At 68.7% G+C, this 56,491-nt stretch carries 51 protein-coding genes and 1 pseudogene (1 of these 52 cut by a window edge); 39 read left to right on the top strand and 13 right to left on the bottom strand.

Features of this window, described 5'->3' with window-relative positions:
* Positions 1–114 carry the start of a c-type cytochrome biogenesis protein CcmI gene (ccmI, locus tag ACLJK8_RS10120; protein ID WP_413150100.1) on the bottom strand. It extends 1,251 nt beyond the left edge of the window, so only the first 114 of its 1,365 coding nucleotides appear in the window; its start codon is at positions 112–114; the stop codon falls past the left edge of the window.
* A 260-nt stretch (positions 115–374) separates the two neighbouring features.
* On the opposite strand from ccmI, the gene ACLJK8_RS10115 reads away from it, so the two are divergent.
* On the top strand, positions 375–1,622 hold the full coding sequence (locus tag ACLJK8_RS10115; protein WP_413150099.1) for a sarcosine oxidase subunit beta family protein: 1,248 nt from the start codon (positions 375–377) through the stop codon (positions 1,620–1,622).
* Between the two features lie 223 nt (positions 1,623–1,845).
* Here ACLJK8_RS10115 and ACLJK8_RS10110 read toward each other — a convergent pair whose 3' ends face one another.
* Complete coding sequence (locus tag ACLJK8_RS10110) at positions 1,846–2,073, bottom strand: hypothetical protein (protein WP_413150097.1); 228 nt, start codon at positions 2,071–2,073, stop codon at positions 1,846–1,848.
* Between the two features lie 134 nt (positions 2,074–2,207).
* On the opposite strand from ACLJK8_RS10110, the gene ACLJK8_RS10105 reads away from it, so the two are divergent.
* From ACLJK8_RS10105 to ACLJK8_RS10070, 8 genes are all read left to right on the top strand, one after another.
* Positions 2,208–2,531 (top strand): sarcosine oxidase subunit delta, encoded by a 324-nt coding sequence (locus ACLJK8_RS10105; RefSeq protein ID WP_413150096.1) that lies wholly within the window; start codon positions 2,208–2,210, stop codon positions 2,529–2,531.
* The gene (locus ACLJK8_RS10100; protein WP_413150095.1) at positions 2,528–5,536 is read left to right on the top strand and encodes a sarcosine oxidase subunit alpha family protein; all 3,009 of its coding nucleotides are present in this window, start codon (positions 2,528–2,530) and stop codon (positions 5,534–5,536) included. Before ACLJK8_RS10105 ends, ACLJK8_RS10100 begins: the two co-directional genes overlap by 4 nt.
* Positions 5,529–6,095 (top strand): sarcosine oxidase subunit gamma, encoded by a 567-nt coding sequence (locus tag ACLJK8_RS10095; protein ID WP_413150094.1) that lies wholly within the window; start codon positions 5,529–5,531, stop codon positions 6,093–6,095. The genes ACLJK8_RS10100 and ACLJK8_RS10095 overlap by 8 nt, the downstream gene beginning before the upstream one ends.
* 136 nt (positions 6,096–6,231) lie before the next feature.
* A complete protein-coding gene (locus tag ACLJK8_RS10090; protein WP_413150093.1) occupies positions 6,232–6,993 on the top strand; it encodes a transporter substrate-binding domain-containing protein in 762 nt (253 codons plus the stop codon).
* A 52-nt stretch (positions 6,994–7,045) separates the two neighbouring features.
* Entirely contained in the window at positions 7,046–7,735 is a 690-nt protein-coding gene (locus ACLJK8_RS10085) for an ABC transporter permease (RefSeq protein WP_413150092.1), read from the top strand.
* Positions 7,725–8,414, top strand: coding sequence for an ABC transporter permease (locus ACLJK8_RS10080; protein ID WP_413150091.1), 690 nt, complete (start codon positions 7,725–7,727; stop codon positions 8,412–8,414). Before ACLJK8_RS10085 ends, ACLJK8_RS10080 begins: the two co-directional genes overlap by 11 nt.
* 58 nt (positions 8,415–8,472) lie before the next feature.
* Positions 8,473–9,681: an RSP_2647 family RNA methyltransferase gene (locus tag ACLJK8_RS10075; protein WP_413150089.1), complete on the top strand. Its 1,209-nt coding sequence runs from the start codon at positions 8,473–8,475 to the stop codon at positions 9,679–9,681.
* On the top strand, positions 9,678–10,226 hold the full coding sequence (locus ACLJK8_RS10070; protein ID WP_413150088.1) for an RSP_2648 family PIN domain-containing protein: 549 nt from the start codon (positions 9,678–9,680) through the stop codon (positions 10,224–10,226). Before ACLJK8_RS10075 ends, ACLJK8_RS10070 begins: the two co-directional genes overlap by 4 nt.
* A gap of 33 nt (positions 10,227–10,259) precedes the next feature.
* On the opposite strand, the gene ACLJK8_RS10065 is transcribed toward ACLJK8_RS10070, so the two are convergent.
* Positions 10,260–11,315: a patatin-like phospholipase family protein gene (locus ACLJK8_RS10065; RefSeq protein ID WP_413150087.1), complete on the bottom strand. Its 1,056-nt coding sequence runs from the start codon at positions 11,313–11,315 to the stop codon at positions 10,260–10,262.
* Positions 11,316–11,800: 485 nt separating this feature from the next.
* Here ACLJK8_RS10065 and ACLJK8_RS10060 point away from each other — a divergent pair, with 485 nt between their 5' ends.
* The 10 genes and pseudogenes from ACLJK8_RS10060 (at position 11,801) to ACLJK8_RS10015 (ending at position 22,816) form a co-directional block, all read left to right on the top strand.
* Positions 11,801–13,594, top strand: a complete 1,794-nt coding sequence (locus tag ACLJK8_RS10060) for an extracellular solute-binding protein (RefSeq protein WP_413150086.1) — start codon at positions 11,801–11,803, stop codon at positions 13,592–13,594.
* Between the two features lie 141 nt (positions 13,595–13,735).
* Positions 13,736–14,485 (top strand): class I SAM-dependent methyltransferase, encoded by a 750-nt coding sequence (locus ACLJK8_RS10055; protein ID WP_413150085.1) that lies wholly within the window; start codon positions 13,736–13,738, stop codon positions 14,483–14,485.
* Positions 14,486–14,654: 169 nt separating this feature from the next.
* Complete coding sequence (locus ACLJK8_RS10050; protein WP_413150084.1) at positions 14,655–15,845, top strand: phosphoserine transaminase; 1,191 nt, start codon at positions 14,655–14,657, stop codon at positions 15,843–15,845.
* 86 nt (positions 15,846–15,931) lie between these two features.
* On the top strand, positions 15,932–17,524 hold the full coding sequence (gene serA / locus ACLJK8_RS10045) for a phosphoglycerate dehydrogenase (protein ID WP_413150083.1): 1,593 nt from the start codon (positions 15,932–15,934) through the stop codon (positions 17,522–17,524).
* 370 nt (positions 17,525–17,894) lie between these two features.
* Positions 17,895–19,187, top strand: a complete 1,293-nt coding sequence (locus ACLJK8_RS10040) for an adenylosuccinate synthase (protein ID WP_413150082.1) — start codon at positions 17,895–17,897, stop codon at positions 19,185–19,187.
* Positions 19,184–19,405, top strand: a pseudogene (locus tag ACLJK8_RS10035) (DUF2842 domain-containing protein); the annotation flags it as partial. The gene ACLJK8_RS10040 and the pseudogene ACLJK8_RS10035, both read left to right, overlap by 4 nt.
* Positions 19,406–19,562: 157 nt before the next feature.
* Positions 19,563–20,741: a polysaccharide pyruvyl transferase family protein gene (locus ACLJK8_RS10030; RefSeq protein WP_413150081.1), complete on the top strand. Its 1,179-nt coding sequence runs from the start codon at positions 19,563–19,565 to the stop codon at positions 20,739–20,741.
* Positions 20,742–20,815: 74 nt separating this feature from the next.
* The gene (locus ACLJK8_RS10025; RefSeq protein WP_413150080.1) at positions 20,816–21,553 is read left to right on the top strand and encodes a sulfotransferase family 2 domain-containing protein; all 738 of its coding nucleotides are present in this window, start codon (positions 20,816–20,818) and stop codon (positions 21,551–21,553) included.
* Between the two features lie 139 nt (positions 21,554–21,692).
* On the top strand, positions 21,693–22,154 hold the full coding sequence (locus ACLJK8_RS10020) for a CreA family protein (RefSeq protein ID WP_413150079.1): 462 nt from the start codon (positions 21,693–21,695) through the stop codon (positions 22,152–22,154).
* Positions 22,145–22,816, top strand: coding sequence for a thiamine pyrophosphokinase (locus ACLJK8_RS10015; protein ID WP_413150140.1), 672 nt, complete (start codon positions 22,145–22,147; stop codon positions 22,814–22,816). Before ACLJK8_RS10020 ends, ACLJK8_RS10015 begins: the two co-directional genes overlap by 10 nt.
* Positions 22,817–22,833: 17 nt before the next feature.
* Here ACLJK8_RS10015 and ACLJK8_RS10010 read toward each other — a convergent pair whose 3' ends face one another.
* A complete protein-coding gene (locus tag ACLJK8_RS10010) occupies positions 22,834–23,472 on the bottom strand; it encodes a TetR/AcrR family transcriptional regulator (protein WP_413150078.1) in 639 nt (212 codons plus the stop codon).
* A gap of 320 nt (positions 23,473–23,792) precedes the next feature.
* Here ACLJK8_RS10010 and rpiA point away from each other — a divergent pair, with 320 nt between their 5' ends.
* From rpiA to ACLJK8_RS09980, 6 genes are all read left to right on the top strand, one after another.
* Complete coding sequence (gene rpiA, locus ACLJK8_RS10005; protein ID WP_413150077.1) at positions 23,793–24,557, top strand: ribose-5-phosphate isomerase RpiA; 765 nt, start codon at positions 23,793–23,795, stop codon at positions 24,555–24,557.
* Complete coding sequence (gene gor, locus ACLJK8_RS10000) at positions 24,554–25,954, top strand: glutathione-disulfide reductase (RefSeq protein ID WP_413150076.1); 1,401 nt, start codon at positions 24,554–24,556, stop codon at positions 25,952–25,954. The genes rpiA and gor overlap by 4 nt, the downstream gene beginning before the upstream one ends.
* An 87-nt stretch (positions 25,955–26,041) precedes the next feature.
* Positions 26,042–27,223 carry an FtsH protease activity modulator HflK gene (hflK, locus tag ACLJK8_RS09995; protein WP_413150075.1) on the top strand — a complete coding sequence of 394 codons (1,182 nt, stop codon included), beginning with the start codon at positions 26,042–26,044 and terminating at the stop codon, positions 27,221–27,223.
* Positions 27,220–28,206, top strand: coding sequence for a protease modulator HflC (hflC, locus tag ACLJK8_RS09990; protein WP_413150073.1), 987 nt, complete (start codon positions 27,220–27,222; stop codon positions 28,204–28,206). The genes hflK and hflC overlap by 4 nt, the downstream gene beginning before the upstream one ends.
* Positions 28,207–28,211: 5 nt before the next feature.
* Complete coding sequence (locus ACLJK8_RS09985) at positions 28,212–28,412, top strand: DUF2065 family protein (RefSeq protein WP_413150072.1); 201 nt, start codon at positions 28,212–28,214, stop codon at positions 28,410–28,412.
* 299 nt (positions 28,413–28,711) lie between these two features.
* A complete protein-coding gene (locus ACLJK8_RS09980; protein ID WP_413150139.1) occupies positions 28,712–30,217 on the top strand; it encodes a Do family serine endopeptidase in 1,506 nt (501 codons plus the stop codon).
* Between the two features lie 147 nt (positions 30,218–30,364).
* Here ACLJK8_RS09980 and ACLJK8_RS09975 read toward each other — a convergent pair whose 3' ends face one another.
* Both ACLJK8_RS09975 and ACLJK8_RS09970 read right to left on the bottom strand, forming a co-directional pair.
* Positions 30,365–31,915 carry a DHA2 family efflux MFS transporter permease subunit gene (locus ACLJK8_RS09975; RefSeq protein WP_413150070.1) on the bottom strand — a complete coding sequence of 517 codons (1,551 nt, stop codon included), beginning with the start codon at positions 31,913–31,915 and terminating at the stop codon, positions 30,365–30,367.
* Between the two features lie 102 nt (positions 31,916–32,017).
* A complete protein-coding gene (locus ACLJK8_RS09970; protein ID WP_413150069.1) occupies positions 32,018–33,286 on the bottom strand; it encodes an HlyD family secretion protein in 1,269 nt (422 codons plus the stop codon).
* Between the two features lie 248 nt (positions 33,287–33,534).
* Between ACLJK8_RS09970 and ACLJK8_RS09965 the strand changes: the two genes are divergently transcribed.
* The gene (locus tag ACLJK8_RS09965) at positions 33,535–34,218 is read left to right on the top strand and encodes a TetR/AcrR family transcriptional regulator (protein WP_413150067.1); all 684 of its coding nucleotides are present in this window, start codon (positions 33,535–33,537) and stop codon (positions 34,216–34,218) included.
* Between the two features lie 51 nt (positions 34,219–34,269).
* Here ACLJK8_RS09965 and pstB read toward each other — a convergent pair whose 3' ends face one another.
* Genes pstB through ACLJK8_RS09945 form a run of 4 tightly spaced genes read right to left on the bottom strand, consistent with a single transcriptional unit; the run spans position 34,270 to position 38,848 of the window.
* Complete coding sequence (pstB, locus tag ACLJK8_RS09960; RefSeq protein WP_413150066.1) at positions 34,270–35,070, bottom strand: phosphate ABC transporter ATP-binding protein PstB; 801 nt, start codon at positions 35,068–35,070, stop codon at positions 34,270–34,272.
* A gap of 13 nt (positions 35,071–35,083) precedes the next feature.
* On the bottom strand, positions 35,084–36,385 hold the full coding sequence (gene pstA / locus ACLJK8_RS09955; RefSeq protein ID WP_413150065.1) for a phosphate ABC transporter permease PstA: 1,302 nt from the start codon (positions 36,383–36,385) through the stop codon (positions 35,084–35,086).
* Positions 36,382–37,782: a phosphate ABC transporter permease subunit PstC gene (pstC, locus tag ACLJK8_RS09950; protein WP_413150064.1), complete on the bottom strand. Its 1,401-nt coding sequence runs from the start codon at positions 37,780–37,782 to the stop codon at positions 36,382–36,384. Before pstC ends, pstA begins: the two co-directional genes overlap by 4 nt.
* A 7-nt stretch (positions 37,783–37,789) precedes the next feature.
* Positions 37,790–38,848, bottom strand: a complete 1,059-nt coding sequence (locus ACLJK8_RS09945) for a substrate-binding domain-containing protein (RefSeq protein WP_413150062.1) — start codon at positions 38,846–38,848, stop codon at positions 37,790–37,792.
* A gap of 266 nt (positions 38,849–39,114) precedes the next feature.
* Between ACLJK8_RS09945 and pyrH the strand changes: the two genes are divergently transcribed.
* The 12 genes from pyrH (at position 39,115) to lpxB (ending at position 51,206) form a co-directional block, all read left to right on the top strand.
* Positions 39,115–39,894 carry a UMP kinase gene (gene pyrH / locus ACLJK8_RS09940; RefSeq protein WP_413150061.1) on the top strand — a complete coding sequence of 260 codons (780 nt, stop codon included), beginning with the start codon at positions 39,115–39,117 and terminating at the stop codon, positions 39,892–39,894.
* 18 nt (positions 39,895–39,912) lie between these two features.
* Positions 39,913–40,476 carry a ribosome recycling factor gene (gene frr / locus ACLJK8_RS09935; RefSeq protein ID WP_413150060.1) on the top strand — a complete coding sequence of 188 codons (564 nt, stop codon included), beginning with the start codon at positions 39,913–39,915 and terminating at the stop codon, positions 40,474–40,476.
* Between the two features lie 104 nt (positions 40,477–40,580).
* On the top strand, positions 40,581–41,309 hold the full coding sequence (gene uppS, locus ACLJK8_RS09930) for a polyprenyl diphosphate synthase (protein WP_413150137.1): 729 nt from the start codon (positions 40,581–40,583) through the stop codon (positions 41,307–41,309).
* Positions 41,306–42,181: a phosphatidate cytidylyltransferase gene (locus ACLJK8_RS09925; protein ID WP_413150059.1), complete on the top strand. Its 876-nt coding sequence runs from the start codon at positions 41,306–41,308 to the stop codon at positions 42,179–42,181. The genes uppS and ACLJK8_RS09925 overlap by 4 nt, the downstream gene beginning before the upstream one ends.
* Before the next feature lie 20 nt (positions 42,182–42,201).
* On the top strand, positions 42,202–43,389 hold the full coding sequence (gene dxr / locus ACLJK8_RS09920) for a 1-deoxy-D-xylulose-5-phosphate reductoisomerase (protein ID WP_413150058.1): 1,188 nt from the start codon (positions 42,202–42,204) through the stop codon (positions 43,387–43,389).
* A 67-nt stretch (positions 43,390–43,456) separates the two neighbouring features.
* Complete coding sequence (gene rseP / locus ACLJK8_RS09915) at positions 43,457–44,800, top strand: RIP metalloprotease RseP (protein ID WP_413150057.1); 1,344 nt, start codon at positions 43,457–43,459, stop codon at positions 44,798–44,800.
* Positions 44,801–44,866: 66 nt separating this feature from the next.
* Positions 44,867–47,191: an outer membrane protein assembly factor BamA gene (gene bamA / locus ACLJK8_RS09910; protein WP_413150056.1), complete on the top strand. Its 2,325-nt coding sequence runs from the start codon at positions 44,867–44,869 to the stop codon at positions 47,189–47,191.
* 4 nt (positions 47,192–47,195) lie between these two features.
* The gene (locus ACLJK8_RS09905) at positions 47,196–47,837 is read left to right on the top strand and encodes an OmpH family outer membrane protein (protein WP_413150054.1); all 642 of its coding nucleotides are present in this window, start codon (positions 47,196–47,198) and stop codon (positions 47,835–47,837) included.
* 13 nt (positions 47,838–47,850) lie between these two features.
* Positions 47,851–48,339, top strand: coding sequence for a 3-hydroxyacyl-ACP dehydratase FabZ (gene fabZ / locus ACLJK8_RS09900; RefSeq protein ID WP_413150052.1), 489 nt, complete (start codon positions 47,851–47,853; stop codon positions 48,337–48,339).
* 1 nt (position 48,340) lies between these two features.
* Positions 48,341–49,141: an acyl-ACP--UDP-N-acetylglucosamine O-acyltransferase gene (lpxA, locus tag ACLJK8_RS09895; RefSeq protein WP_413150050.1), complete on the top strand. Its 801-nt coding sequence runs from the start codon at positions 48,341–48,343 to the stop codon at positions 49,139–49,141.
* Positions 49,141–50,001, top strand: coding sequence for an LpxI family protein (locus ACLJK8_RS09890; RefSeq protein WP_413150049.1), 861 nt, complete (start codon positions 49,141–49,143; stop codon positions 49,999–50,001). Before lpxA ends, ACLJK8_RS09890 begins: the two co-directional genes overlap by 1 nt.
* A 38-nt stretch (positions 50,002–50,039) precedes the next feature.
* Complete coding sequence (gene lpxB, locus ACLJK8_RS09885) at positions 50,040–51,206, top strand: lipid-A-disaccharide synthase (protein ID WP_413150136.1); 1,167 nt, start codon at positions 50,040–50,042, stop codon at positions 51,204–51,206.
* Here lpxB and ACLJK8_RS09880 read toward each other — a convergent pair.
* The 3 genes from ACLJK8_RS09880 to gltX form a co-directional block, all read right to left on the bottom strand.
* Complete coding sequence (locus ACLJK8_RS09880) at positions 51,193–51,711, bottom strand: YbaK/EbsC family protein (RefSeq protein ID WP_413150048.1); 519 nt, start codon at positions 51,709–51,711, stop codon at positions 51,193–51,195. The genes lpxB and ACLJK8_RS09880 overlap by 14 nt on opposite strands.
* Complete coding sequence (gene gltA / locus ACLJK8_RS09875; RefSeq protein ID WP_413150047.1) at positions 51,692–52,993, bottom strand: citrate synthase; 1,302 nt, start codon at positions 52,991–52,993, stop codon at positions 51,692–51,694. Before gltA ends, ACLJK8_RS09880 begins: the two co-directional genes overlap by 20 nt.
* Before the next feature lie 110 nt (positions 52,994–53,103).
* The gene (gene gltX, locus ACLJK8_RS09870; RefSeq protein ID WP_413150046.1) at positions 53,104–54,573 is read right to left on the bottom strand and encodes a glutamate--tRNA ligase; all 1,470 of its coding nucleotides are present in this window, start codon (positions 54,571–54,573) and stop codon (positions 53,104–53,106) included.
* Positions 54,574–54,644: 71 nt separating this feature from the next.
* Here gltX and ACLJK8_RS09865 point away from each other — a divergent pair.
* Positions 54,645–56,491 (top strand): ComEC/Rec2 family competence protein (locus ACLJK8_RS09865; RefSeq protein ID WP_413150045.1); only part of this gene is annotated, 1,847 nt, incomplete at its 3' end.

Here is a 56,491-nt window from a genome sequence, read left to right as displayed (position 1 = left end):
GCGGGCACGCGACTCGGCGGGGGCGGCGCCGCGCAGCATGGGTGCGAAGAGCGCCCCGAAGCTCACGAGCGCCCCGGCCGCCGCGATCACCCAGAAGAGAAAACTCGCCGTCATTCTAGACCGTCATTCCGCCCCGTGCCCCTTCGCGCGCGGACCCTAGGAGCTTGGCGGGGCGCGCGCAATCGGCGAAGGGCCCCGGCCGGCGGGTCGGCCGGGCCGATGGCGAGCATGTGATCGGCGAACCCGTGCCTTCGATGCCGCCTCAGGCTCACAGGATGTCGGTATCGGTACCGGAGGGGATGAAGCGGCATTGGCGCCGCCGTCCGATTGGGGCAAGACTGACGCGCCGTCAGCATCGGGAGTGCTCGTCGTCCATGCGCCGCTATTCCGTCTTTTCGCTCGCCCGCGAGGCGCTCCGCCATCACACCGGCTGGGAGCGCGCCTGGCGCTCGCCGGACCCGAAGCCCGGTTACGAGGTGGTGATCGTCGGCGCGGGCGGGCATGGTCTCGCGACAGCGTATTATCTCGCGAAGAACCACGGGGTCCGGAACGTGGCGGTCCTGGAGAAGGGCTGGCTCGGCGGCGGGAACACCGGGCGGAACACGACGATCATCCGCTCGAACTATCTGCAGCCGCCCTCCGCGGCGATCTTCGAGAAGGCGCGCGCGCTTTACGAGACGCTGAGCCAGGATCTGAACTTCAACGTGATGTTCTCCCCGCGAGGCGTGCTCATGCTGGCGCAGACCGAGCATGAGCTCAGGGCCTGGAAACGAACCTGGTACGCGAATCGCCTCGCAGGGATCGAGACCGAGATGGTGACGCCCGCGCGGATCAGGGAGATCGTGCCGGCGATCAATCTCGCGGGCCCGCGGTATCCCGTGCTGGGCGGGCTCTGGCAGGCGCCGGGCGGCACCGCGCGGCATGACGCCGTGGCCTGGGGCTATGCCCGCGCGGCCTCCGACATGGGCGTCGACATCATCCAGAACTGCGAGGTGACAGGGATCGACCGCGACCCCGAGGGTGTGACCGGCGTGCGTACCACCAAGGGCGAGATCGCCTGCCGCAAGCTCTGCATCGTCGTCGCGGGCTCGTCCGGTGTGCTCGCCGAGATGGCGGGGTTCCGGCTGCCGATCGAGAGTCTCGCGCTGCAGGCGCTGGTCTCGGAGCCGGTGAAGCCCGCGATCGATTGCGTGATCATGGCCAACACGGTTCACGGCTATCTCAGCCAGTCCGACAAGGGCGAGATGGTCATCGGCGGCGGGACCGACGGGTTCAACAACTACACCCAGCGCGGCAGCTTCCATCATGTCGAGGAGACCCTGCGCGCGCTGATCGAGACCTTCCCGATGCTGAGCCGCCTGAAGATGCTGCGCCAGTGGGGCGGCATCGTCGACATGACGGGGGACCGGTCGCCGATCATCGGCACCACCCCGGTACCGGGGATCTTCGTCAATTGCGGCTGGGGCACCGGCGGGTTCAAGGCGATCCCGGGCTCGGGCTGGGCCTGCGCCGAGATGGTGGCGAAGGGCACGCCGGGCGATCTCGCGGGCCCCTTCGGACTCGACCGGTTCACCGAGGGGCGGATGATCGACGAAAGCGTCGCCGCCGCCGTCGCGCACTGAGCCGGCCATGTTCGCCCGGTCGCCTCACCCGTTTCTCCCGCCCACCGCCCGCCGCGATCCTCCCTGGCGCGATCCTCCCTGGCGCGATCCTTCCCGGCGCGATCCTGCTCGCCGTGAGCCTTCCCCGAGTGATCCCTCCCCGATCGATCCCTGCCCGATCGATCCCACGAGGGATCGTCGCCGGCCCGGCGCCCGGCGGAGTTCCTCGTGGAGAAGTCCGCGTTCAGGCTCCCGACTCCGCCACCGCGTCGCGCGCGTCGACATAGGCGCTCCATGCGGCGCGGAAGTCTTCGCGCGCCCGGCGCAGCCGGTCGCGGGAGCCCATGCGACGCGGACAACCGCTCCCCGATCCGGCGCGCGCGGGGTCCCACTGGTCGCGCGCGGTGAGCCTTACAAGCCGTGCCTCCGCCCGTTCCGCCGCCCGGCGGGCCGTCTCCACCTCTCCGATCATCGCGGGTTCCTCCCTCGCCACGAGTCCCTTGCGATGAGAATAAAACGAGAACAAACCTTCGCGCAACCGTCCTGCGCGGTCTGGTTAACGCCCTCGCTCTCCAGCGTCCGTGATCCATATTCTCGAGGTTTTCCATGCTCTTGCTGACCTGTCCTTACTGCGGAGTAGAAGCCGAGGAGACCGAGTTCGCGCCGGGCGGGCAGGCGCATCTGAGGCGCGTGGCCGCCGGGTCGGAGGACGACGCCTTCGCCGGCTATCTCTTCACACGGAAGAACCCACGCGGCGTCCATTTCGAGCGCTGGCGCCACGCCTATGGCTGCGGCAAGTGGTTCCATGTCGCCCGCGACACCGCGACCCTGGAGATCTTCGGCAGCTATTCCGCGCAGACTTCCGCGCCGACCGAGGCGATCCTTGCGAAGATCCGCGACCGCCGACCGGGCTGGGAGGGCTGGTCATGAGCACGCGTCTCGCCACCGGCGGCCTGCTGATCGATCGCGCGGCGCCCGTGTCCTTCACCTTCAACGGACGCCGGCTGAGCGGCTACGCGGGCGACACGCTCGCCTCCGCGCTGCTCGCCAACGGGCAGCTGCTGCAGGGGCGGAGCTTCAAGTATCACCGGCCGCGCGGTCCGGTCGCCTCCGGGGTCGAGGAGCCGAACGCGCTCGTCAACCTCGGCGCCGGGCCGCGGTCCGAGCCGAATGCGCGCACGACCACGACCGAGTTGCGCGAGGGGCTGGAGGCGCGGAGCCAGAACCATTGGCCGAGCCTCGATTTCGACCTCGGCGGGATCAATGCGCGGATCGCGCCGATGCTGCCGGCGGGGTTCTACTACAAGACCTTCATCCATCCGCGCGCCGCCTGGAAGGCGCTGTTCGAGCCGGCGATCCGCCGCTCCGCCGGGCTCGGGGTCGCGCCGGAAACCGGCGACGCGGATCGCTACGAGTATCTCTACGCCCATGTCGATGTGCTGGTCGCGGGCGGTGGCGTGTCGGGGCTCGCCGCGGCGCTGGCCACCGGCCGGGCCGGGGCGCGGGTCCTGCTGATGGAGCAGGCGCCGTTCTGGGGCGGGCGGGCGCTCACCGATGCTCCCGAGATCGACGGGCGCCCCGCGGCGGACTGGATCGCGGCGACGCTCGACGCGCTCGACGCGCTGCCCAACGTGACGCGGCGGGCGCGGGCGATGGTCTCGGGCGCCTATGACCATGGGTACGTGCTGGCCGAGGAGCGGCTGGACGAGGCCGCGCGCACAGGCCCGAGGGCGCGGCTCTGGCGCGTCCGGGCGCGGCGGGTGATCACCGCGACCGGCGCGCTGGAGCGACCGCTCGCCTTCGCGGGCAATGATGTTCCCGGCGTGATGCTCGCCTCCGCGGTTCGGGACTACGTTGAGCTCTACGGCGTAAGCATTGGGGATCGAACGGTTGTCGTCACCAGTAACGATGACGGCTATCGCACGGCGATCACGCTGGCCCGCGCAGGGCTGAGCGTTCCCGCGGTGCTCGATGCGCGACCGGCGGCCGCCGGGCCGCTGCCCGAGGAGGCACGCGCGCTCGGCATCAGGGTCGAGACCGGCCGCGGTGTGGCGCGCGTCAAGGGCGGGAAGTCGGTGACCGGGGTCGTGGTCTGCGCCCAGGCGGGCGAGGGGGCGAGGCTCGAAGACATCGCCTGCGACGCGGTGGCGATGTCGGGCGGCTGGTCCCCGGTCGTGCATCTCTGGTCGCATTCGGGCGGCAAGCTCGCCTGGAACGAGACCCTGGCGCATTTCGCGCCCGACACCGGCCGGCCGCCGCTCGGGCCCGATGGCGAGGGCTTCGCGATCCCCGCGGGCTCGGCCTCCGGCGCGCTCGTCGCCGAACAGGCGATGACCGACGCCCACGCGGCCGGGCTCCGCGCCGCGCAGGAGCTTGGGTTCGCGGTCGAGGACTCCGCTCCCCCGGTGGCGCGCACGCCCCGGGAAGATCCGCTGCTCGCGGTCTGGATGATGCCTGAGGGCGCCGCGCCGAAGCTGCGCGCCAAGGCGTTCCTCGATTTCCAGAACGACGTGAAGGTCTCGGACGTGCGGCTCGCGGCGCAGGAGGGCTATGTCTCGGTCGAGCACACGAAGCGCTACACGACGCTCGGGATGGCGACGGATCAGGGGAAGCTCAGCAACATCAACGGACTCGCGACGCTTGCTCAGGCGCTGTCGATGCCGATCCCCGCGGTCGGCACCACGACCTTCCGCCCGCCCTACACGCCCGTCACCTTCGGCTCGCTCGCGGGCGAGGCGCGCGGCGCGCTCTTCAAGCCGGTGCGCGGGACGCCGATCGACGCCTGGGCGGAGGCGAACGGCGCGGATTGGGAGCCTGTCGCGGACTGGCGGCGCGCCTATTGCTACCGGCGGGGCGGAGAGTCGCGGGAGGAGGCGGTTCGGCGCGAAGTCCTCAACACACGCGAACGGGTCGGCGCCCTCGACGCCTCGACGCTCGGCAAGATCCTCGTGAAAGGACCGGACGCGGGGAAGTTTCTCGATCTTCTCTATACCAATGTCATGTCCTCACTCGGGATCGGCAAATGCCGCTACGGGCTCATGTGCAACGAGAACGGCTTTCTCTTCGACGATGGCGTGGTGATCCGTCTCGCCGATGACACCTTCCTCTGCCACACCACGACCGGAGGCTCCGACCGGGTCTTCGCCTGGATGGAGGAATGGCTGCAGACCGAGTGGTGGGACCTGAAGGTCTACGTGGCCAACCTCACCGAGCAATACGCGCAGGTCGCGGTCGTCGGGCCGAAGTCGCGCGAGGTTCTGGCCGCGCTCGGCGGCATGGATCTCTCGAAGGAGGCGATGCCCTTCATGACATTCGCCGAGGGTGCGCTGGGCGGCATCCCTGCGCGGGCGCACCGGATCTCCTTCTCGGGCGAGTTGTCCTTCGAGATCGCGGTGCCGGCGAACCGGGGGCAGGAGTTCTGGGACGCGGTGATGGCCGCGGGCGAGCCGCTCGGCATCCAGCCCTACGGCACCGAGGCGCTCCACGTCATGCGCGCCGAGAAGGGCTTCATCATGATCGGCGACGAGACCGACGGCACGGTGATCCCCCAGGACCTCGGCCTCGGCTGGGCGGTCTCGAAGAAGAAGGCGGATTTCATCGGCAAGCGGGCGCAGGCCCGTCCCGAGATGATCCGGCCGGATCGCAAGACCCTCGTCGGCCTCAGGACGCAGGAGCCGGCCCGGGTGTTGCCGGACGGGGCACATGCCGTCGAAGGCCCGGTGGCGGAGACGGGGCCGACCAGGACGATCGGTCACGTGACCTCGACCTATTTCTCGCCGACGCTCGGCCATTCGATCGCCATGGCGCTGATCGAGGGCGGCGCCGGACGCATGGGGCAGGTGCTCGACTTTCCGCTCCATGGCGGCGAGGTGATGCGTGCAACCGTCTGCGATCCGGTGTTCCTCGACAAGGAAGGGAGCCGCCAGAATGTCTGATCTCGCCGTCACCCGCGCCGCGCCGCGCGGCATGGTCACGATCCGGGCCGATTTCGCGGCGCCGGGCGCGCAGTCGGCGCTGCTCGCGGCGACCGGCTGCGTCATGCCGGGACAGCGGCGGATCGCCTTCGAGGGCCGCCGCGCGGTCGCCTGGATGTCGCCCGACGAGGCGCTGCTCTTCCTGCCGCCCGAGGAGGTCGCAGGCGTTCCCGCGGCGGTCGCCGAGGCGCTGGGCGGCGCGCCGCATCTCGCGGTCGATGTCTCCGACGCCCGGGTGATCTTCCGGATCGCAGGGGCGGGCGCGCGGATGGTGCTCGCCAAGGGCGCTCCGATCGATCTCTCGCCGCTTGCCTTCCGGCCCGGCGACTTCCGCCGCACACGGCTCGGACAGGTCGCCACCGCGATCTGGATGACCGAGGACGGCGCGTTCGAACTCATGTGCTTCCGTTCGGTGGCGGATTTCGTCGAGGGCTGGCTCCTCAACGCGGCGGGCAGCGTGGATGCGAGCCTGCTGGGGTCCGGGCTCTTCGCCGAGACGGGAGCCGTGCCGGCGTCCTGACCGGTCGGGGCGGGCGGGGCCACGGCATGCCCGCCTCCGTCCGGGTCCCGCGACGATCCCTGAACCGCGTCCCTTGACGTGCCCTGAGGGTTCCTTACGGTGTTACGATGCACCCAAGGCAAGGGAGAGCCAGAGCATGAATCGCATCGTCCGTTTCGCCGCGGCCAGTCTTCTGATCGGCGCGGCCTCGCCCGCGATGGCCCTGAACGTCTGTGTCGAAGGTGCCTATCCGCCGTTTTCCGAGACCGCCGCCGATGGCTCGATCGTCGGCTTCGACATCGACATCGCCAACGCGCTCTGCGCCGAGATGGGCGAGAGCTGCGAGATGGTTAAAGTCGACTGGGACGGCATCATCCCCGCGCTGCTGGAAAAGAAATGCGATGCGATCGTCGCCTCGATGTCGATCACCGAGGAGCGCAAGCAGGTGATCGATTTCAGCGAGAAATACTACAACACGCCGGCGCGTTTCGTCGCGGCCAAGGAAAACGACCTCACCTTCACCCCCGCAGGCCTCTCGGGCAAGATCGTCGGCGTTCAGCGCGGCACGATCCATCAGGCCTTCATGGAGGGGGAGTTTCCCGACACCGACCTCCAGCTCTACGGCACGCAGGACGAACTGACGCTCGATCTCACGGCGGGCCGCGTCGACGCGGCGATGGCCGACACCGTTCCGCTCGATCTCGGCTTCCTGAAGCGTCCCGAAGGCGCGGATTACGCCTTCTTCGGCGAGGCCTATTCGATGCCGCAATATCACGGCGAGGGCATGGGCATCGGTGTGCGCAAGGAGGATACCGAGCTTCGCGACAAGCTCTCCGCGACGATCGAGGCGATCCGCGCGAACGGTACCTATGACGAGCTCGTCGGGAAGTATTTCGACTTCGACATCTATGGCAGCTGATCCGATGGCGGTTGATCCGGGCCGGGCCTGAGGCGACCGGGGCGCGCGCCGGATGGAGCATCTCGTCACCTACCTGCCTCTCCTCGCGCGCGGCTGGCTCGTCACGATCTCGCTGGCGGTCCTGGCACTCGTGCTCGCGACGGTGCTGGGGGCGCTCGGAGCGGCGGGACGGCTCAGCGCGTCGCCGATCGCCCGCGGGGCGGTGTTTCTCTATTCGACGATCATCCGCGGCGTGCCGGATCTCGTCCTGCTGCTCCTCGTCTATTTCGGGGGGCAGCGGCTGATCAACACCATCCTCGGCGCGATCGGTGTCGAGCCGGTCGATCTCTCGCCCTTCCTCGCCGGCGTGCTCGCGATCGGGTTCATCTACGGCGCCTATCTCACGGAGACCTTCCGCGGCGCCTTTCTCGCGGTGCCCCGCGGGCAGATCGAAGCCGCCTCGGCGCTCGGCCTGCACCGTTGGCGGCTGCTGAGGCACGTATTGATGCCGCAGATCATCCGCGCCGCGCTGCCGGGCTATGGCAATACCTGGCAGGTGCTGGTGAAATCGACGGCGGTGGTCTCGGTCATCGGCCTGCAGGATCTCGTCGGCTACGCCAACGACGCGGGCAAGACGACGCGGGAGCCCTTCGTCTTCTTCGTCGCCGTGCTCGCGGGCTATCTCTTCATCACCTGGGCCTCGACCCGGATTCTCGCCATGCTGGAGCGGCGGGCGGAGCGGGGCTACGCCGATGCGCGTTGACCTCATCCTCGAGAACTGGACGCTCTTCGCCGAGGGCGTCTGGGTCACGACGCAGTTGACCGTGCTCGCGCTTCTCATCGGTTTCGCGATCGCCTTGCCCGCCGGCCTCGCCCGGGCGCGGCGCGCGCCGTTCTGGGACCCGCTGATCGGCGGCTATGTCTATCTCTTCCGGGGCACGCCGCTTCTCGTGCAGACCTTCCTGATCTACTACGGTCTCGCGCAGTTCGGCTGGGTCCGGTCGAGCTGGGCCTGGACCTTCCTGCGCGATCCGTGGTGGTGCGCGATCATCGCCTTTTCCCTGAACTCCGGCGCCTATGCCACGGAGATCATTCGCGGCGCGGTGATGACGACGCCGAAGGGCGAGCTGGAGGCGGCGGCGGCGCTCGGGCTCTCGCCCCGGCAATCGACCTGGCTGGTGCTGATCCCCTCGGCGCTCCGCCGCGCCCTGCCGCAATATGGCAACGAGGTCGTCTTCATGCTCCATGGCTCCGCGGTCGCGAGCATCATTACGCTGAAGGACATCCTCGGCGCCGGGCGCACGCTCAATGCGCGGTTCTACCTCGCCTACGAGGGGATCCTGACCGCGGCGCTGCTCTACATGGCGATCACCTTCCTGCTGGTCTGGCTGTTTCGCCGGCTCGAAAACCGGTACCTGCGGCATCTCACGGTCTCGCGCTGACGCTGCGATCCCGCCCGCGGGGCTTTTCCGCCGGCGCGCGAGACGCTAGGAGGGCGCCATGACAGAGACCGAGTCCGAAACCCGGCCCGCCGTCCGGCTGCGCCCCAATGCGAACGCGCAGGCGATCCGCTTCGGCGCGCCCTGGGCCTATGTCGACCAGCTGGTGATGGACCGCCGGACCCGGGCGATCCCGGCGGGTACGGTCGTGGAGCTTCAGGACGCGGAACGTCGGCCGCTCGGCGCCGCGGCCTTCAACGCCAATTCGAAGATCGCCGCGCGCATGCTCGACCGCGATCCGGCGGCCCAGGTCGGCGAGGAGTGGTTCGCCGACCGCCTCTCCCGCGCGCTCGCGCTCCGCGAGACGCTGTTCGATGCGCCGTTCTACCGGCTCATCCATGCCGAGGCCGACGGGATGCCCGGCGTCATCGTGGACCGGTTCGACGCGGCGGCGGTGGTCCAGCCGAACGCCGCCTGGGCCGAGGCGCGTCTTCCGGAGCTCGTGGCGGCGCTCAGGGCGGTCACCGGGGTGGCGACGGTCATCAAGAACGGTTCTGGCCGCGCGAGGGTGCTGGAGGGGCTCCCGGAGGCCTCCGAGCTGCTCTCGGGCGGCATCGAGGGGCCGGTTCCGGTGCGGATGAACGGCGCGACCTATCTCGCCGACCTGCGCGGCGGGCAGAAGACCGGGCTCTTCTACGACCAGCGGCCAAATCACGCCTTCGCGGCGCGGCTCGGCCGCGGGCGAACGGTGCTCGATGTCTTCTCGCATGTCGGCGGCTTCGCTCTCGCGGCGCTGGCGGGCGGCGCGGACCACGCGCTGGCGGTGGACAGTTCCGCCCCGGCGCTCGACCTCGCGCGACGCGGCGCGGAGGCGACCGGGGTCGCGGGCGCCTTCGAGGCGCGCAAGGGCGATGCGTTCGAGACGATGGCCGCGCTCGCCGACGAGGGGCGGCGCTTCGGCCTCGTCATCTGCGACCCGCCCGCCTTCGCCCCGAACAAGCAGGCGCTCGAGGCCGGGCTGCGCGCCTATGAGCGGGCGGCGCGGCTCGCCGCCGGTCTGGTCGAGCCCGGCGGCTTTCTCGTGCTCTGCTCCTGCAGCCACGCCGCCGATCTCGCGCGGTTCCGCGAGGCGAGTCTGCGCGGTGTCGGACGGGCGGAGCGGGGGGCGCAGCTTCTGGCGACGGGCGGGGCCGGGCCGGATCACCCGGCGCATCCGTATCTCGCAGAAAGCGTCTATCTCAAGGCGCTGTTCCTGCGCCTCGACGGATGAGCGCCGGCCCCCGGGTCCTCATCGACGCGAATGTGCTCTTCCCGACGATCCTGCGCGAGATCGTCATCGGAACCGCCGCGACCGGCGCCTTCACCCCGCTCTGGTCGGCGCGCATCCTCGAGGAATGGGCGCGCGCGACCCGCCGGGTCGGGCCGGGCGCGGAGGAGATCGCCCGGGCCGAGATCGCCCTCCTGCGTGCCGACTGGCCGAAGGCGGAGGTCGAGGCGCCGGAGGACCTGACGCGGACGATCATCCTGCCCGATCCCGACGACGCCCATGTTCTCGCCGCGGCGGTCGCGGGCGGGGCCGGGACGCTGCTCACGTCGAACCGCGCCGATTTCCCGAACCGGCTCCTGGCGCGGTACCATGTGATCCCGCGCGACCCGGACGGGTTCCTGAGCGAGCTCGACACCGAGAACACCGGCGTCGGAGCGGTCGCCGAGACTGTGCGCGCCCGGACGGAGGCGATCTCGGGCCATCCGGTCGCGCTCCGCCCGCTGCTCCGCCGGGCCGGCCTGCCGCGTCTCGCGAAGCGGCTCGGCTGAGAACGCCCCGGTGGGCGCGGCGCCGGAGGCCGCTCACTCGGAGGCGACGATCGCGCCGAGATCCACCGTCGATCTCTCGCCGAGGCTCGGGCGGAACTCTTCGAGAAAGCGGTCCGTCGCGGCATAGCCGGCGTCGCGCAATTGCAGGAGCAGGGCGCGGTTCGGCGTCATCTTCGAGATGAGGCCGAGCTGGTTCATGAGCGCGTCGTCATGGATCGAATGGACGTGATTGCGCTTCATCGCGCCCTCGACGATCGTTCCGGCGTCGAGCATCCGGTTCACGAAATGGATCGCGCGCAGCTCCCTGAGCAGCGAGGCGTTGAAGCTGATCTCGTTGATCCGGCTCTCGATCTCGGAGGCCGTGACCGGCAGTTCCTCGCGGTGGAGCGGGTTGATGTGGACGATGATGATGTCCGGCGTCTGTGTCCGGTAGAAGAGCGGGTAGAGCGCCGGGTTACCGACATAGCCGCCGTCCCAGTAGGCTTCCCGCCGGCCCGTCCCCGGATCGTCGATCTCGATCGCCTGATAGAGCGTCGGCAGGCAGGCGGAGGCGAGGATCGCATCCGTCGTCACTTCCCGGCCCTCGAAGATGCGTGACTTGCCGCTCCGGACATTGGTCGCATTGATGAAGAGCTTCGGCCCCTCGCTCGAATCCATCGTGCGCTCGTCGAGAAGCGTCTCCACCGTCTCGCGGAGCGGATGGTAGTTCGTCGGGTTGAACTGATAGGGGGAGAAGACCCGGGTCAGCGCGCTGCCCGCGACCACGGCGGGATTGTACTGCATCGCCCGGGCGGTGATCGCGGGCGCCGGCGAGAAGAGCCGAAGCCATTCCATCACCGCGTCCGACCCCGCCCCGTCGAGGCCGGTGAGCGAGAGCCAGAAATCGGCGATCGTCTCCCGCGCGCCCTCGCGCCCGCCCTTGACCCAGCCGTGCTTCAGCGCGGCGGCGTTCATCGCCCCGGCGGATGTCGCCGTCACGCCCTCGATCTCGATCTCCTCTTCCTCGAGAATCCGGTCGAGTGCGCCCCAGGTGAAGGCGCCATGCGCGCCGCCGCCCTGCAGGGCGAGGTTCACTGTTCGTCGGGTCAAGTGCTGTTCTCCATTCGCGCGAAGAGTTCATGTGGTTTCGCCGAATCCGGCGAGGACGAGGCCCATTCTATTCCGGGATCGCGCCGAGACGAGCGACGGGTGATAAACTTAACCGGCGCGCCAGTCTTCGCGCGAGGGGTGAGTCGTTTTTCCTGTACTGGCGGCGGTGCCCGTTCGCAGCCGCCGATTGCCGAGTTAACACGGTTCTTTAGCACGACCATTCACGGATATGCACGCGGAGGTTGTGTAACTTCGCGTACTTTGGCAAGATTGCGCGAAAGCGGCGGTGGGGGCGAAAAAAAACGCCCTCCGAAGGAGGGCGTTAAGTCGTTGAGGCAGGTTTCATACAGGCAAGAAACCTATCGAGCAGTGAAACCCTTATACAAAATCAAACACCTACCGCCAAGCCAAAAATCTTCGTGCCAGCCTCGTGAGCCATGCAATAAGGTCATGCCGGACCCCACTATCGACGGAATGTGACCGAAATGACACGCAAGCACCGGATGGCGCGACTGGCTGTCCTCGCGCTGGCGCTCCTGCCCCTGGCTGGGCTCGCAGCCCCCCGCCACGGCATATCTATGTATGGCGAGCCTGCCCTCCCACCGGATTTTGTGAGCCTCCCCTATGCCAACCCAGGGGCGCCGAAGGGGGGCACGATCGTTTTCGGGGAGGTCGGAGGCTTTGACTCGCTAAATCCGTACATTTTGAAGGGTCGGGCCCCCTATGCGCTTCAGGCGCATGTGTTCGAGACACTTATGGCGCGAAACTGGGATGAACCCTTCGCGCTTTACGGCCTGATCGCCGAATCAATCGACGTACCGGAAGATCGCTCTTCCGTGGAGTTCACACTTCGCGCGAACGCGCGTTTCTCCGATGGCAGCCCGATTACACCGGAGGACGTGATCTGGTCAATGGAGACGCTGGCCGAGGAGGGCCTGCCAAGGTACTCGAATTCGTGGGCGAAGGTGGAACGGATCGAGAAGGTCGGCGCGCGCGGCATCCGCTTCGTCTTCAACACGCCCGACGCCGAGCTGCCCCTGCTGATCGGCTTGCGGCCGATCCTGAGCAAGGCTGACTGGGAAGGGCTGGATTTCGCCCAGTCGAGCCTGCGTGTGCCGGTCGGATCGGGGCCCTACGAGATCGGAGCTTTCGAGCCGGGGCGCTTCATCACTCTCGAGCGGAACCCGGATTATTGGGGCGCCGACTTGCCTTACAACCGGGGTCTCAACAATTTTGACAGGATCAGGATCGACTACTACGTCGATGGCGGCGTGCTGTTCCAGGCCTTCGCCGCCGGGGAGGTTTCGGTCTATCGCGAGCTCAACCCCGCCCGCTGGCGCGCGGAGTACAATTTCGCGGCGGTGAGCGCGGGCGAGATCATCAAATCCGAGATCCCGCATGGACGGCCCTCCGGCATGGAGGGATTCGTCTTCAACACCCGTCGGCCGATTTTTGCCGATCGGCGGGTGCGGGACGCGCTGCTCCACGCCTTCAACTACGAATTCATCAGCCAGACGGTGAACGGCGGGCCGATGCCGCGGCGCACGAGCTATTTCGCCAATTCGGAGCTTGGCATGGGGCAGGGGCCGGCGGAAGGCAGGACGCGGGATCTGCTGGCGCCCTTCGCGGCGGATCTCGCGCCGGACGCGCTCGACGCCTATGCGCTGCCGATCTCCGATGGCTCGGCGCGGAACCGGCGCAACATGCGGGTGGCGGCGTCGGAACTGAAAGCCGCCGGCTGGACCGTGCGGGACGGGGTGCTCGTGAACGCCGAGGGGGCGCCGTTCCGATTCGAGATCCTGCTGTCCGGCGCGCAGAGCGAAGTCGCCGCCGGGCTCTTCCGCGATTCGCTGCGCCAGCTTGGCATCGACGCGCGGATCACGCTCATCGACCAGGCGCAGTACAACGAGCGCAAGAACGACTACGACTACGACATGATCGTCAATACCTGGAACATGACGCTCAGCCCCGGCAACGAGCAGATGCTCTATTGGGGCCGCGCCGGGGTGACGACGCCGGGGACGCGCAACTACCCGGGGATCGACAGCCCGGCGGCGGAGGCGATGATCGCGGCGATGCTCGCGACCCGCGATCCCGGCGAATTCACCGCCGCCGTCCAGGCGCTCGATCGCGTGCTCACCACCGGGCGCTACGTGATCCCCTTCTGGTTCGCGGACAGAAGCTTCGTCGCCCACGACGCGGCGCTTCATTATCCCGAACGCCTGCCGGTCTACGGCGACTGGATCGGCTGGTTGCCCGAGGTCTGGTGGCGGGACTGATATCCGGCGCCTGGCTTCGCGGATTTCCCGTTATCCCGACGAGGAGGGGGCGTCAGCTGGAACGTGTATCGATGACTGGCGCTCTCTCGGGGCGGGTGCTAGCTTCCGCGACCGATCGGGGCGGATAACGGAGAGAGCGCGTTGAATCACGAACGGGCGCTGAAGGTCTACGACGAGCGGTTTTCCTACAGGGGGCGGGGGCTCGACGCGCTCGAGAAGCGGGTCGGCGCGGTCGACCGGAAGATCGAGCGCATCCTTTCCAGGAAGAAGCGCGCGTCGATCCTCGAGATCGGATGCGGATTCGGCTCGGTTCTGCTCGAGATCGCCCAGAAGCATGGTGACCGGGTGGCATTGTACGGTGTCAACCGGCGACCGGTGGACGGCACGCCGGACATGCTGGTCCTCAACGCCCGGAAGGCCGGAATTCCGGTGGAATGCGCCGAGGGCATCACCATCCGGTTCGCGGACGCGGCCGTCAGGCTGCCGTTCAAGGACCGCAAGTTCGATCTCGTCGTGTCCCAGGCCAGCTGGCTTTTCATCACCGACAAGCTGAACGCGCTTCGGGAGGTCAGCAGGGTCCTCAGGCCGGGCGGCGTCGGGCGGATCCAGTTCATGTCGAATCCGCGTCAAAACGAAGCCTTCGGCAAGGATCTGATAGAGATCCGGGATAGGGGCGTCGCGGTCGATCCGGTCGAGTTTCTCGGGCGGTCGAGCGGAATGACGGTCGAGAAGCATGGGCGGCACCGCGTTGCCATCCTCAAGGGCGCGCTCGCCTTTCCGGAGCCGCTCCGGCTGGCCGAGGTCGTGCGGCTCAGAGACCACGGGGACGGGTTCGTGGGCGTGCAGTCGATCTACGAGATCGACCACGACTCGGCGGCGGGGCGCTCCTGAACGCGGAACGCGCGTCGGATTGGCCCCGTGATTCATCCGGTGATTCCATCCCGTGATTCCATCTTGGCAGATCGTCGGAATTCGCGTATCCGCGTCGGCGGGCGCGTCCCCGGACCAGGGTGAGCGGGGCGGGCTCAGGAATATCACCCTGACCGACGGAGCTGGCCTGATGAGCCATACGTCCGAGGCGACTCTCGTCGCCCCCCAGAAACCTGCCACCAAACCCGCGCGTCCGGAGTTCTCCTCCGGCCCCTGTCCGAAACGTCCGGGCTGGACCGCCGAGGGCGTCGCGAAACTCGCCTTCCTCGGCCGCTCGCACCGCGCCGCGGGTCCGAAGGCGCAGCTCAAGGATGCGATCGACCGCACCGCCGCCCTGCTCGGCGTGCCCGCCGATTACAGGGTCGGCATCGTTCCCGCCTCCGACACCGGCGCCTTCGAGATGGCGATGTGGTCGATGCTTGGCGCGCGGCCGGTGGACATGCTGGTCTGGGAAAGCTTCGGTCAGGGCTGGGCGACGGATGCGACCAAGCAGCTGAGGCTCGACGATTGCCGCGTGATCACCGCCGGCTACGGCGAACTGCCCGATCTCGCGCAGGTCCGGAAGGACGCGGACATCTGTTTCACCTGGAACGGCACCACCTCGGGCGCGCGCGTCCCGAACGCGGACTGGATCGCGGCCGACCGCGAGGGGCTGACTTTCTGCGACGCGACCTCCGCCGCCTTCGCGCAGGATCTCGACTGGACCAGGCTCGATGTCGTCACCTTCTCCTGGCAGAAGGCGATGGGCGGCGAGGGCGCGCATGGCATCCTGATCCTGAGCCCCCGCGCGGTCGAGCGGCTGGTGAGCTTCACGCCGGATCGGCCGTTGCCGAAGATTTTCCGCATGACCAAGGGCGGCAAGCTGATCGAGGGCATCTTCAAGGGCGAGACGATCAACACGCCCTCGATGCTCTGCGTCGCCGATTGCGTCGACGCGCTCGGCTGGATGGAAGGGCTCGGCGGTCTCGATGCGACGCGGGCGCGCGCGGACGCGAACGCCGCCGCGCTCCAGGCCTGGGTCGACCGGACCGGCTGGGTGGAGAATCTCGTCGCCGAGCCGGCGGCGCGGTCGAACACCTCCGTCTGTCTCAGGATCACCGATCCGGTGGTCGCCGCGCTCGATGACGCGGGCCAGCGGGATTTCGTGAAGAAGCTCACGAAGCTTCTCGAAACCGAGGAAGCGGCCTACGACATCGGTGGATACCGCGACGCGCCGGCGGGTCTCCGGATCTGGTGCGGCACCACGGTCGATACCTCCGACATCGAGGCGCTGACGCCCTGGCTCGACTGGGCCTTCGCCGAGCTACGCGCGAAGCTCTGAACATTTCCGGGGATCTCCAGGGGGATCTCCGCCCATCCTCACACATGCAGCATGGGCCGCGAGGCTCACAGGCAGGATTAAAAACCATGCCCAAGGTACTTATTTCAGACGCTCTTTCGGATGCCGCCGTTCAGATCTTCAAGGACGCCGGCGTCGAGGTCGACTTCCAGCCGAAGCTCGGCAAGGACCCGGAGAAACTCGCCGAGATCATCGGGAACTACGACGGTCTCGCGATCCGCTCCGCGACCAAGGTGACCGCCGATCTGATCGCGAAGGCGACGAACCTGAAGGTCATCGGCCGCGCCGGCATCGGCGTCGACAATGTCGATATCCCGGCGGCCTCGGCCAAGGGGATCGTGGTGATGAACACGCCCTTCGGCAATTCGATAACCACCGCCGAGCACGCGATCGCGATGATGTTCGCCGTCGCCCGCCAGATCCCCGCCGCCGACGCCTCGACCCGCGCCGGCAAGTGGGAGAAGTCGAAGTTCATGGGCGTCGAGATCACCGGCAAGACGCTCGGGCTCATCGGCGCCGGCAACATCGGCTCGGTCGTCGCCGCGCGCGCGATCGGGCTCCGGATGAAGGTCATCGCCTATGATCCGTTCCTGTCGGCGGAGCGCGCCCAGTCGCTCGGGATCGAGCGGATCGAGGATGTCGAGGACCTGCTCGCCCGCGCCGATTTCGTGACGCTGCATGTGCCGAAGACCGACAAGACCGCGAACATCATCTCCGCCGAGCGGGTCGGGAAGATGAAGAAGGGCGCGCGGCTCATCAACTGCGCCCGCGGCGGCCTCGTCGACGAGGCGGCGGTCGCGGAGGCGCTGAAATCGGGCCATCTGGCGGGCGCGGCCTTCGACGTCTTCTCGGTCGAGCCGGCGGTGGAGAACCCGCTCTTCGACGCGCCGAACGTGGTCTGCACGCCGCATCTCGGCGCCTCGACCAGCGAGGCGCAGGAGAATGTCGCGCTTCAGGTGGCCGAGCAGATGTCGGACTATCTGATGAACGGCGCGGTCTCGAACGCGCTGAACGCGCCCTCGGTCACCGCCGAGGAAGCGCCGGTGCTGAAGCCCTGGGTCACGCTCGCCGAGACGCTCGGGAGCTTCGCGGGGCAGGTGACCGAGGACCCGATCGAGGAGATCGAGATCGAATACGTGGGCGAGGTCGGCGATCTGAACCTCAAGCCCCTGACCGCGGCGCTCTCGGCCGGGCTCCTGCGGCCGCTGGTGGGCGAGGGCGGCGTCAACATGGTCTCCGCGCCCTTCGTGGCGCGCGAGCGCGGCATCCACGTCACCGAGAGCCGCAAGGATTCGCAGGGCGCCTTCGGCTCCTACATCCGGCTCATCGTGACCACCGAGACGATGACGCGCTCGGTCGCCGGCACGATCTATTCCGACGGCAAGCCGAGGTTCATCCAGATCAAGGGGATCAACCTCGAGGCCGAGCCGATGCGCCACATGCTCTACACCACCAACACCGACGAGCCGGGCTATATCGGCGCGCTCGGGACCAAGCTCGGTGCGCTCGGGGTCAATATCGCGACCTTCGCGCTCGGCCGGGCCGAGAAGAGCGGCGAGGCGCTGGCGCTGATCGGCGTCGACGAGGGGATCGCCGAGGAGGCGCTCACCGAGATCGCCTCGCTGCCGCAGATCCGTCACGCCAAGGCGCTGGCATTCTGACCGGCGGGCGCGCCCGTGACGGTGCGCGCGAAAACGCTGGCGCGAGGCTGGAATCCGCAAGCCTCGCGCCTTCCCCGTCGCCGGCCGATGAGGGACGCGCCGAGAGCCATCCAAGCCGGTGCCGCCCCGGCTCGCCGGCACCGGCCGCCCGCCGGGGAGGTTCACGCCGAAGACCGCGACCAGCACCGCGCCCAGCTCGCAGGTCGGTGCGACCCTGGCCGCGAAACAGCGGCGCCCGGAACCGCCAGATGCCGATCGGGGATTACTCCGCGTTTCATCCTTGGTTCGCCGAAGGTGATTTAGCGGTTCCGGGCCGCGTGTCCCGTCGGTATAACGCCCGCGGCTTCCGTTCGGAGAAAGGATCTCGTGCATGGCCAATGTCGCGGTAGTCGGCGCCCAGTGGGGCGACGAGGGCAAGGGCAAGATCGTCGACTGGCTCAGCGAGCGGGCCGATGTGATCGCCCGGTTCCAGGGCGGCCATAACGCGGGCCATACGCTCGTCATCGACGGCAAGGTCTTCAAGCTCTCGCTGCTGCCCTCCGGTATCGTGCGGCCGGGCAAGCTCTCGGTCATCGGCAACGGGGTCGTGCTCGACCCCTGGGCGCTGCTCGCGGAAGTCGAGAAGCTGACCGGGCAGGGGGTGGAGATCACCGGCAAGTCGCTCTTGATCGCCGAGAACACGCCGCTCATCCTGCCGCTGCACCAGGATCTCGACCGGATCCGCGAGGAAGCGGCGGGGGCGGCGAAGATCGGCACAACGGGGCGCGGCATCGGCCCCGCTTATGAGGACAAGGTCGGGCGCCGTGCGATCCGGGTCGCGGATCTCGGCGACGAGGCGACGCTCGACATGCGGCTCGACCGGCTGCTCGCGCATCACGACGCGCTCCGCGCCGGGCTCGGCGCCGAGCCGGTGGATCGCGACGCGTTGCGCGCGCAACTGCTCGATGTCGCGCCGAAGGTGCTCGCCTATGCCTCGCCGGTCTGGCGCGTGCTCGACACGATGCGCCGCCGGGGCAAACGCATTCTCTTCGAAGGGGCACAGGGCTCGCTGCTCGACATCGATTTCGGGACTTATCCCTATGTCACCTCGTCGAACACGGTGGCGGGCGCGGCGGCGGCGGGAACTGGCATGGGGCCGGGCGCGGTCGATTTCGTGCTTGGCATCGTCAAGGCCTATACGACCCGCGTCGGCGAGGGGCCGTTCCCGGCCGAGCTCAACGACGCCGATGGCCAGCGGCTGGGCGAGCGCGGGCATGAATTCGGCACCGTCACCGGGCGCAAGCGGCGCTGCGGCTGGTTCGATTCGGTGCTGGTGCGCCAGACCTGCGTGACGAGCGGGGTGAAGGGCATCGCGCTCACCAAGCTCGACGTGCTCGACGGGTTCGAGACCTTGAAAATCTGCGTCGCCTATGAACTCGACGGCAAGCGCATCGACCATCTGCCGATGGCGGCGGCGCAGCAGTCCCGGGTGACGCCGATCTTCGAGGAGATGGAGGGCTGGTCCGAGACCACGGCGGGCGCGCGCTCCTGGGCGGATCTCCCGGCGCAGGCGATCAAATACGTCCGCCGGATCGAGGAGCTGATCCGCTGCCCCGTCGCACTGCTTTCGACCAGTCCCGAGCGGGACGACACGATCCTCGTCACCGACCCCTTCGCCGGATGAGCGGGCTGAGCTACCGCGCGCGCCGGCGCTGGGCACTGGTGATCCTCCTCGTGGGTCTGCCGCTCTACATCGTCGCGGCGGTCAGCGTCATCGCGCTCTTCGACCGGCCGGGCATCCTGGTCGAATTCGTGATCTATGTGGCGCTCGGGATCGTCTGGGCGCTGCCGTTCAGGATGATCTTCACCGGGATCGGACGACCCGATCCCGAGGCGGAGCCGGGCGCCGAGCCGGGCGCGCGGGCCGACGCGCCAGCCGACGCCGCCTCCGATGCCACGGGCATCGACCGGCGCGGGTAGCGCCATTCCGACATCCTCGCGGGATGCCCCGCGGGGACGGCGCGGGAGCGTCGAGACGACGCAACGCGCGGGGAGCCGCATGACCATCGGAATCTTCACGATCCATACAGGCTACAGCGAGGGCTCGGTCCTGCAGGCGCTGGCGCTCGCGCTTCTGGTCCAGGAGGTGACGGGGCAGGCGGCGGAGATCGTCGACCACAGGCACCGCGTACAGGACGAACCCCGGTTCGGACCGCCGAGCAACGCGCGCAAGCGTGCGATCGCGGCGTTCCGCGAATCGGTGCTGCCGCTCAGTTCGTCCCGCTTCATCGACGATCCACGCGCGGCCTGGGCCTACGCGCGCGAACGCTACGACGCGGTGCTGGTCGGGAGCGAGGAAGTCTGGAAGATCGCCTATCGCCCGCGGCTCAGGGGTCTGATACGGGCGCAGGACGATCCGCATGTGCCCGCCTTTCCGAACGCCTACTGGCCGGATGCGAGCGTCGGCCACCGCTTCGCCTATGCCGCGACGGTGGGCACGAAGACCGACTGGCGCGGGATTCCGTTCTTCCGCAGGTGGCAGATCGCACGGCGGCTGAGGGGCATGTCGGCGATCGGCTACCGTGACGAGCGGACGCGCGCCTTCATCAAGGCCATCGCGCCCGACGCGGTGGCGCGGAGCCTGCGCGTGCCCGATCCGGTGCTCGGCTATGACCTGCTTCCCTTCGCGCGGGACGAGGTCCGGCCCCTGCTCGAGCGGCTCGGCGTCGATTTCGAGCGTCCCCGCGTCGCGATCCTCGCGGGACGCAATCCGAAGGTCGCGGGTCTGGTGCCGCAGCTGGCCGAGCAGGGGTTCCAGACCGTGGCTCTGTCCTTCGCGACGCCGGGGGTCGAGCTCGATCTGTCCGAGGCCGATCTTTCGCCGCTCGAATGGGCGGCGGCCTTTGGCTGTTTCGATCTGGTGGTTTCCGACCGGATGCATGCATGTCTTTTCGCGCTCCGGAATCTGACCCCGCTGATCCTGCTCGACGCGCGCAAGCCGACGATGGGCTATCCCACCAAGAACGCGGAGATCGCGGCGCGATTCGGCCTTGAGGACTTCTATTTCGCGCTCGACAAGTCGCGGACCAGTCCCGAGGGGCTGGCGCTCGCGGCGCGACGCGCCGTCGCGGGCGGCTTTCCCGCCGCCCGGGTCGCCGAGGTGCTCGCGGAGGAACGCGAGATCGCCGTCGATTTCCTGAAGGGGGTGCGCCTCGGCCACGCGAAAACGGAAAGTTAACGGAAGGTTGACTTTCTTCTACCGGTCGCACGGGGTTCCCCGGCATAGTCGTGCCGAAGCGAGGGGGCATTGGTATGATTGTATCGCATTCGCGGAAGTTCATCTTTCTGAAAACGCACAAGACCGCGGGCACTTCCCTGGAGATCGCCCTGTCGAAATACTGCGGCGCCGAGGACATCCTGACCCCGATCGCCGGGGACGAGGCCGAGCGGGTCGCATCATCCGGCGGCGGCGCGCGCAACCACCATCTGCCGCTCTCCGACTATCGCCCGGGGCATTACTACGCGCGTTTCATCCGGCGCGAGCGCCCGGCCGCTTACACCGAGCACATGCGCGCCGTCGATGCGCGGCGGAGGCTCGGCGAGAAGGTCTGGAACGAGTATTTCAAGTTCACCATCGTGCGGAATCCGTTCGACCGGATGGTGAGCCGGTATCACTGGACCATGAAGGCGCGGCCGCAGTTCCGGACGGTCTGGGGGGTGACTGACATCAATTCCTTCATGCGCTACCGCGCGGATTATGTGAACGAGAACTGGCTGACCTATACCGCCGGCGACAGGCTGCTGGTCGATGACGTGGTGCGCTACGAGCATCGGGAGCAGGATCTCGCACGCGTGAGCGAGCGTATCGGCCTCGACCACAATCTGCACGACGACATGGCGCGCATCAACGCCAAGGGCAGTTTCCGGCCGAAGACGGAAAGCCCCGAGAGCGTGATCGGACCCGAGGAGGAGGCGATCATCCGGGGGCTCTGCGCCAGGGAGATCGAGCTTTTCGGCTACGAGCCGCGTTCCTCCCAGGCCGCGGCCTGACCATCCGCGGCCCGGCCGCCGTCGGCGCGTGCCGGGCCTGACCCGGGGGGCGCTGCGCCGGCGTGACCCCGCGCCGTCTTTTCCCCGCCGCGTGGCCGCGCTATCTCTTCGCTCGCGGGTATCAACTGGGAGGTCGGCGATGTCGCGCAGCGCCTGGATTCTGGGCTTGGGTATGATCGTGGGCGCCGCCGGGCTCGCCCGGGCCGAGGAGATCGGCGAGGTGACGACGGCGATCAAGATCCTCGGCGCGAACCACAAGATCGTCGTGGAGGCATTCGACGACCCCAAGGTGGAGGGGGTGAGCTGCTTCATCAGCCGCGCCCGCACCGGCGGCATCCGGGGCTCGCTCGGCATCGCCGAGGATACGTCGGATGCCTCGATCAATTGCCAGCAGACCGGCCCGGTCCGGTTCCGCGAGGAGTTGCGCGACGGCGAGGAGGTCTTCAGCCAGCGCGCCTCGATCCTGTTCAAGCGGATACAGGTGGTCCGCTTCCGCGACGAGAGCCGGAACGCGCTGGTCTATCTCACCTATTCCGACAAGCTGATCGACGGCTCGCCGAAGAACAGCGTCTCTGCGGTCGTCATCAGGGACTGGAACTGAGCCGGGTCCTCTATCGCGCCGAGGGTCCGGTCACGCTGATCGGCGGCGGGCCGGCCCCCGCCGCCGCGCTCGCCGCCGCGCTCGGCCTCGCACCCGAGGTCTACGCGGCGGATGGCGGCGCGGATCTGGCGCTGCCCGCGGGCCATGAGCTTCGCGCGGTGATCGGCGACATCGATTCGCTCGCGGACCGGCGGGCGATCGAAGCGCGCGGCGTACCCGTCCACCGGATCGACGAGCAGGAGAGCACCGATCTGGAGAAATGCCTCTATTCGGTCGAGGCGCCGCTCTATCTCGGGGTGGGGTTTCTCGGCGGCCAGGTCGATCATGAACTCGCGGCGCTGAACGCGCTGGCGAAACATCCCGGCGAGCCCCTGATCCTGATCGGCGAGCGCGACATCTGCCTGCGCGTTCCGGAGGCGGGGATAAGCCTCACCGCGGAGGCGGGAGACCGGGTGTCGCTCTTTCCGATGGGGCCGGCACGGGGCACGCATTCCGCGGGGCTCCGCTGGCCGGTGACGGATCTCGATCTCGCGCCGGCCGGGCGGATCGGGACATCTAACGCCGCGCTCGGCGGCATGCTGGAGGCGCGGTTCACCGGAGGTCCGGTCCTTCTGATCCTGCCGGCGCGCTATCTCGGCGAAGTCGCCCGCCGGATGGCCTGACCGCTCCCCGGTCCGGCTCAGTCGTGCTTGCCGAAGGCGCGCAGGAAAGTCTCGACCGAACGCCGCGCATGGGCTTCGATCTCCTCCGGGGCCGGAGGGTCGCCGATCCGGAGCAGGCCGCGGATGAAGAGGTCCGCCTTGCAGATCCCGTAGAAGACATGGGCGGCGTAATCGGGGTCCAGCGCCACGAGTTCGCCCCGCTCGACCGCGAGTTCGAGCGCCGGGGCGAGACGGACCCGGTTCAACTCGCTGCCGGTGTCATAGAAGGTCTTGCCGATATCGGGGAAGCGCACCGTCTCGGCGACCGCGATCCGGTAGATGCTCTGGCCGAACTCGCCGAGGCTGAAGTTCAGCACGTCGCGTGCGAGGTCGAGCAGGAAATCCGCGATCGGCCGGTCGTGGTAGCAGAGTTCCGGGTGCAGTCCCGCCTGCGTCCGGCATTCCTCGGCCAGAACCGCGCTGAAGAGCGCCGCCTTGTCGGGAAAGTGCCGGTAGAGCGTGGCCTTCGAGATGCCCGCCTCGCGCGCGATCTCATCGACGCTCGCGCCTTCGTATCCGTCGCTGAGAAAGACCCGGCGCGCGCCCGCGAGCACCTGCGCGCATTTCAGCTCACCGCGCTCCGCGCGGCTCATCGTGCCACCGGAGTCGCTGTCCATCGTCGGCTCTTGTTCCATCCCCGCACCATGGAGGCTCGCGAAAACTGCTGGCGGTTCAGCGGCGGCGAACTTAGCAGCGGCCATCGGCGAAGTCCAACCGGGCGGCGCCTTCGCTGTCGGAAGCGGAGTCGTGCCGGGCCGCGCGCCGGACCTCGGCTGGCGGGCATGTCGGTGGCGGACTCCGGAGCGATCAGGTCGCGTGCGGCATGTCCGCGAAAATGCCCGCGTCTCGAAGGTTCGGGTGGCATATCGCCTTTCGGTCGCCCGACTTTGCTCCTATAACTCCCGACCATTCCAATCGCCGCGCCCGGAGTTTTCCCATGTCCCTTTCCGCCGCCGACGCCGCGAAACGCGCCGCCGCCGTCCTCGCCCTCGAAAGCGTCTCGGACGGGATGAAGCTCGGGATCGGCTCGGGATCGACGGCGAGCTGGCTCGTGCGCCTGCTCGCCGAGAAGGTCTCGGAAACCGGTATCAAGGTCACCTGCGTGCCAACCTCGGAGGCGACGGCGGCGCTCGCGCGCGAGGTTGGGCTCGCGCTCTCGACGCTGGACGAAGCGGGGCCGCTCGATCTCGCGATCGACGGAACGGATGAATTCGACCCGCGGCTCGGTCTCATCAAGGGCGGCGGGGGCGCGCATTTTCGCGAGAAGATCGTCGCGAAGGCGGCGAAACGCTTCGTGGTGATCGCCGACGAGACCAAGCGGGTCTCGCGGCTCGGCGCCTTCCCGCTCCCGGTCGAAGTCGCGGCCTTCGGGAGCCTTGCGACACGGGCCGCGATCGCGCGGGTGCTCGAAGACCTCGACCTCGGCCGCGCGGCGATCACGCGGCGCGAGCGGGATGGCGAGCCGGTGCTGACCGACGAGGGCAACCATGTGCTCGATCTCGCGCTCGGCTCGATTCCGGACGCGGCCGAACTTGCACGCCGGCTCGACGGCGTCACCGGCGTCATCGAGCACGGGCTCTTCATCGACATGGCCGATTGCGTGGCGCTCGGCCGCGCCGACGGCACCGCCGAGATCCTGCGCCGCATCGACGCCGCGCCCGACCCGCGCGAGATCGACCTGATGCGGGACGAGGACGCATGAGCGATTTCGACGTCGATCTCTTCGTGATCGGCGCGGGGTCCGCCGGCGTCAGGGCTTCCCGCGTCGCGGCGGAGCATGGCGCGCGGGTCGCGGTCGCGGAGGAATACCGTTTCGGCGGGACCTGCGTGATCCGGGGCTGCGTCCCGAAGAAGCTCATGGTCTATGCGAGCGGCTTCTCGGAGATGATCGAGGACGCGGCGGGTTACGGCTGGGACCTCGGCCCGGCCCGGTTCGACTGGCCGCGCTTCAAGGCGGCGAAGGATCGCGAGATCGCGCGGCTCGAAGGCATCTACCAGGGCGTGCTCTCCCGCGCCGAGGCCCAGGTCTTCCGGGAGCGCGCGACGGTCGTCGATCCGCATCGCGTGCGTCTCGCGAGCGGGCGCGAGATCTCGGCGGCGCATATCCTGATCGCCGTCGGCGGGGCGCCCTTCGTGCCCGACATCCCAGGCGCGGAACTCGCGGTGACCTCGAACGACATGTTCGAGCTCGAGGCGCTGCCCCGTCGCGCGATCGTGGTCGGCGGCGGCTATGTCGCCTGCGAATTCGCGGGTATCCTGAACGGACTCGGCGTCGAAGTGACCCAGCTTTACCGCGGCGAGCGCATCCTGCGCGGCTTCGACGACGATGTGCGGCTTCACGTTGAGGAGGCGATGCGCGCCCGAGGCATCGATATCTGGACCGGAACCGATCTCGCCGCGCTCGCCCGGCCCGGAAACGGTGCGATCGCGGTTACGCTCGACCGGGGCGGCGAGATCGAGACCGACCTCGTGCTCTGCGCCACCGGCCGGCGTCCGACCACCGCGGGGCTCGGCCTCGAAAGCCTCGGGGTCGGGGTGAGCAAGAAGGGGCATGTCGTCGTCGACGAATGGTCGCAGACGGCCGTGCCCTCGATCTACGCCGCGGGCGACGTGACGGGGCGGGCGGAACTGACGCCGATCGCGATCCGCGAGGGTCAGGCCTTCGCCGAGACGGTTTTCGGCGGCCTCGCCGTGAAGCCCGAACACGTGCTGATCCCGACGGCGGTCTTCACCCAGCCCGAGGTCGGCACCGTGGGGCTGACCGAGGCGGAGGCCCGCGCGCGGGCCCCGGTGGAGATCTATCGCGCGACGTTCCGGCCGATGCTGAACATTCTCGCCGGCCGGGACGAGAGGATGCTGATGAAGCTCGTGGTCGGCGAGGGCCGGAAGGTTCTCGGCTGTCATATCGTCGGCCACGGCGCGGGCGAGATGATCCAGCTCGCGGCGGTGGCGATCCGGATGGGCGCCACCAAGGAGGATTTCGACCGCACGATCGCGGTTCATCCGACGGCCGCCGAGGAACTCGTGACGATGAGGACCCCGGTGGGGGCCCCGGTGGCGAGCCCGGCGATGGCCCCCGAGAGGACCCCGGCCGCGTGAGTGCCGGGGCGGAACACGGGACACACTTGAATTCGTCGCCGGCAGCGAACAGCTGTCAGCGAGCGCACGGGAATGAGAGGAGGCGGGATGCCCTATAGCAACAACGGCGGTCCCTGGGGCGGCGGTGGCGGCAAGGACGGCGATGGCAAGGGCGGCGGACGTGGCCCCTGGGATTCCGGCGGCGGCAACGACAACCGGGGCGACAAAGGCGGAAATCGCGGCGGCCCGGGACAGGTGCCCGACATCGACGAGATCGTGCGCAAGGGGCAGGAGCAGCTGCGCATCCTGATGGGCGGCCGCGGGCAGCGCGGCTCCGGCGGAGGCGGCGGAGGCGGTGGGGGCCAGAGCACCGGCTCGCTCCTCATGGTCGGCGCTGGCCTCGCGGTGATTCTCTGGCTCTTCATGTCCTTCTACCAGGTCCGGCCCGAGGAACAGTCGGTCGAACTGACCTTCGGCCAGTGCCGGGGCGACTGCATCGGCGATCCCGGCCTCAACTTCGCACCGTGGCCGATCGTGACCCACGAGATCATCCAGGTGACGCGCGAGAACACCGAGGACATCGGCGGCAACGCCGGCCGCGGCGCGCGCGACGGGCTGATGCTGACGGGGGACGAGAACATCGTCGACATCTCCTTCGGCGTCGTCTGGAACGTTCGCGACCCGGCGCAATATCTCTTCAACCTGTCGAACCCGGCTTCGACCATCCAGGCGGTGTCGGAATCGGCGATGCGCGAGGTGATCTCGCGTTCCGAACTGTCGCCGATCCTCAACCGCGACCGCGGCATCATCGCGCAGGAGGTCCGCGAGATCATCCAGGGCACGCTCGACGAATACGGCTCCGGCGTGAACATCATCCGGCTGAACTTCGACCGCGCCGATCCGCCGGCCGAGGTGATCGACGCCTTCCGCGACGTGCAGGCGGCGCGGCAGGAGCGCTCGACGCTGCAGAACCAGGCGGATGCCTATGCGAACCGGGCGCTGGCCGGCGCGCGTGGCCAGTCGGCGCAGACGCTGCAGGAGGCCGAGGGCTACCGCGCGCAGGTGGTGAACGCCGCGACCGGTGAGGCGAGCCGCTTCACCGCCGTTCAGGCGCAATACGTGAAGGCGCCCGAGGTGACGCGCGAACGGCTCTATCTCGAAACCATGGAGCAGGTTCTCGGCGACGTGCAGATGTTCCTGATGGATACCGAACAGGCGGGCAACGGTCTCGTTCCCTATCTGCCGCTCAATGAACTCCGCCAGCCGCAGCCGCGGGAGACCCAGCAATGATGCGCGTTCCCTTCCTGATCGCGATCGTTCTCGCGCTTGTCTTCATCGCCATGAACACCTTCTTCACCGTGGACGAGCGGGAACGGGCGATGGTGCTGCAGTTCGGTCAGGTGAAGGCCGTCAAGAACGAGCCCGGGCTCGCGGTCAAGATCCCGTTCATCCAGAACGTGGCCTACTACGACTCGCGCATCCAGGGGCTCGAGACCGACCGGCTCGAAGTGACGCCGCTCGACGAGCGCCGGCTGATCGTCGACGCCTTCGCCCGCTGGCGCATCGCCGATGTGCAGCAGTTCCGGCGCGCGGTGGGCGCGGGCGGCATGACGGCGGCGACGCAGCGGCTGCAGGCGATCCTGACCGCGAATGTCCGTGAGGCGCTCGGTTCGGTCCGGTCCGAGACGGTGCTCTCGGCCGACCGCGTGGGCCTCATGAACCGTATCCGCGACGAGGCCCGCGCCGAGGCGGTGGCGCTCGGCGTCGATGTGATCGACGTGCGGCTGAAGCGCGCCGACCTGCCGGAGGAGAACCTTCAGGCGACCTTCGAGCGCATGCAGGCCGAGCGCGTGCGCGAGGCGACCGACGAGCGCGCGCGAGGCCAGGAGGCGGCGCAGCGTACCCGCGCCCAGGCCGACCGCACGGCGCTCGAGATCGTCTCCGAGGCGGATCGCGATGCGAATATCGTCCGAGGCGAGGCCGATGCCGAACGCAACCGCATCCTCGCCGAGGCCTATTCGGCGGACCAGGAGTTCTTCGCCTTCATGCGGTCGATGGATGCCTATCGCAACGCGCTGAAGGGTGAGAACACCACCGTGGTCCTCGGACCGGACGGCGAGTTCTTCAACTATCTCGACTCGCCCCGCGTCGCGCCGCTGCGCTCGACGCTGCCGCCGGAGGAGGAAGCCGATCCCGCCGCCGCGCCGCCGGACGCGGAATCGAACGCAGGCGACGCGCCGGCCGAGGCGGCGACGGCTTCGTCGGGTAACTGAGGGCAATGCTCGGATCGCCGCTGGAACTCATTCTCTGGGGGCTCGGCGTCACCGCCGTGCTCGAGGGGCTGGTCCTCGCCCTCGCACCGCGCCATCTCGGCGCGGTGCTGGAACTCCTGTCGCGCCTCGACGCCGCGCGCCGCCGCGAGCTCGGTCTGGCGGTGGTGGCACTCGGCGTCGTGCTGATGTGGCTGGCGCATGGCTGACGGGTCCCCGTGAGGCGAAACGCCACCCTGGGTGCCGGTGAGACGAAGCGCCATCTGGAGCGCGACGGCCGGGCCGCCGTGTAAACGAAGTCGCAATATTCCACCGCCAGCACCGTAACAGCCGCGTGACGGCACAAAGGCGTGACTTGCGGTCGGACCCCAATGACTTCTACTGACGCCCGAAGCAGTGCCCCGCGACAGCGGTCCGGAAGCTCGAAACGGCGATCTCGACGTTGGGGCGCGGCGCGAGAGATCGAGGAGGTAGAAAGTTGAACAGCCCGCACGATACCCAGGCCAGCATGCCTTCGACCCGTCGGCGGTTCGCCGCGGGCGGCCCGGGTAAGGCCCTCGCCTCGATCGGACTGGCCGTGATGCTGACGCTGAGCACGACCGGGGCGATGCCCGCCTTCGCGCAGGCGCCCGCGGCAGGCACGATGCCCGGAAGCTTCGCCGATCTCGCCGAGAAGCTCAGCCCCGCGGTGGTGGATATCACGACGACGACCCGCGTGCCCCAGGTCGACCGGGGGCCGCGACCGATCCTGCCCGAAGGCTCGCCCTTCGAGGAGTTCTTCCGCGATTTCATGGAGCGCAACGGCCCGGGCATGCCTTCGCCCCGTGGCCCGGAGCGCTCGACCGCGCTCGGCTCCGGCTTCATCATTTCCGAGGACGGCTACATCGTCACGAACAACCACGTGATCGACGGCGCCGACGAGATCCGGGTCGAGTTTATCGACGGCACCTCGCACGAGGCGGAGGTCGTCGGAACCGATGCCCGCACCGATGTGGCGCTCCTCAAGATCGAGAGCCCGGACCCGCTGCCCTTCGTCAGCTTCGGCGACAGCGACCGGATGCGCGTCGGTGACTGGGTGGTGGCGATCGGCAATCCGCTCGGCCAGGGCTTCTCGGTTTCCGCCGGTATCGTCTCGGCGCGCAACCGCACGCTGCAGGGTTCCTACGACGACTTCATCCAGACCGACGCCGCGATCAACCGCGGCAATTCGGGCGGTCCGCTCTTCAACACGCAGGGCGAGGTCATCGGCGTCAACACGGCGATCCTGTCGCCGAATGGCGGCTCGATCGGCATCGGCTTCGCGATGTCCTCGGCGGTGGTGAGCCAGGTGGTGGACCAGCTCAGGAACTATGGCGAGACCCGCCGCGGCTGGCTCGGCGTCCGGATCCAGAACGTCGATCCCGAGGCCGCGAACGCGCTCGGTCTCGGCGAATCGCGCGGCGCGCTCGTCACCGAAGTGCCCGAGGGTCCGGCGCGGGAGGCCGGGATGCGGCCGGGCGACGTGATCCTCAGCTTCGGCGGCGAGGAGATCGACGACACGCGCGAACTGGTCCGCGTCGTCGCCGACACCGCGGCCGGCACCGATGTCCCTGTCGTCGTCTATCGGGACGGTGGCGAGGAGACGCTCACCGTGTCCATCGGCAAGCTCGAGGACGAACCGACGCTCGCGGCCGCGCGAAGTGGCGACAGCCCGCGCGGCGAGGCGCCGATGAACGAAGGACAGGTACTCGGCATGACCGTGGCGCCCCTCAACGACGAGCTGCGTCAGCGCTACGGACTCGACGGTTCGGAGACCGGGCTGGTCGTGATCGGGATCGAGGATTCCTCGGATGCCTTCTCGAAGGGCATTCGCGAAGGCGATGTTCTCACCAAGGCCGGCCAGGACGACATCGGCAGCGTCAAGGATCTCCGCGACGAGATCGACGCCGCCGAGAGTGCCGGCCGCAACTCCATTCTGCTCCTCGTGAACCACGAGAGCGGTCCGCGCTTCATTGCCCTGAGCCTCAGCAACTGACGGATGCGTCGGTCCTGACCTTCCTCAGGCCTTGGAGATCGAAACCCAACCGAGAAGGGCCCGCCCGCGGAGACGCGGACGGGCCCACCTTCATTCCGGGAGGCGGCTTTCGGGGGGCGGCTCCGCGACCGGCCGGCCCCGCGCCCCTCAATGCGCCGGAGCACCCGCCCCGTCGCGCGGCTTCTGCACCAGCGGCACCAGGAAGACCATCGCGCCGAAGAGGACCGCGAGCACCAGGAAGACATCCGCGAAGGCCATCACCTGCGCCTGCTGCCCGACCATCGCATTGATCTGGCGCAGCGCCGCCGCGTCGGCGAGGTTGCCGAGCGCGGGCCGGAGCCCGGCGGCGATTTCCGCGAGCCGGCTCTCGGCGACCGCCGAGCCCCAGCGCACATGTTCGGCGAGCCGTGCCACATGCACATCGCTTCGGTTTTGAAGCACGGTATTGATCGCCGCGAGCCCAACCGCGCCTCCGAGGTTGCGCGTCAGATTGAAGAGCCCGCTCGCGTTCTTGATCCCGTCCATCGGCAGCGTTCCGAGCGCGAGCTGATTGATCGGGATCATGCAGAGCATCAGCGACACGCCGCGCAGCGCCTGCGGGAAGAACAGCTCGCCGAAGGCCCAGTCCGCCGTGATCGGTGTCAGTTCGAAGGACGAGAGCGCGAAACCGGTGAGACCAACGAAGATCAGCTTGCGCGGGTCGACCTTGCGCATCAGCGCGCCGACGATGGGCGCGGTCAGGAACATGAAGATGCCGGTGACGAAGACCGTCTCGCCGATCTGAAGCGCGGTATAGCCGCGTATCCAGGCGAGATAGAGCGGGTAGAGATAGGTGAGCCCGTAAAGACCGATGCCGAGCACGAAGGTGAGGATCGAGCCGACCGCGAAGTTGCGGTCCGTGAAGGCCGAGAGATCGACGATCGGCGTCTTCGCGGTCAGGGCCCGCCAGAAGAACAGGACGCCGAAGACCACCGTGACCACGGTGAAGATCACGATGCCGCGGTCCTCGAACCAGTCGTGCTTCTGTCCTTCCTCGACGACGTATTCGAGGCTGCCGAGAAAGACCGCCATGAAGAGAAGGCCGATGAAGTCGAAGCGGCGGAGCAGCCCCGGTTCCGCCTCGTCGAAATCCACCATGGTCCAGGCGATGAGCGTCGCGGCGATCCCGGGGATGACGTTGACGAGGAAAAGCCAGTGCCAGGAGAAGAGCTCGGTCAGATAGCCGCCCACGGTCGGGCCGACGGTGGGGGCGAGCGTCACGGTCAGGCCGACGAGCGCCATGACCATCGGCTGTTTCGAGCGCGGGAACACGGTATAGGCGGCGGCGAAGGCCGAGGGGATCATGCCGCCGCCGATGAAGCCCTGCAGCGCGCGGTAGAGGATCATCTGCTCGAGATTGGTCGCGGTGGCGCAGAGCACGCTCGCGATGGTGAAGCCGCCGGCGCAGATCGAGAAGAAGACGCGCGTCGAGAGCGCCCGGGCCAGAAAGCCCGAGAGCGGGATCATGATCACCTCGGCGATCAGATAGCTCGTCTGGACCCAGCTCACCTCGTCGGGCGCGGCGGAAAGCCCCGCCTGGATCTCGCTCAGCGAGGAGGAGACGATCTGGATGTCGAGGATCGCCATGAACATCCCGAAGACCAGCGCGAAGAAGGCGATGAGCTTGCGGGTCGATACCTGTTCCTCTGGTTCCGCCATGATGGGTCCTTCCGCCCGGCCGGTCTTCGCCGCGAGCGTGATTGCGCTTCTTTGGCCCGGGACGCTGATCGGGGCCGCTGGATCGGGGCGGGACCCCCGGCGTCAGTTCGCCGGGGCCTTGTTTGGGGCCTGGTTCGACGAGATCCGCGCGCCGTCGAGCCCGTCCGGCGCCTCAGCCGCGCTGGACGGGGCGGGATTGGTGCGCGGGTCGGCGATCGCGATCACCGAGAGGCCGGGCCGGAGCCAGCCCTGGGCCGCGACTTCCTGAGGTACCGCGATCCGGACCGGGAGCCGCTGGACGACCTTGGTGAAGTTGCCGGTCGCGTTCTCGGGCGGAAGGAGGCTGAAGACCGAGCCGGAAGCGGGCGAGACGCCCTGCACCGTCCCCGCGAAGGACCGGTCGGGGAAGGCGTCGATCTCGATCTCGACCTCGGTCCCGGGCACGAGGTTCTCGATCTGCGTCTCCTTGAAGTTCGCCTCGACATAGACCCGGTTCAACGGCACCACCGCGAGCAGCCGCGAGCCCGGCGTGACGTAATCGCCCTCGGCCACGGAGAGATTGCCGATGACGCCGTCGGCGGGCGCGCGCAGCACCGTGTCTTCCAGATCGTGCTGTGCCTTGTCGCGCGAGGCGGTCAGGCCGGCGACCACCGCCCGGGCCTCGGTCGCCTGCGCCTCGATCACCTGAAGATCGGCCTTCGCGGTCAGCACGCCCGCTTCGGCCTGCCGCACCTCGGCATCGGCCGTCGCGGCCGCGGCCCGGGCCGCTTCGAGTCGTTGCGCGGTGGCGACATCGGTCTGGGCGAGCGTGGTGTAGCGCCGCAGGTCGGACTCGGCCTGCACCTGCACCGCGTTCGCCGCCGCGACCTTGGCCTCGGCCTGGGCGATCGCGGCCTGCCCGGCCTGGGCCTGCAGCTGGATGCGGCTGATCGACGCGATCTGCGCGTCTAGCTGCGATTGTGCGAGGGCGAGCGCGTTGCGGTAATCGTCGTCGCGCAGGATCACGAGCGGATCGCCGGCCCTGACCGTCGCATTCGCGACGGCGGGCACCGAGGCGACGTAGCCGGTCACCTTCGGCGCGAGAATGGCGAAATCGGCCTGGACATAGGCGTCGTCGGTCTCGACCAGGAAGCGGCCGTTGGCCCAGTATTCGTAACCGTACCACCCGCCGCCGATCAGCGCCGCCACGGCCAGAAGGCCCAGCACCAGCTTCCTTTTCGCGCCGCCCTTCGCCTTCCCGGTCTCGGGGGTGTCGGCGGGCATGTCCGCCGCGGGGGCGGCCGTGTCGAGGCGCGGCCCGGTCTCCGCGGCCGGCGCGGACCTGGCGATCGTCGAGCGGTCGGACGGCAGGGTCTCGAAATCCTTGGGCATCACACTGTCCTTATGGCGGCCTCGATACCGGTCCCGGGGGATGGAGCCCGGAGGCGCGGGGAGGTCCTTCGCGGCGCGGCCGGCATCCGAGCGACTCGCCGATTGACCGAACGGTTCGGTCGGCTCTTGACATAGCGCGGTACAATTCAGAAATCAAGCTGACCGAACCGTTCGGTCAACAAATCCCTATGGCCTTGACCCGAGGCCATCGGCGATACTGAGGCTCATTCCGAAGGAAAGATCCCGCGATGAATCCCGCGCCCGAAGCGCCCTCCGCCGTGCCCTCCGATGCGCCCTCTGATGCGCCTTCTGATTCAGGCGACGATACCCGCGCGGACAATCTCAAGCGTCGCCAGATCCTCGATGGAGCGCGGGACTGTTTCCTCGCCTCCGGTTTCGACGCGGCGAGCATGGGACAGATCGCGCGCGCGGCGAAGGTGTCGAAGGGCACGCTCTATGTCTATTTCGACAGCAAGGAGGCGCTGTTCAAAGCCCTGATCATCGAGCAGAAGCGCGAGACCGCCGAACGCACGATGCCGACGCTCGAGGATACCGAAGGTCCTCTCGCGGAGGTTCTGATCACATTCGCCTCCGGGCTCATGCGGGCGCTCACGCATCCCGATCACATCGCGCTCCTGCGCCTCGTCATCGGCGCGTCGGAGCGGTTTCCCGAGATCGGCCGCCAGCTCTACGAGGCCGGCCCGGATCATGGTGCGCGGCGACTGGCGCGGTTTCTCGCCGAACGGCAGGCGAGGGGGGAACTGGCCGCCGGTGACATGGACACGGCCGCCTGGCAGTTCGGCGCGCTCTGCCAGCATCCGGTCGTCACCCGCTCGATCCTCGCGGGCCATCCGTCGCCGGGCGAGGAAGAAGCGTTGAGCCGGGCGCGGGAGATCGTCGCGACCTTTCTCGCCGCCTATGCCCCGCGGTGAGCTCGCGGCGGGAACTGGCGGGCGAGACGGGAGACAGGACGGCGGCGGGCCTCAGCCCACCTTGCCCGTGATGTAATCCTCGGTCCGCTTGTGCCGGGGGAGCGAGAAGATCTGCTCCGTCGGTCCCTCCTCGACGAGCCGGCCCTGGTGGAAGAAGGCGGTCCGCTGGCTCACCCGCGCCGCCTGCTGCATCGAATGCGTGACGATCACGATGGTGTAGTTCCGCCGAAGCTCGTCGATCAGTTCCTCGATCACCGCGGTCGCGATCGGGTCGAGCGCCGAGGCGGGCTCGTCCATCAGCAGCACCTCGGGCCGGGTGGCGATGGCGCGGGCGATGCAGAGCCGCTGCTGCTGCCCGCCCGAGAGGCTGGTGCCGCGGTCGCCGAGGCGGTCCTTCACCTCGTCGTAGAGGCCCGCGCGCCGGAGCGAACCGATCACGATATCGCCGAGTTCGGCCTTCGAGCGGGCCATGCCGTGGATTCGCGGCCCGTAGGCCACGTTCTCGAAGATCGATTTCGGGAAGGGATTGGCCTTCTGGAACACCATGCCGACCCGGGCGCGCAGTTCCACCACATCGACCTTCGGATCGTAGACATCCTCCCCGTCGAGCAGGACCTTACCCCTGACCCGCGCTTCGGGCACCGTGTCGTTCATCCGGTTGATCGAGCGCAGGAAGCTGGACTTGCCGCAGCCCGAGGCGCCGATGAGCGCCGTGACCTGGTTGCGGGGGATCTCGAGGTCGATCCCGAACAGCGCCTGTTTCGTGCCATAGAAGACATCGAGGCCCCGCGTCGAGATCTTCGCGGACCCGCCGTCGGCCAGTGTGGCGCTTGCCTGAAAGGTCTGGTTCATCGGCGGTGGTTCCCTACCACGTCCGCTCGAGCCGCTGGCGCAGGAAGACCGCGACCGCGTTCATCAGGAGCAGGAACCCGAGCAGCACCAGAATAGCGGCCGAGGTCCGCGAGACAAAGCCCCGCTCGGGGCTGTCGGCCCAGATGTAGATCTGCGTTGGCAGCGCGGTGGAGGCTTCGAGGATGCCGCCCGGCGGATCGGTGATGAAGGCGTTCATGCCGATCAGGAGCAGCGGCGCGGTCTCGCCGAGCGCGTGGGCGAGGCCGATGATGGTTCCGGTCAGGATGCCGGGAAGGGCGAGGGGGAGGACGTGGTGGAGCACCACCTGATGCCTCGACGCGCCGACGCCGTACGCGGCCTCGCGGATCGAGGGCGGCACCGCGCGGAGCGCGGCCCGGGTGACGATGATGATCGTCGGCAGCGTCATCAGGCTCAGGACGAGCCCGCCGACCAGCGGCGCGGAGCGGGGCAGCCCGAAGGCGCCGATGAAGACCGAGAGGCCGAGCAGGCCGAAGATGATCGGGGGTACCGCCGCGAGATTGTTGATGTTGATCTCGACCGCGTCGGTCAGGCGGTTCCTCGGCGCGAATTCCTCGAGCCAGACCGCCGCGGCGATTCCGGTCGGAAAGCTCACGAGGAAACAGACCAGCAGCGTGTAGAACGAGCCCGCGATCGCCCCGGCCAGTCCGGCGGTCTCCGGCAGGTGGCTGTCGCGATTGAAGAGAAGTCCCCAGTTCAGCGGCTGGCTGACCGCGCCGGAAGCCTTCAGCGCGTCGAACCAGCCGATCTGCCGGTCGGAGAGCCTGCGCCGCTCGGCGGGCGTGTCGCGCGAGGTCAGGCCCTTGTTCAACTGGTCGTAGGCATCCGCGACCGGAACCGTGAGGGTCACGCTGCCCCCGATCAGCGCCGGATCGGCCATCACGGCGTCCCGCAGAACGAATTGCGTGTTGGGCGTGACGATCGCGCCCGCCTCGCGAAGCTCGGCCGCGGTGCGCGGCGGCTCCGGCAGCATGGCGGCGACGCCGGCGCGCACGATCCTGCCATAGTCGGTGGCGCCTGGATCGGCGGGGTCGACCTCATCGGCCGGGATGGCGAAGGCGACGCGCAGGCTGGTCTGCGTCAGGGCGGGAGCGCCGGTGACGACCAGTGTCGCGACCAGCAGCCCGAGGAGACCGATGGCAAGCGCGATCGCGCCGAGGCCGAGGCGCCGCAGCCGCCGGTCGGCGCGGTGCCGGCGGCGGCGTCGCGCGGCGGCGGCCTCGCGGTCGCGACCGTGGGCGGGGACGGGTGCCGGATGTGATCTCGCCGGGCTCATTCGTAGCTCTCGCGGTATCGGCGCACGACCAGAAGGCCGATCGTGTTGAGCGTCAGCGTGACGATGAAGATCACGAGGCCGAGCGCGAAGGCGGCGAGGGTCCTCGGGCCGTCGAAGGCGGTATCGCCGACCAGCATCGTCACGATCTGCGCGGTGACGGTGCTCACGGAATCGAGCGGGTTGATCGTCAGCGTGGCCATGAGCCCGGCCGCCATCACGACGATCATCGTCTCGCCGATCGCCCGGCTGAAGGCGAGCAGGATGCCGCCCGCGATCCCGGGCAGGGCGGCGGGCAGCATGACCCGGATCATGGTCTCCGCCGGTGTCGCTCCCATGGCGAGCGATCCGTCGCGGAGCGCGCGCGGCACGGCGCGCAGCGCATCGTCGGAGAGCGACGAGATGAAGGGGATGATCATGACCCCCATCACCAGCCCGGCGGCCAGCGCCGAGTTCGGCGAGGTCGCGAGCCCCATGAGCGAGCCGGTCTGGCGGATCGCCGGCGCGACGACGAGCACCGCGAAGAAGCCGTAGACCACGGTCGGGACCCCGGCGAGGATCTCGAGCGTCGGTTTCGCGACCCGCCGGAACCGCGGCGCGGCGTATTCGACGAGATAGATCGCCGACAGGAGGCCGATCGGCACCGCGACCGCCATCGCGATCGTGGCGATCAGTAGCGTTCCGAGAAAGACCGGCACCGCCCCGAACGCGCCCTCCGCCGCGATCTGGTCGCTCCTGATCGCGGTCCCCGGCTCCCAGTCGAGGCCGAACAGGAACTCGCGCGGTGGAACGTAGCGGAAGAAGGCGGCGGCCTCGCGGGTGAGCGAGACGATGATGCCGAGCGTGGTGACGAGTGCCACGCCCGCGCAAAGGATCATGAAGACCGAGAGCGTGGCTTCGACCCGCTCGCGTGCGCGGAACCGCGGGCCGAGCCGGGCGCGCGCGACGAAGGCGCAGAGGACCATCGCGGCGAGCACGGTGACGAACATCGCGACCCGCGCGAGCCAGGCCCAGTCGGAGAGCCGCGCCGCCGCTTCGATGACCCCGGGGCCGGGCGGCGTCAGGATTCGCCCCGCGGCGACGTTGTGGATCTCGGCGAGCAGGAGGCCGAGATCGTCGGCGTGGAGCCCCGCCGTCATCTCCGCCGGCAGGGTCCGCGCGAGCAGGGCGTCGATGGCCGGCCCCTCCGCCATGGTCCAGAGCAGCGTGAGGACCAGCGCGGGCAGCCCGACCCAGATCGCGACGAAGGCGCCGTGATAGGCGGGAGTCGAATGGACTTCGGCCCGATCCCCCCGACCGGCATCCCCCCGACCGTCGGCGAAGCGGCGCGCCGTCGCGCGGCCGGTGAGATAGGCCGCGAAGGAGAGCGTGAGGATCGCGAGGAAGAAATACCCGTCCATGGCGAGCCTATTCGAACCGCGCGATCCGCGCGTGCCCGGCGACGCGGGTGCGAACCGTCCGGCGCTCCGCCGCGTCGAGCGGAACGAGCCCCCGCTCGGCGAGATAGCCCTCGGGTCCGATCGCTTCCTCGGAGAGATACTCGCCCAGCAACGCCTCCATGCCCGGGATCACCGCCCGGTGCGCGTTCTTGATATAGAGAAAGAGCGGCCGGGTGAGCGGATAGGTCCCGTCCCTCAGCGTCCGGGCGCTGGGCTCGACGCCGTCGATCGGAATGCCGCGCAACATGTCGTGGTTCTCGTGCAGGAAGGGGAAGCCGAAGATGCCGACCGTGCCGGGGTCCGACACGATACGCCGCACGATGACGTTATCGTTTTCACTCGCCTCGATGAAGCCGCCGTCTCGCCGCGGCCGGGCGCAGACCTCGGCCCGCCGCCCGTCATCGAGCGCGCGGATCTCGGCGAAACCCTCGCAGGCCGGTTGCATGACGAGGCCGATCAGCGCGTCCCGCGTGCCGGAGGTCGGGGGCGGGCCGAAGACCGCGATCGGCATGTCGGGCAGGGTCGGGCGGATGTCGCGCCAGCTTCGGTAGGGATTGGCGACCACCTCCCCGTTCACAGGCACCTCGGCCGCGAGGGCGAGGAAGAGATCCCGCCGGGTGAGTTCGAGCGGCGGTCCGTCGACGGACTGGGTGAGGCTGAGCGCGTCGTCCCCGATCAGCGCCTCCGTCAGATCGGCGGCGCCGTTGGAGGCGCAGTCGCGGTACTCCGACGCCGTCATCGGACGGGACGCCCCGGTGATGTCGGGAAACCCCGCTCCCACGCCGCCGCAGAAGATCTTCAGGCCACCGCCGGTTCCGGTCGCCTCGACCACCGGAGCCTTCGCGCGGGTGAGCCCGACGTAATGCTCCGCCACCGCCTGCGAGTAGGGGAAGACCGTGGAAGAGCCGACGATCCGCGTCCGGTCGCGCGGTAGCTGCGCCTCCGCCGCGACCGTGAGGAGCAGGGTGGAGAGCAGGACGCCGACGCGGGCCGTCGCCGGGAACTTGTCCGCGCGGGCGGTGATCATCGCGGTTCCTCCGCGCCTTCCCGATGCCCGGCGCCTCCCGGCGCGACCCCGGGGTGAGGCGACTCGTCAAAACAACCTTCATATGACGATTTCATGACAGTTTCTTGACAGTCCGGGCGTCGCCTGGTCGCCCGCCCGCGCCTGAGCCCGTGTTTCAATGTGTTTCAACCGGGTCCCACGCGACCCGCGGCGACATTTGACATTGAGTTCGGCGCGGTTTACCCGCATTGGGCAAAACACCCTTGAGACGAGCGGAGCTGCGGCACATGACGGATGGTTCGTCCGGGAACCTGGAGACTACCCGCCTTCAGAGCGCCGGCCCCGAGAGTACCCGTCCCGCCTACGACAGGATTCTCCTGAAGATCTCCGGCGAGGCGCTGATGGGTCCGGGGCAGTTCGGGCTGCATCCGCCGACCGTCGAGCGGATCGCGCAGGAGGTGAAGGGGCTTCACGCGCTCGGGGTCGAGATCTGCATGGTGATCGGCGGCGGCAACATCTTCCGGGGGCTGCAGGGTAGCGCCCAGGGGATGGAGCGGACCACGGCGGATTACATGGGAATGCTCGCGACGGTGATGAACGCGCTCGCGATGCAATCGGCGCTGGAATCGCTCGGCGTGCATACGCGCGTGCTCTCCGCCATTCCGATGGCCCAGGTCTGCGAGCCCTATATTCGGCGCCGCGCGGTGCGCCATCTGGAGAAGGGGCGCGTGGTGATCTTCGCCGCCGGGACCGGGAACCCCTATTTCACCACCGATACCGCCGCCACCCTCCGCGCGAGCGAGATGTCCTGCGGTGCGATCTTCAAGGGGACGCAGGTCGATGGCGTCTACGACAGCGACCCGAAGAAGAACCCGGATGCGAAACGCTACGATCGCGTCAGCTACGACGAAGTGCTGCAGAAGAACCTGAAGGTGATGGACGCGGCCGCCATCGCCCTTGCCCGCGACAATGCCCTGCCGATCATCGTCTTCTCGCTCGATGCGCCGAACGGCCTCGCGGGGGTGGTGCGGGGTCGCGGCAAGTTCACCACGGTCGACCCTGGCTGAGTCATATGGTGCGAGCCCATGTCCGAAGAACTTGAGATTGACGTAGACGCGCTGGAGAAGCGGATGGAGGGGGCGCTCAACGCGCTCAGGCAGGAGTTCGCCTCGCTGCGGACCGGCCGCGCCTCGGCCGGGATGCTGGACCCGGTGACGGTCGAGGCCTATGGCAGCCCGACGCCGATCAACCAGCTGGGCACGATCACCGTGCCCGAACCCCGCATGGTGCTGATCAACGTCTGGGACAAGAGCCTCGTGAACGCCGTCGACAAGGCGATCCGCTCCTCGGGCCTCGGGATCAATCCTCAGATGGACGGCACGATCCTGCGCCTGCCGATTCCCGAACTCAACGAGGAACGCCGCCGCGAACTGGCGCGCGTCGCCGGCCAGTACGCCGAGAACGCCCGGATCGCGGTCCGCAACGTGCGCCGCGACGGCATGGACCAGCTCAAGAAGGCGAAATCGGCTGGTATGGGAGAGGACGACCACAAGATCTGGTCCGAGGAAGTGCAGGAACTCACCAACTCCGCCATCGGCAAGATCGACGCGGCGCTCGAGACCAAGCAAGAAGAGATCATGCAGATCTAGAAGGCATGTCTGGAAGGCATGGGCCGGAACGTTTACAAGGCAGACTGTCTCCGCCGCCATGCCCGGCGCGGTTCGGTTCCGAGAAAGAGGTGTTCGCGAGTATGATGTCCGATGACCAGATGCATGGGGGCCCCGCGCCCGCGCACGTGGCGATCATCATGGATGGCAACGGACGCTGGGCCGAGAGTCGCGGACTGCCCAGGCTGGCCGGGCACCGCCGCGGCGCCGACCGCGTGCATGAGATCGTCGAATCCTGCCCGGATCTTGGCATCACCCATCTCACGCTCTTCGCCTTCTCGACCGAGAACTGGAAACGTCCGGCGAGCGAGGTGCAGGGTCTGATGCGGCTCTTCCGCCGCTACATCAAGAAGGAAGGCGCGCGGCTCGTCGCCGAGGGGGCGCGGGTGCGCTTCATCGGCGGGCGCGATCCGCTCGACGCCGATCTGCGCGCGCTGATGGCCGGGCTCGAGGCGCGGACGGTGGAGAACGACCGGCTGCATCTGACCGTCGCGATCAACTACGGCGGCCGCGACGAGATCCTGCGCGCCACGCGCCGCGTCGCCGAGGCGGTCCGCGACGGCAGGCTCCGCCCCGAGGATGTCACGCAGGACACGATCGCCGAGCATCTCGACACCGCCGGCCTGCCGGACCCCGACCTGATCCTGAGGACATCCGGCGAGCTTCGGGTCTCGGGTTTCCTGCCCTGGCAGGCGGCCTATTCGGAATTCTCCTTCGTCGAGACCCGCTGGCCGGATTTCACGGCCGAGATGTTCGCGACCCAGGTCCGCGGGTTCGGCCGGAGGGAGCGCCGCTACGGCGCCATCGCCGGGTGAGGGACGCGCCGCCGAAGCCCGTCCGCTTCGGCGATCTGGGCCTGCGTCTCGTATCCGGCCTCGCCCTCGCGGCGATCGCCTTCATCGATCTCTGGATGGGCGGGCTCTGGTCCGCCGTCCTGCTCGCGGGCCTGCTCATCATCATGCTCTGGGAACTCGACCGGATGGTGAGCCGCGACCTCCCCTCGAAGCGGTCCTCACGGCTGCCCCCGAAGCTGTCCTCGCGGCTGTCGTCGGGGCGATCCGTAACCTATTCCGCCTTTCCGGGCATGGCGGTCTGCGGCGCGCTGGCCGTCTTCGCCACCTATCTGCATGGCGTGCTGCTCGGCGCCTTCTTCCTCGCGCTCGGCTGCGCGGTGGCCGCGGTCCTCGGCGGACGGCGCAAGGGCTGGCTCATTGGCGGGCTGCTCTACATGGGGCTCGCGGTCTGTGCGATGGTGCCGATCCGGCATCTCGAGCCGAACGGCCTCCTCCTCATCATCTGGCTGATCGTCGTCGTGGTGGCGACCGATGTCGGAGCCTATTTCGTCGGCCGCCTCTTCGGCGGGCCGAGGCTCTGGCCGGCGGTCAGCCCGGGCAAGACGCGATCGGGCGCACTCGGCGGCCTCGCCTTCGCGGGGGCGATCGGCGTGCCGATGGGCGTCTGGATCGGTCAGGACATCGCCACTTCGGCCTTCCTCAGCATCGGTGCCAGCATCGCCTCGCAATGCAGCGATCTGCTCGAATCCGCGGTCAAGCGGCGCTTCGGCGTGAAGGATGCGAGCCATGTCATTCCGGGTCATGGCGGGGTGATGGACCGGCTCGACGGGCTGGTCGGCGGGGTCTGGTTCGTGGCGATCTGCGGAATGTTCGGCTTGGGCTCGCTGGGTTAGGGACGGGCGGGGGTAGGGACATGCGGCGCAGGGTCAGTGTCTTCGGGGCGACCGGGTCCGTCGGACGCAACACCATCGCGGTTCTCGAGGAACAGGGCGGGGTGGAGGCGTTCGAGGTCGTGGCGCTGACCGGCGCGGGCAATATCGCACTGCTCGCCGAACAGGCGCGGCGGCTCTCGGCGCGGCTCGCGGTCACGGCGGACCCGGAACGGCTCGAACCACTCCGCGACGCGCTCGCCGGATCGGATGTGGAGGCCGCGGCTGGACCGGAGGCGCTGCTCGCGGCGGCGGCGGAACCGGCCGACTGGGCGATGTCGGCGATCGTCGGCGCCGCGGGTCTCGGGGTCAGCCTGCGCGCGGCCGAGCACGGCGGGGTGCTGGCGCTGGCCAACAAGGAAAGCCTCGTCTGCGCCGGCGAGCTGCTGCGCGCGACCTGCGCCCGGCATGGCACGACGCTGGTTCCCGTCGACAGCGAGCACAGCGCGATCTTCCAGGCGCTGCGCGGCGAGGACGCGGCCGCCGCCGAGCGGGTGATCCTCACCGCCTCGGGCGGGCCGTTCCGCGACTGGCCGCGCGAGCGCATGGCGATGGTCACCCCGGCGCAGGCGCGGGCGCATCCGAACTGGGACATGGGCGAGCGGATCTCGATCGACAGCGCGACCATGTTCAACAAGGCGATGGAGATGATCGAGGCGCGGGCGCTCTTCGACCTCTCGCCGGATCAGGTCGAGGTCATCATCCATCCGCAGTCGATCATCCATTCGATGGTCGGCTTCAATGACGGCTCGATCATGGCGCAGCTCGGACCCTCCGACATGCGGGGCGCGATCGGATTCGCGCTCAACTGGCCCGACCGGCGCGACCTGTCGCTGGAGCGGCTCGATTTCGCGCGGCTGTCGCGGCTCGACTTCGCCGCCGCCGACCCGGTCCGCTTCCCGGCGCTGCGTCTCGCGCGCGAGGTGATGGAGGCCGACGGCCTCTCCGGCGCGGTCTTCAACGCGGCGAAGGAGGCGGCGCTCGACGCTTTCCTCATCGGGGCGATCGGCTTCCTTGACATGGCCATCCTCGTGGAACATGTGCTGGACAAGCTCGCGCCCGAGGCGGCCCAGTCTGGCCCCGATTACGACCTCGACGCGGTGCTCGAGCTTGACGCGACGGCCCGGCGGATGTCGGGTCTCTGGGTCGCGGCCTATTCGGGCGGAAGATAGGCCGGCGAAAGACAGGCCGGGCGGAAGACAGGCCCGGCGGAAGACGGGCCCTGCGGGAGATGAGCCAATGGAAATTCTCGCGAGCATTCCGCTGATCGGCGGCTTCCTCTCCACCGTGGTTCCGTTCATCGTCGTGCTCGGCATCGTCGTGGCGGTGCACGAATACGGCCATTACATCGTCGCCCGCTGGTGCGGCATCGAGTCCGAGGTCTTCTCGATCGGATTCGGCCCGGTGATCTGGGCGCGCCGCGACCGCCGCGGCACGCTCTGGCAGGTCGCCGCGCTGCCGCTTGGCGGATACGTCAAGTTCGTCGGCGACGCCGACGGGTCGAGCCGCGCCGATCAGACGAGCCTCGAAGGCATGTCGCGCGAGGATCTGGCGCGCAGTTTCCACGGCGCGAGCGTCGGGCGGCGGATGCTGACCGTCCTTGCCGGGCCTTTCGCGAATTTCATCCTGACCGCGGTCGTCTTCACCGGCGTCGCCTTCTGGCAGGGGGTGCCGACCGACCGTCCGACCATCGGCGGCTACACCGATCTGCCGGGCGTCGAGCAACCCTTGCGGCGGGGCGACGTGGTCCTGGCGGTCAACGGCGAGGCGATCGAGGGTTTCCAGGATATCTACGCGGCCGCGCTCGACATGCCCGCGCCCGGCCCGATGCAATTCACGATCGAGCGCGACGGCGAAACCTTCGACGTGACCGTGCCCTATGCCTTCCCGCCGCTGGTGGACGGGGTAGAACCGCTCTCGCCCGCGAGCACGGCGGGCCTGCGTCCCGGGGATCTCGTCCTGACGGCGGACGGACGCGCGCTCGGCTCCTTCGCCGATCTGCGCGAGGTGGTGCTCGGTTCGGAAGGCCGGGCGATCCCGCTCGGGGTCTGGCGCGACGGCGGCGAGATCACGCTCTCGATCACCCCGATCGAGCGAGATACCGACGATGGCGAAGGCGGGTTCGAGCGCCGGGTGATGATCGGCGTCGCCGGTGCGCCGCTCTACGAGCCCGCGACGCGCATGCCCGCCCCCTGGACGGCGGTCGGCTTCGGCGTGAGCCGGGTCTATGACGTGATCGCCCAGTCGCTGAACGGCATCGTCGCGATCATCAACGGGGCGATCGGCGTCGAGAACCTGCAGGGGCCGATCGGCATCGCGCAGATCTCCGGCGAAACCGCCTCGCAGGGCGGTCTGAACTTCATCGTGCTGATCGGGGTCATCTCCACCGCGATCGGTCTCCTGAACCTTTTCCCCATCCCGGTGCTCGACGGCGGTCATTTCGTCGCCTTCGTCATCGAGGCGATCCGCGGCAGGCCGCCCAGCCCCGCCGCGATGCAACTCGCGATGTCGATAGGTCTTGGCTTGATCCTGCTACTGATGGTATTTGCAACCTACAACGACATCATGCGAATGGTGAGTTGAGATAAGGGGCGGCAAACCGCCCGCGGGACGGCGAGAGGGCAGTGCGGTATGCGGCAGCGGCGTTGGATGCGGGCGTGTTCCCGCCTTTTCTTCATTGCGGCGCTTCTGACCGCCGTCATCCAGCCGCTCGCGGCCGAGGCGCAGGGCACCGCCAGTTTCAGCCGGATCGACGTCGCCGGCAATCAGCGTATCGAGGGTGACACGATACGCTCCTACGCGGGCATCGAGGCGGGGCAGCCGGTCACGCCCGAGGATCTCAATCTCGCCGTGCGCCGGCTCTACGAATCGGGCCTGTTCGAGAGCGTCGACGTGATGCCCGAGGCCGGCCGCCTCGTCATCACGGTCACCGAGAACCCGACGATCAACCAGATCGCCTTCGAGGGCAACAGCTCGCTCGACGACGAACTGCTGCTGCAGGTGATCCAGCTCCGCCCGCGCCTCGCCTATTCCGTCGCCTCCGCCGAGCAGGACGCGCAGGCGATAATCGATGCCTACCGGCAGGCCGGCCGCTACGCCGCGCAGGTCAATCCGGTGATCATCCGGCAGTCCGAGAACCGCGTCGATCTGGTATTCGAGGTCTTCGAGGGCCGCGTCACCCAGATCCAGCGCATCAACATCGTCGGCAACGAAGTCTATTCCGACCGCCAGCTCCGCCGGGCGCTCGAGAGCGGCCAGGCGAACTGGCTGAGCTTCCTGCTCGGCAATGTCGCCTATGACGCGGACCGGCTCGAGGTCGACAAGGAACGGCTGCGCCAGTTCTATCTCGAACGCGGCTACCTGGATTTCGAGGTCGAGAGCGCCTCCGCCGAACTCCTGCGCGAGCGCAGCGGCTTCTTCCTGAACTTCACCGTGAACGAGGGGCCGCGCTACAACTTCGGCACCATCTCGGTCGGCTCCTCGGCGGCCGGGCTCAACGCGGCCGATTTCGAGCCGCTCGTCGCGCCGGTGCTCGGGGGCGGGATCTACAATGTCAGGCTCGTGAACCGGGTCATAGACCGCATGACCTATCAGGCCGGCCAGCAGGGCTACGCCTTCGTAGAGATCCAGCCGCAGATCACCAGGAACGAGCAGAACCGCACGGTCGACATCAATTTCCAGCTGGTCGAGGGCAACCGCGTGTTTGTCGAACGTATCGACATCTCGGGCAATACCCGCACGCTCGACCGCGTGATCCGACGCCAGTTCGATCTGGTCGAGGGCGATGCCTTCAACAGCCGCGAGATCAGCGAGGCCGAGGACGACATCCGGGGTCTCGGCTATTTCGAGACGGTGAATGTCGCGGTGCGGCAGGGCACGAGCCCGCAGCAGGCGCTCGTCCAGGTCCAGGTCGAGGAGCAGCCGACCGGCAGCCTCAACCTCGGCGGCGCCTTCTCGAGCTCCGAGGGTTTCACCGCGCAGATCAGCGTCGTGGAGCGCAACTTCCTCGGCCGCGGCCAGACCGTCTCCGGGTCGGTCTCCGCCAGCTCGCAGAACCAGAACATCCAGTTCGGCTTCACCGAACCCGCGCTCTTCGACCGCGATCTGCTCGCGGGCTTCGACCTCTATTTCCGCGAGACCGACTACGACGAGCGGACCTTCCAGACCTCGAGCTACGGTTTCGAGCCGCGCATCGGCTTCCCGGTCAGCGAGAATGGCCGGGTGACGCTCCGCTACCGCATCTCGCGCGACGACATCTACGAGGTCGAGGAGGATACCTCGCTCATCATCATCAACGAACAGGGCGCGGAGATCATGTCCGCGGTCGGCGTTACCTACGCCTACGACCGCCGCAACTCGGTCGTCGATCCGACCGCCGGTTTCATCCTGACGCTGAGCGAGGATATCGCGGGCCTCGGCGGCGACGTGCGCCAGTCCAAGACTCGGGGCACCGCGCGGGTCTACACGAGCTATTTCGAGGAGGAGTTGATCCTCACGGCGGAGCTCGAGGGCGGCATGATCATCTCGGACGGCGACAGCCGGATCACCGAGCGATTCATCACCGGTGGCGACTCGTTCCGCGGCTTCGCCCGCAACGGCCTCGGGCCGCGCGACTTCTGCGACGTGGGCGAATGCGTCGCGCCTGGCCAGGGCGACGTCGATGTCGACGAGGCGCTCGGCGGCAACTTCTACGGCGTGCTCCGGCTCGACGCGAGCTTCCCGCTCGGCCTGCCGGAGCAGTACGGGATCTATGGCGGCGTCTTCTCCGACTGGGGTTCGCTCTGGGGCCTCGATGACATCGACGGCAGCATGGGCGTGGTCGACGACGGTTTCGCCATGCGCGGATCGGCCGGTGTCAGCCTGCTGATCGATACCGCCTTCGCGCCGCTGCGGTTCAACTACGCCTTCCCGCTCAAGCGGGAGGACTATGACGAAACCGAACGCTTCCAGTTCACGATCCAGACCCGGTTCTGATGCCATGGGCGAGCGCGCCCGAAAGCTGATCCTCGCCGCCGCTCTCGCCGCCACCGCCGCGGCGGGAGCCGCCTTGGCCCAGGGTCAGGTGGCGAGCGATTTTCTCTTCATCAACCAGGAGCGCCTGCTGACCGGGTCGCGCACCGGGCAGGCGCTTCTCGCCGAGGAGGACGCGGCGCGCGACGAACTCCGTGCCGAGGCCCGCGCGATCGACACCGCCTTCGAGCAGGAGGAGCGCGCGCTCAACGAGATGCGCCGCGACATGCCGGCGGAGGAGTTCCGCGCGAAAGCCGACGATTTCGACGCCCGCGTCGTGCAGGCGCGGCAGGAGCAGGATGCGCGCTCGAACGCGCTGGCCCAGGATTTCGAGACCAGGCGGCGGCAGTTCTACGCGGCGGTCGCACCCATTCTCGTCCGGGTCATGGAGAGATTCCAGGCCCATGCGATCTTCGACGAGAACAGCGTGCTGCTCGCCGACGACAGGCTCAACATCACCGAGGCGGTGATCGCCGAGATTGACGCGGCGCCGCCCGCGGGGCTACCACTTCCCACCCCGGCGCCGGATGAAACTCCGGAGGCCGCTCCCGGCATGCCGCCCGAGCCCGCGGCGCCGGCGACCGGCGCGCCGGACGGGACCCAGGACTGAGGAGAGAGACGCGATGGCACTGGTGATCGACCCGGATCTTGGCTCGGCCGACATTCTCGAGATCAAGCGGATGATCCCGCACCGATACCCGGTGCTTCTCGTCGATCGCATGGTCAATATCGCGCCTGGCAAGAGCGCCGTCGGCATCAAATGCGTGACCGCGAACGAGCCGCATTTCGAGGGGCATTTCCCGGTCCGGCCGGTCATGCCCGGTGTCCTCATCATCGAGGCGATGGCGCAGACGGCGGCGGTGCTGGTCATCAAGACCCTCGATCTGCTCGACCACGACCTGCTCGTCTATTTCATGTCGATCGAGGAGGCGAAGTTCCGTTCGCCGGTCGAGCCGGGGGATGTGCTGGAACTGCACGTCGAGATCATCCGGGGGCGCGGCAAGGTCTGGAAGTTCAACGGCGTCGCGAAGGTCGGCGACCGCGTCTGTGCCGAGGCGATCTACACGGCGATGATCATGGAACCGGAAGCGGCCGAGCGGGCGAGCCGCTGAGATGGCGATCGACGCGACCGCCGACATCCATCCGACCGCCATTGTCGAGGACGGCGCCGAGATCGGCGCCGGCGCGCGGGTCGGGCCCTATTGCGTGATCGGCCCCGAGGTGGTGCTCGGCGAGGGTGTGGTTCTGCAGAGCCATGTCGCCGTCGCGGGGATCACCAGGGTCGGCGCGGGCACCCGGATCTTCCCCTTCGCCTCGATCGGCCACGCGCCGCAGGATCTGAAATACCGGGGCGAGCGGTCCGAACTCATCATCGGCGCGAACAACAGCATCCGCGAACATGTGACGATGAACCCCGGCACCGAAGGCGGCGGCGGCGTGACCCGCGTCGGCGACGGCGGGCTCTTCATGATGTCGGTCCATGTCGGTCATGACTGCGTGGTCGGCGACGGCGTCATCCTCGCGAACAACGCGACCCTCGCCGGGCATGTGATTCTCGATGACAACGTCATCCTCGGCGGGCTCGCCGCGATCCATCAGCATGTCCGGATCGGCCGGGGCGCGATGATCGGCGGTCTCGCGGGCGTGGTCGCCGATGTGATCCCCTATGGTTCGGTGATCGGCGAACGGGCGCATCTGGCCGGGCTGAACCTCGTCGGCCTGAAGCGCCGGGGCGCCGACCGGGCGCAGATCCACGGGCTCCGCGCCGCCTTCGGCGAGCTTTTCGCCGAAGGGGGCTCGCTCCGGGAGCGGGCGGACGGGGTGGCGGCGAGCCACGCCGGAAACCCGCTGGTCGAGGAAGTGCTGCGCTTCATCTCGGCGGAATCCTCGCGATCCTTCACCGTTCCCGCCTGATGGCCGCCGACGGGATCGCCATCGTGGCGGGCCGGGGCGCGCTGCCCCGGCTGATCGCCGAGGATTGCCGCAGGCGCCGCATCCCCTACCGCGTCGTGATCTTCGAGGGCGTCACGCTCGACTGGCTGCCCGGCCATCCGGTGCTGCACGAGATCTTCGAGAAGCCGGGCAAGCTCTTCGCCGATCTCCGGGGCGCCGGCTGCGGCGTCGTGACCTTCGCCGGCGGCATGACCCGGCCGAAGCTGAAGCCGACACGTTTCGATTTCAAGTTCATCGGCATGGCGCCGCGTCTGCTCTCGGGGCTCAAGGCGGGCGATGACGCGACGCTCCGGATGGTCGCGGAAATCTTCGAGGCGGAGGGGTTTCGGATCCGCGCGCCGCACGAGATCCTGCGCGGGCTGCTCGTAGCACCCGGCGTCGCCTCGCGCCTCCATCCCGGACCTGCCGACCGCGTCGACACCGACCGGGCCTTCGCGATCGTGACCGCGCTCGGCGCCGCGGATGTCGGGCAATGCGCGGTGGTCGCGCAGGGGCTTTGTCTCGGCCTTGAATCGATCCAGGGCACGGATGCGATGCTCGAATTCGTCGCGGCGACGGGCGCGGCGTACCGGCGCGATCCCGCGGGCGGGCGGGGTGTGCTCTACAAGGGGCCGAAGCCGGGGCAGGACTGGCGCATCGACCTGCCCGCGATCGGCCCGGAGACGATCCGGCGCGCGGCCGCGGCCGGGCTCGCCGGGATCGCGGTTCAGGCCGGGGGCGTGCTGATGATCGGGCGTGAGGATTGTCTCGCGACGGCGGACGCCGCGGGCCTCTTCCTCTGGGGGTACGAGCCGGAGCCCGCCGAAGAGGAGACCGCGTGAGCGGAACCGTCCCGGCGCGGCGCGGACCCCGGCTCTTCATGATCGCGGGGGAAGCCTCGGGCGACCTGCTCGGCGCCGCCCTGCTCCGGGGGCTGCGCGAACTCGGCGAGCCCCCCTCCGCGCTCGAAGGCGTGGGCGGGCCGGCGATGGCGGTCGAGGGTCTCGCCTCACGCTTCCCGATGGCGGAACTGAGCGTGATGGGCGTGGCAGAGGTTCTCCCGCGCCTGCCGTCGCTCCTCGCGCGCATCCGCGAAACGGCGGAGGCGGTGGCGGCGTTCAGGCCGGACGCGCTCATCACCATCGACAGTCCCGACTTCTGTCTGCGCGTCGCGCGCAAGGCAAGGGCGGCGTTGCCGGACCTACGCGTCATCCATTACGTCGCCCCTTCGGTCTGGGCCTGGCGTCCGGGCCGGGCGGCGAAGATGGCAAGGAGCGTCGACCACGTGCTTGCCCTGCTGCCGTTCGAGCCGCCCTATATGCAAGCCGCCGGGATGACCTGCGATTTCGTCGGCCATCCGGTCGTGGCGGAACCCGTGGCGACCGCCGGGGAACAGGCTGCGCTCCGCGCGAGCCTCGGGATCGAAGCCGATCAGCCGCTACTCCTGCTGCTGCCGGGATCGCGCCGGGGCGAGGTCTCGCGGCTGGCGCCGGTCTTCGCCGAGGTTGGCCGGGCCTTGCGCGCGCGGCATCCGGATCTCGCGCTGCTCGTTCCGACCATGCCGCCGGTCGCCGATCTGGTCCGCGACCTGATGCCTCCCGACGCCCAGGGCTGGCCGAAGCTGATGGGCGAGGCGCCGGCGCCGCAGGCCGAGGCGGCGCTACGCAAGCGCGCGGCCTTCGCGACGGCGGATGTGGCGCTCGCCGCTTCCGGCACGGTGAGCCTCGAACTCGCGGCCGCCGGCACGCCGATGGTCATCGCCTACCGGATGAACGCGCTTTCGGCCTTCCTGGCGCGCCGGCTCGTCAAGGTCGCCTCGCCGACGCTGGTCAACATCGTGACGGAGAGCCGGGCGATCCCGGAGTTCCTGTTCGAGGACTGTGTGCCGGAGAAGATCACACCCGCCGTCGCGGCCCTGCTTGAAGATCCGGAGGCCGGCGCGAAACAGCGGGCGGCTGAGGATCGGGCGATGGAGCTGCTCGGGCGCGGCGGTGAGCCTCCGGGGACCCGCGCCGCGCGTTCGGTGCTGAGCGCTATCGGGCGGTGAATTCGGCGACACCCGGAGCCAGCGCGGCGACGAGCGTCCGGGGATCAATCGAGAACACATGACGGGGGGTCCCGGCCGCTGCCCAGACGGTGGCGAAATCGAGCAGTCTCGGGTCGAGCCAGGTCTCGATCGGCCTGAGATGCCCGATGGGAGAGACGCCGCCGATCGCGAAACCGGTATGCGCCCGCACGCCGGCTGCGTCTGCCTTGCCGAGCGGCGCTCCGACCAGCGCCGCGGCGGCTTCGGGATCGACCCGGTTGCCGCCGGCGGTCAGGAACAGCACATGCCGCTCCTCGTCCGCGACCCGGAAGACGATCGACTTGACGATCTGGTCGATCTCGCAGCCACAGGCCCGGGCCGCGTCGGCGGCGGTCCGGGTGCCTTCATCGAGCCTGACCGGCGTGATCGTCAGGCCCAGCGCCTCGGCCCCGGCGATGACGCGGGCGAGGGATGCCCCGCCCGGCGCCGATCCCGCCGGCGCGACCTCAGCCGCGGTTCTCGACATCCGTGTAATCGCGCGCGGTCGGGCCGGTGTAGAGCTGGCGCGGACGGCCGATCTTCAGCTGCGGATCGGAGATCATCTCCTTCCACTGCGTGATCCAGCCGACGGTGCGCGCGAGGGCGAAGATCGGCGTGAACATCGAGGTCGGGAAACCGATCGCATCGAGGATGATGCCCGAGTAGAAGTCGACGTTCGGATAGAGCTTCTTCTCGATGAAATAGGGGTCCTCGAGCGCGATCTTCTCGAGTTCCTTGGCGACCTGCAGCGTCGGGTTGTTCTCGATGCCGAGGAGCCCCAGCACTTCGTCCGCGGACTGCTTCATCACCTTCGCGCGCGGGTCGAAGTTCTTGTAGACCCGGTGGCCGAAGCCCATGAGCTTGAACGGATCGTTCTTGTCCTTCGCCTTCTCGATGTATTCCGGAATCCGGTCCACGGTGCCGATCTCGCGGAGCATTTCGAGACAGGCCTGGTTCGCGCCGCCATGCGCCGGGCCCCAGAGACAGGCGACACCCGCAGCGATGCAGGCGAAGGGATTGGCGCCCGAGGAGGAGGCGAGGCGGACCGTCGAAGTAGAGGCGTTCTGCTCGTGATCGGCGTGGAGCGTGAAGATCCGGTCCATCGCGCGGCTCAGGATCGGATCGACGACATAATCTCCCGCCGGAACCGAGAAGCACATGTTGAGGAAATTCGACGCGTAATCAAGCGAGTTCTTCGGATAGACGAAGGGTTGCCCGGCGGAATACTTGTAGGCCCATGCGACGATGGTCGGCATCTTCGCGATCAGCCGGATCGAGGCGACCTCGCGCTGCCAGGAATCGTGGATGTCGACCGAGTCGTGATAGAAGGCCGACATCGCCCCGACGACGCCGCAGACGATCGCCATCGGATGCGCGTCACGGCGGAAGCCGCGGAAGAAATACGACATCTGCTCGTGCAGCATCGTGTGGTTCGTCACCCGGCTCTCGAAATCCTCGAGCTGCGGGGCGGTCGGAAGCTCGCCGTAGAGGAGCAGGTAGCAGACTTCGAGGAAGTGCGATTTCTCGGCAAGCTGCTCGATCGGATAGCCGCGATAGAGCAGTTCGCCCTTGTCGCCGTCGATGAAGGTGATCGCGCTTTCGCACGAGCCGGTCGAGGTATAGCCGGGATCGAAGGTGAAGACGTCGCCATCGGCGTAGAGGCGCCTGATATCGAGGACGTCCGGTCCCAAGGTTCCCGAATAGATCGGCAGGTCAAGCGTCTTCTCGCCAATGCTCAGCTTCGCCGCGCGGTGAGTTTGATCGGTCATCCCTGTCTTTCCCCTATGTTCTGCCCGTTCTCACGGGCGCGAATGATGCCTCGCCGCGGCCCGTGGGCCGGAGCTTGACGCAAGGCCGCGCGAGCCGGCGCTTCGTCGGATCACGTCCGGGCCGCTTCCACGCGATCGCCCAGGCGTGCCAGGCATTCCTCGCGGCCGAGGATTTCCATCATTTCGAAGACACCGGGCGATATCGTCCGGCCGGTCAGCGCGGCGCGCAGAGGCTGGGCCACCTTGCCGAGGCCGAGGCCCCGCTCCTCCGCGAATGCGCGAACCGTAGTCTCAATGTCCGGGAGATTCCAGTCTACTTGTTGCAGGCGCGAAAGCAGGTCCCCCAGCAGGCCATCAGGCGCGGCGGAGAGGATCTTCTGCGCGGCGGCATCCGGGGCGAAGGGGCGTTGACCGAGGATAAAAGACCCCATATCAAGGAGTTCGATCAGTGTCTTCGCGCGTTGCTTCATGTGCGGCATCGCTCTGAGAAGCTGATCCCGTTGCTTCGCAGTGAACGGTGGGGCCTTTTGCGAAGACAGGAAACCGTCCAGTTCCAGAAGCAGTATTTCGTCGGGGTAGGCCCGGATGTGCTGACCGGATAGATTCTCCAGCTTCTTGAAATCGAATCGTGCGGGCGCTTTACCGAGATGCTCCAGGTCGAACCAGGCTATTGCCTGTTCGGTGGAGAAGAACTCGTCGTTGCCGTGGCTCCAGCCGAGTCGCGCGAGATAGTTGCGCATCGCCTCCGCCGGATAGCCCATGTCGCGATAGGCTTCCACCCCGAGCGCGCCGTGGCGTTTCGACAGTTTCGCACCGTCCGGGCCGTGGATGAGCGGGATATGCCCCCAGACGGGAACGGTCCAGCCGAGCCCCTGATAGATCAGCGTCTGCCGCGCCGCGTTGGTCAGGTGGTCGTCGCCGCGGATCACATGGGTCACGCCCATGTCGTGGTCGTCGACCACCACGGCGTGCATGTAGGTCGGCGTGCCGTCGGAACGCAGCAGGATCAGGTCGTCGAGCGTATCGTTGCGGAAGGTCACGGTGCCCTGCACCACATCCTCGATCACCGTCTCGCCTTCCCGCGGGGCGCGGAGCCGGACGACATAGGGCGCGTCGGCCGGAAAGCTCGCGGGATCGGCGTCGCGCCAGGGCGAGCGGAAGAGCGGCGGGCGCCCCTCGGCCTTCGCCTGCTCGCGGAAGGCTTCGATCTCCTCGACCGTCGAATAGCAGCGGTAGGCTGCGCCGCGCTCGATCATCTCGGTCGCGACCTCGGTGTGGCGGGCCATGCCGGCGAACTGGCTCGTCGCCTCGCGGTCCCAGTCGAGACCGAGCCAGCGCAGGCCTTCGAAGATCGCCTCCGTGGCCTCCGGGGTCGAGCGCGCGCGATCGGTGTCCTCGATCCGCAGGAGGAAGGTCCCGCCGGTATGGCGCGCGTAGAGCCAGTTGAAGAGCGCGGTGCGCGCGCCGCCGATATGCAGGAAGCCGGTCGGCGAGGGAGCGAAACGCGTCACCACGCCCGGCTTCGGGGTCGCCTCGGTCGCCGAACCCTGGGTCACGCCCGCGTCGTCATCGATGGCCATGGCTTAACCTCTTCTCAACCGCGTCCGGGGAGGCTCGTCTTTAGGCGATTTCCGACGTGGAGAACAAGGCATTGGGGCGCCTCGCCGCCATTCTGGACCGGCAGGCGCCGGATCTCGCGCTCTGGGTCCCGGTCTTCCACGCCCTCGGCGTCGGTCTCTACTTCGCGCTGCCCACCGAGCCCTCGGGATGGGTTCTCGTGGCCTGCCTCGGGCCGATGGGCCTCTGCTTCGCCCTCGCGCCCCGGCTGGCACTCGCCGGCCGCGTCGCGGTGCTCGCGGTGGCGATCCCGCTGCTCGGCTTCTCCATCGTCGGGGCGCGCACGCTCGCCGTCGCCGCGCCGGTGCTCGACCGGGAGCGGACGGTGGCGATCGAGGGGCGGGTCGCCGGGCTCTCGCGGTCCGCCTCCGACCTGCCGCGGGTGCTGCTCGACCGGCTCTGGATCGGCGGGCTCGATCCCGAGAGGACGCCGCGGACGGCGCGGATCTCGCTCGGGCCGGAGACGGATCTCGCGCTTCTGACGCCGGGGCGGCGGATCACCGGCACCGCGCGGCTCTCTCCGCCCGCCGGGCCCTCGGAGCCGGGCGGGTTCGACTTCCGCTTCGTCGCCTTCTTCCAGGGGATCGGCGCCGTCGGCTATACGCGGACGCCGTTCCTCGAAGCGGAGGGCGGAGCGGTCTCGTCGTGGCAGCAACTGGCGTTTCGCGCGCGCATGGCGCTCTCGCGGCGGATCCAGTCGGTCGTGCCGGGGCAGGAGGGCGCGTTCGGCGCCGCGATCCTGACCGGGGACCGGTCCGGCATCGAACGCGCGACGGACGATTCGCTTCGGGCCTCGACCCTCTATCACATCGTCTCGATCTCGGGCCTGCACATGAGCCTGCTGGCGGCGGCGGTCTTCGCGATCGTGCGCTACGGACTCGCGCTCATCCCGTGGTGCGCGCTGCGTTGGCCGCTGAAGAAGATCGCGGCGGTCGCGGCCCTGATCGGCGGGCTGGCCTATCTCCTGATCTCGGGCAACGAGGTGGCGACGCAGCGCTCCTATGTGATGACCGCGGTCGTACTCTGCGCCGTGCTGCTCGACCGCCCGGCGCTGACGCTGCGCGCGATCGCGCTCGCGGCGCTCGTCGTGCTGACGCTGACGCCCGAGGCGCTGGTCCAGCCGGGTTTCCAGATGTCCTTCGCCGCGACCATCGCGCTCGTCGCGAGCTTCGAGGCGCTCCGGACCCGGGCCTGGTGGCAGGCGACCCAGACCGACCGGCGCTGGCGGCTCGTGAAGCCCTTGCTCGGCCTCGCCATGAGTTCGCTGGTCGCGGGGGCGGCCACCGCGCCGATCTCGGCCTTCCATTTCAACGTGAGCGCCCCCTACGGCCTCGTCGCGAACATGCTCGCGGTGCCGATGATGGGCATTCTCGTGATGCCGGCGGCGGTGGTCGCGCTGATCGCCATGCCCTTCGGCCTCGACGCGGTTCCCCTCACGGTGATGGGTTGGGGGAACGCCTATGTCCTCGGCGTCTCGGATTTCGTCGCCGGGCTCGGCGGCTCCACCCGCGCGGTGCCGGCCGGGCCGCCGGCGACGCTGGCGCTGCTCGGTCTCGGCGGGATCTTCGTCGTGCTCTGGCACGGCCGGGGCCGCTGGCTCGGTCTTCTGCCCGTCGCCGCCGGACTCGCGCTCTGGGCGGCGGAGCCGAGGCCGGGCCTGCTCATCGCCGGGAACGGCCGGCTTTTCGGCATCATGACCCCGGAGGGCAGGGCGCTCAGCGTCGACAAGGGCAATGCCTTCACCGCCGAGAGCTGGCTCAGGCGCGACGGCGATCCGGCGAGCCAGGCCGAGGCGGCGGCGCGGGGTGTCTTCCACCGCGCCCGCGCCCGGATCGAGGCGGAAGCGCCGGGGCTCGGCAGGATCCGCTACATCGGCTCGGA

This window comes from Amaricoccus sp. W119 (assembly GCF_047275745.1).
GTDB lineage: Bacteria > Pseudomonadota > Alphaproteobacteria > Rhodobacterales > Rhodobacteraceae > Amaricoccus.
Note: the sequence above shows the minus strand (reverse complement) of the source record. Positions and strands in the feature narration are given on the sequence as shown.

Coding starts and splice junctions, on each gene's coding strand:
- hflC (WP_413150073.1), top strand. CDS start 27,220: ATGATGCGCGTTCCCTTCCTGATCGCGATCGTTCTCGCGCTTGTCTTC.
- ACLJK8_RS10090 (WP_413150093.1), top strand. CDS start 6,232: ATGAATCGCATCGTCCGTTTCGCCGCGGCCAGTCTTCTGATCGGCGCG.
- gltA (WP_413150047.1), bottom strand. CDS start 52,993: ATGACCGATCAAACTCACCGCGCGGCGAAGCTGAGCATTGGCGAGAAG.
- ACLJK8_RS09905 (WP_413150054.1), top strand. CDS start 47,196: ATGGGCGAGCGCGCCCGAAAGCTGATCCTCGCCGCCGCTCTCGCCGCC.
- pyrH (WP_413150061.1), top strand. CDS start 39,115: ATGACGGATGGTTCGTCCGGGAACCTGGAGACTACCCGCCTTCAGAGC.
- ACLJK8_RS10095 (WP_413150094.1), top strand. CDS start 5,529: ATGTCTGATCTCGCCGTCACCCGCGCCGCGCCGCGCGGCATGGTCACG.
- gltX (WP_413150046.1), bottom strand. CDS start 54,573: ATGGCCATCGATGACGACGCGGGCGTGACCCAGGGTTCGGCGACCGAG.
- pstA (WP_413150065.1), bottom strand. CDS start 36,385: ATGAGCCCGGCGAGATCACATCCGGCACCCGTCCCCGCCCACGGTCGC.
- ACLJK8_RS09980 (WP_413150139.1), top strand. CDS start 28,712: ATGCCTTCGACCCGTCGGCGGTTCGCCGCGGGCGGCCCGGGTAAGGCC.
- ACLJK8_RS10100 (WP_413150095.1), top strand. CDS start 2,528: ATGAGCACGCGTCTCGCCACCGGCGGCCTGCTGATCGATCGCGCGGCG.
- bamA (WP_413150056.1), top strand. CDS start 44,867: ATGCGGGCGTGTTCCCGCCTTTTCTTCATTGCGGCGCTTCTGACCGCC.
- ACLJK8_RS09965 (WP_413150067.1), top strand. CDS start 33,535: ATGAATCCCGCGCCCGAAGCGCCCTCCGCCGTGCCCTCCGATGCGCCC.
- ACLJK8_RS10060 (WP_413150086.1), top strand. CDS start 11,801: ATGACACGCAAGCACCGGATGGCGCGACTGGCTGTCCTCGCGCTGGCG.
- ACLJK8_RS10115 (WP_413150099.1), top strand. CDS start 375: ATGCGCCGCTATTCCGTCTTTTCGCTCGCCCGCGAGGCGCTCCGCCAT.
- pstC (WP_413150064.1), bottom strand. CDS start 37,782: ATGGACGGGTATTTCTTCCTCGCGATCCTCACGCTCTCCTTCGCGGCC.
- ACLJK8_RS09975 (WP_413150070.1), bottom strand. CDS start 31,915: ATGGCGGAACCAGAGGAACAGGTATCGACCCGCAAGCTCATCGCCTTC.
- ACLJK8_RS10010 (WP_413150078.1), bottom strand. CDS start 23,472: ATGGACAGCGACTCCGGTGGCACGATGAGCCGCGCGGAGCGCGGTGAG.
- lpxB (WP_413150136.1), top strand. CDS start 50,040: ATGATCGCGGGGGAAGCCTCGGGCGACCTGCTCGGCGCCGCCCTGCTC.
- ACLJK8_RS09985 (WP_413150072.1), top strand. CDS start 28,212: ATGCTCGGATCGCCGCTGGAACTCATTCTCTGGGGGCTCGGCGTCACC.
- ACLJK8_RS10020 (WP_413150079.1), top strand. CDS start 21,693: ATGTCGCGCAGCGCCTGGATTCTGGGCTTGGGTATGATCGTGGGCGCC.
- ACLJK8_RS10025 (WP_413150080.1), top strand. CDS start 20,816: ATGATTGTATCGCATTCGCGGAAGTTCATCTTTCTGAAAACGCACAAG.
- ACLJK8_RS10105 (WP_413150096.1), top strand. CDS start 2,208: ATGCTCTTGCTGACCTGTCCTTACTGCGGAGTAGAAGCCGAGGAGACC.
- ACLJK8_RS10080 (WP_413150091.1), top strand. CDS start 7,725: ATGCGCGTTGACCTCATCCTCGAGAACTGGACGCTCTTCGCCGAGGGC.
- ACLJK8_RS10075 (WP_413150089.1), top strand. CDS start 8,473: ATGACAGAGACCGAGTCCGAAACCCGGCCCGCCGTCCGGCTGCGCCCC.
- fabZ (WP_413150052.1), top strand. CDS start 47,851: ATGGCACTGGTGATCGACCCGGATCTTGGCTCGGCCGACATTCTCGAG.
- hflK (WP_413150075.1), top strand. CDS start 26,042: ATGCCCTATAGCAACAACGGCGGTCCCTGGGGCGGCGGTGGCGGCAAG.
- ACLJK8_RS10050 (WP_413150084.1), top strand. CDS start 14,655: ATGAGCCATACGTCCGAGGCGACTCTCGTCGCCCCCCAGAAACCTGCC.
- ACLJK8_RS10110 (WP_413150097.1), bottom strand. CDS start 2,073: ATGATCGGAGAGGTGGAGACGGCCCGCCGGGCGGCGGAACGGGCGGAG.
- rseP (WP_413150057.1), top strand. CDS start 43,457: ATGGAAATTCTCGCGAGCATTCCGCTGATCGGCGGCTTCCTCTCCACC.
- ACLJK8_RS09880 (WP_413150048.1), bottom strand. CDS start 51,711: ATGTCGAGAACCGCGGCTGAGGTCGCGCCGGCGGGATCGGCGCCGGGC.
- ACLJK8_RS10085 (WP_413150092.1), top strand. CDS start 7,046: ATGGAGCATCTCGTCACCTACCTGCCTCTCCTCGCGCGCGGCTGGCTC.
- ACLJK8_RS10030 (WP_413150081.1), top strand. CDS start 19,563: ATGACCATCGGAATCTTCACGATCCATACAGGCTACAGCGAGGGCTCG.
- frr (WP_413150060.1), top strand. CDS start 39,913: ATGTCCGAAGAACTTGAGATTGACGTAGACGCGCTGGAGAAGCGGATG.
- ACLJK8_RS09945 (WP_413150062.1), bottom strand. CDS start 38,848: ATGATCACCGCCCGCGCGGACAAGTTCCCGGCGACGGCCCGCGTCGGC.
- ACLJK8_RS10040 (WP_413150082.1), top strand. CDS start 17,895: ATGGCCAATGTCGCGGTAGTCGGCGCCCAGTGGGGCGACGAGGGCAAG.
- serA (WP_413150083.1), top strand. CDS start 15,932: ATGCCCAAGGTACTTATTTCAGACGCTCTTTCGGATGCCGCCGTTCAG.
- uppS (WP_413150137.1), top strand. CDS start 40,581: ATGTCCGATGACCAGATGCATGGGGGCCCCGCGCCCGCGCACGTGGCG.
- lpxA (WP_413150050.1), top strand. CDS start 48,341: ATGGCGATCGACGCGACCGCCGACATCCATCCGACCGCCATTGTCGAG.
- rpiA (WP_413150077.1), top strand. CDS start 23,793: ATGTCCCTTTCCGCCGCCGACGCCGCGAAACGCGCCGCCGCCGTCCTC.
- ACLJK8_RS09970 (WP_413150069.1), bottom strand. CDS start 33,286: ATGCCCAAGGATTTCGAGACCCTGCCGTCCGACCGCTCGACGATCGCC.
- dxr (WP_413150058.1), top strand. CDS start 42,202: ATGCGGCGCAGGGTCAGTGTCTTCGGGGCGACCGGGTCCGTCGGACGC.
- ACLJK8_RS09890 (WP_413150049.1), top strand. CDS start 49,141: ATGGCCGCCGACGGGATCGCCATCGTGGCGGGCCGGGGCGCGCTGCCC.
- ACLJK8_RS10070 (WP_413150088.1), top strand. CDS start 9,678: ATGAGCGCCGGCCCCCGGGTCCTCATCGACGCGAATGTGCTCTTCCCG.
- gor (WP_413150076.1), top strand. CDS start 24,554: ATGAGCGATTTCGACGTCGATCTCTTCGTGATCGGCGCGGGGTCCGCC.
- pstB (WP_413150066.1), bottom strand. CDS start 35,070: ATGAACCAGACCTTTCAGGCAAGCGCCACACTGGCCGACGGCGGGTCC.